Origin of the sequence: Oerskovia turbata (assembly GCF_000718325.1) — a bacterium.
GTDB classification, from domain to species: domain Bacteria; phylum Actinomycetota; class Actinomycetes; order Actinomycetales; family Cellulomonadaceae; genus Oerskovia; species Oerskovia turbata.
This window is the reverse complement of sequence record NZ_JOFV01000008.1, coordinates 113,215-168,991: the sequence shown is the minus strand read 5'-3', so window position 1 is coordinate 168,991 and position 55,777 is coordinate 113,215. Positions and strand designations below refer to the sequence as shown.

Sequence of the window (55,777 nt, the reverse complement as noted above, 5' to 3'; positions counted from 1 at the left end):
AGCCGCCGCACGACCTGGATCTTGGGGTCGAGGTCCTCGCGCCACCCCCACTGCTCCGCGCGGACCGGCACCAGGAAGGGCTCGACCAGGACGATCGACGCCTGCGGTGCGCCGGCCCGCGTGCGGTCGAGCAGGTCGCGGTACCCGGCCTCGAACGCCTCGGCGCTCGTGGCGTCCCCGGCGTCGTACCGGCGCCACGTGTCGTTGATCCCGATCTTGATCGACACGAGATCGGGCTCGAGCGCGAGGACGTCCGCGTCCCACCGGGCCCGCAGGTCCACGACCCGGTGGCCGCTCACACCACGGTTGAGCACCTCGACGCCGTGGCGCCCGCACACGCCCGCGACCCGGGCCGCATAGCCGTGCCCGAGTCCGAACTCCCCCTCCGCGAGCCGACCGGCGTCCGTGATCGAGTCACCGATCAGGACGGCCCGCGACCCCGGGGCCAGCGACGCGCGGCTCACGCCGTGCCCGCCTCGACCGTCGAGACGGCCGCGATCGGTCGCACGCCGGGCCGCGACCCCGCCACGACGGGGGCAGCAGCGTGCTCGGCCTCGACCGTGGCGGCCACGTGACGCAGCGCGTCCTGGAGCGGGGCATAGTGCGCGACGACCGCGGCGCGGTACGCCTCGGCGTCGCCCGCCTCGGCCGCACGCAGCATCGCCCCGTGCGCCTTCGCGGTGAGGTCGATCTGCTCGGGAGCCGGCAGGCCCAGCTTGGGAGAGACCACCTGGTGCACGTCCCAGAACGCGGTGCCGAGCTGCGCGACGAGGAAGTTGTCGAGGTGCGCGAGGAGATGAGAGTGGAACTCGCGGTCCTCCTCGAAGAAGTCCTCGCCCTTCTGCGCCTTGCGCTCCATCGCGGCGACGAGGTTCTCCAGGTCGGGGTTCGACGTCCCCGCCATCTCGGTGACGATCTGCTCGGCCATCGACAGGTCGAGCGCCTGACGCACCTCGACCACCTCGCGCAGCGCCGAGAAGTCGTCGCCCGGGATCAGCACCCCGCGGAACACGAGCCCCTCGACCAGCGGCTTGAGCGAGAGCTGGCCCACGTAGGTGCCGTAGCCGTGCCGCACCTCGACGATGTCGAGGGCCGCGAGCGTCCTGATCGCCTCGCGGACGTTCGACCTGCTGACCCCGAGGAGCGAGCAGAGCTCGGCCTCGGTCGGCAGCAGGTCTCCGGGCCGCAGATGGGCCCGCAGGATGTACTCCTTGATCTGTTCGGTAGTCGTCGGGGGACGCACCCCCTGACCTCCGAAGCCCTGATGTCCCCCGGGCTCGGTAGCTGTCATGCGCCTTGACCTCCTCAGAAATTGCCTCTACGGTTCAACCCTACCAGCGTCAGACATCAGACGTCCTATATCTGGAGAGTTCATGGCTACCTCGATGGCGACTAGCACGAACGCGACCGACACCTCTCGCCGGAGCTTCCTCAAGCTCGCCGGCGTGATCGGCGCAGGAGCGGTGATCGCAGGCACGATCGCCGCCTGCGGCGGACCCGCGTCCACCTCGGCAGACCCGCAGACCACCCCCGCCGGCGGCGGGGCCAAGCCCAACCTCGACGGCACGATCGAGGCGGGCATCTCCTACGCCCTGTCGACCGGGTTCGACCCCATGACGACGTCCGGCGCCGTGACGATGGCCGCCAACTGGCACGTCCTCGAAGGCCTCGTCGAGCTCGACCCCGCAGCCCGCACGCCCTACGCCGCGCTCGGCAAGGAGCTGCCCAAGAAGATCGACGAGACCACCTGGGAGGTCACGCTGCGCGACGGCGCGACGTTCCACGACGGCTCCCCCGTCACGACCGACGACGTCGTGTTCAGCTTCAACCGCGTCCTCGACCCGGCGAACGCCTCGCTCTACTCGCAGTTCCTGCCGTTCCTCGCGTCCGTCGCCGCCAAGGACGACAAGACCGTCACGTTCACGCTCAACTACCCGTTCGGGCTGTTCGTCGACCGCGTCTCGGTCGTCAAGATCGTCCCGCAGGCGATCGTCGAGGCCGACCCCAAGGCCTACGACTCGCTGCCCGTGGGCTCGGGCCCGTACAAGCTCACGAGCGCGACCGTCGACGACAAGATCACGTTCGAGCGCTTCGACGCCTACAACGGCTCCCGCCCGGCCCTGGCCAAGGCCATGACCTGGAACCTGCTCTCCGACGCCGCCGCCCGCGTGACCGCGGTCGAGTCGGGCCGCGTCCAGGCTATCGAGGACGTGCCCTACCTCGACGCCGACCGGCTCGCGAACGCCGTGACCGTCGAGTCCGTCCAGTCGTTCGGCCTGCTGTTCATGATGTTCGACTGCTCCAAGGCGCCGTTCACCGACAAGCGCGTGCGCCAGGCGTTCTTCCACGCGCTCGACATGGACAAGATCATCAGCACGGGCCTGCTCGGCAACGCGACCGCGGCGACCAGCTTCCTGCACAAGGAGCACCCGTCGTACGTCAAGGCCTCGACGGTCTACTCGCACGACCCGGCCAAGGCCAAGAAGCTCCTCGCCGACGCGGGCGTGGGCAGCATGGCGATCACGCTCCTGACGACCGACACGAGCTGGGTCAAGGACGTCGCCCCGCTCATCAAGGAGGACCTCGACGCGGTCGGGATCTCCACGACGCTGGACATCGGCCAGTCCGGCGGACAGTACAAGAAGGTCGACGACGGCGGGCTCGAGGTCATGGTGGCCCCCGGCGACCCGTCGGTCTTCGGCAACGACCCCGACCTGCTGCTGCGCTGGTGGTACTCGGGCTCGGTCTGGCCGGTCAAGCGCTACCGCTGGGCGAGCACGCCCGAGTTCGCGGAGGTCACGCGCCTGCTCGACCAGGGCGCCGCCGAGCAGGACGCGGCCAAGCAGAAGAAGACCTGGGGCGAGGTGTTCGACATCCTCTCCGACGAGGTCCCGCTGTACCCGCTGCTGCACCGCAAGCTCCCCAGCGCGTGGGAGGACTCGGCGCTCGACGGGTTCAAGCCCCTGCCCGTCACGGGCCTGTCCTTCCTGGACGTCTCCCGCACCGCCTGACGTCCCCGTGTTCCGGGTGGCGGCGGCGCCCTGCGCCGCCGCCACCCACCCCGACCCCGAGGAGTACCGCGTGACCGCGCTCCTACGACTGACCGGACGACGCCTGGTCGCCCTGCCCGTCATGATCCTGGGCATCACCCTGCTCGTCTTCGTCGTCATGCAGTTCGCGCCCAGCGACCAGGCGACCAACGCTCTCGGCGAGTCCGCCACGGACGCGGCCAAGGAGGCCTACCGCGCGGCGAACGGGCTCAACGACCCGATGCTCGTGCAGTACGGCAACTTCCTGGCCGGCCTCGTGCGCGGCGACATGGGCATGACCGTCCCGCCCTCCCAGCCCGTGAACGAGCTCATCGCCAACGCGTTCCCGCTCACGCTCCAGCTCACGTTCATGGGCCTGGCGATCGCCGTCGTGCTCTCGCTCGTGCTCGGCGTGACCGCTGCCCTCTACCGCGACCGCTGGCCCGACCAGGCCATCCGCGTCCTGTCGATCGCGGGCGTCGCGACGCCGTCGTTCTGGCTCGCGATCCTCCTCATCCAGCAGTTCTCGCTGCGCCTGGACTGGTTCCCGTCGGGCGGGTACACGAACCCCTCGGACGACTTCGGGATGTTCCTCGCCTCGATGTTCCTGCCGGCCCTCTCTCTCGCCATCCCGGTCGCCGCGTCGCTGACCCGTGTGGTCCGCACCGCGATGGTCGAGGAGCTCGACCGCGACTACGTGCGCACCGCGATCGGCTCGGGCCTGCCCCGCGGCGTCGTCGTCGGGCGCAACGTCCTGCGCAACGCGCTCATCACCCCCATCACGGTGCTCGGCCTGCGCGTCGGCTATCTCATGGGCGGCGCGGTCATCATCGAGGTCATCTTCGACCTGCCCGGCATGGGCAAGCTCATCCTCAACGGCGTGACAGCGAGCGACACCGCCCTGGTGCAGGGAGTGACGCTGACCGTCGCCCTGACCTTCGTGGTCGTCAACATCCTGGTCGACCTCCTCTACCTCGTCGTCAACCCTCGAATCCGGACGGTGTGACATGCGTCGGAAGCTGACAGAACGACTGTCCCGCCCGGGGCTGCGCCTCGCGGCCCTCCCCCTGGGCTCCAAGATCGCCCTCGGTTTCGTGCTCCTGGTCGCGCTCCTGGCGATCTTCGCCCCGCTCGTCGCGGCCTACGACCCGCTGCAGTCCGGCACCCCGGCCCAGCCGCCGTCGGGCGAGCACTGGTTCGGCACGGACCGCACGGGCCGCGACATCTTCTCCCGCATCGTCTACGGGGCCCGCTACTCGCTCGTGATCGGCCTGGGAGCCACCGCGGTCGCCCTGGTCGCGGGGGCGATCCTCGGCTCGATCGCCGCGACGGCCCACAAGGCCGTGAGCGAGACCCTCATGCGGATCCTCGACATCATCATGGCCTTCCCGGGCATCGCCCTGGCCGTGGTCTTCGTGGCCGTGTGGGGCAAGTCCCTGCCCGTCCTCATCTTCACGATCGCGTTCCTCTACACGCCGCAGATCGCCCGCATCGTCCGCGCCAACGTGCTCAGCCAGTTCGGCGAGGACTACGTGTCGGCCGAGAAGGTCATCGGGGCGCGGACGTCGCTGATCCTGATGAAGCACGTGGCCCGCAACTGCCTCGCCCCGATCATGGTGTTCGCGACCGTCCTGGTCGCCGACGCGATCGTGTTCGAGGCGAGCCTGTCGTTCATCGGCGCGGGCGTCCAGGACCCCGAGCCCTCGTGGGGCAACGTCATCGCCTACGGCCGCAACCTGCTCCTCAACGGCGGCTGGTGGGCGACCTTCTTCCCCGGCATGGCGATCCTCCTGACGGTCCTCTCGCTCAACGTCCTGTCCGAGGGCCTCACGGACGCGATGGTCCGCCCCGCGGCCCGCAAGCCGGCCGCCGGGCTCAGTGCGGCCGCGGCCACGTCGGCCGCTGCCGAGGACGCCGCGCACGTCACGGACCCGCTCACCGAGCACGACGCCGACGCCCCCCTCGAGTACACGGGCGGCGCCGACCTGCGCGAGCCGCGCGTGCTCGACGAGCTCGTCGCGGACACCTCGGTCGTCCCCGACCCGGAGCTCGCGGTCGCGGCGGCCGCCGCCCAGCGCGAGGCCCTCGCGGTCCAGCTCGAGCGCCTGCGGGTGGCCGAGCGTCGCCGCACCGACCGCCTCGTCTACACGGGCGACGCCGCTCCCCTGCTCGAGGTCAAGAACCTCTCGATCCGCTTCCCCGAGCGGCACGGCGACGTGGCCGTCGTGGACGACATCAGCTTCGCGGTGCGTCCCGGCGAGACCATGGCGCTGGTCGGCGAGTCGGGCTGCGGCAAGTCGCTCACGAGCCTCGCGGTCATGGGCCTGCTGCCCGCGTCGGCGCAGGTCACGGGAGAGATCCTGCTCGACGGCGTGGACCTGCTCACGGCGACCCCGGCCCGCCGCAACGCGCTGCGCGGCCACGAGATGGCCATGGTCTACCAGGACGCGCTGAGCTCGCTCAACCCGTCCATGCTGATCCGCTCGCAGATGGCCCAGCTCGTCAAGCGGGGCGGGACGCGCACCGCGGTCGAGCTCCTCGAGCTCGTGGGCCTCGATGCCCAGCGCACGCTCAAGAGCTACCCGCACGAGCTCTCGGGCGGGCAGCGGCAGCGCGTGCTCATCGCCATGGCGCTCACGCGCGACCCGCGACTGGTCGTCGCCGACGAGCCGACCACGGCTCTCGACGTCACGGTCCAGAAGCAGGTCGTGGACCTGCTCGACGAGCTGCGCGAGGAGCTCGGGTTCGCGATGGTCTTCGTGAGCCACGACCTGGCGCTCGTCGCGTCGCTCGCGCACCGCGTGACGGTCATGTACGCGGGCCAGGTCGTCGAGTCGGCCCCCGTGCCGAGCCTGCTCATGAACCCGCAGCACGAGTACACGCGCGGGCTCCTCGGGGCGGTGCTGTCGATCGAGTCGGGCGCGGAGCGCCTGCACCAGATCCCCGGCACGGTCCCCTCGCCGCGCGACTTCGCGACGGGCGACCGCTTCGCACCCCGGTCCTCCCGGCCGCAGGACGCGTTCGTGCCCCGTCCCCCGCTGCGCACGCTGCCGGGGACCGACCACCGCTACGCCAGCCACACGGAGTCGACCGGCAACGGTCTCCTGGTCCAGGAAGGTGCCCGATGAGCGACGACGCTCCTGTCCTGGAGCTCAAGGACGTGCACGTGGTGCACAAGGCCCGCACGGGCAAGCTCTTCCGTCCGGACCGCGTGCACGCGGTCGCCGGGGTCGACATGGCCGTGCGCCGTGGCGAGACCATCGGGATCGTGGGCGAGTCGGGCTGCGGCAAGTCGACGCTCGCCAAGGTCATGGTGGGCCTCCAGGCCCCCACGAGCGGCGACGTCGTGTTCAACGGCCGGAGCGTGCTCAAGCGCAACGCCCGTACCCGCAAGGAGTTCGGGCGTGCGATCTCGATCGTGTTCCAGGACCCGTCGACGGCCCTCAACGGCCGCATGCTGGTGCGCGACATCCTGCGCGACCCGCTCGACGTGCACCAGGTCGGCTCGCCCCGGGACCGTGAGCGTCGCGTGAGCGAGCTCCTCGACCTCGTGGGCCTGCCGCAGTCGGCTCTCGACGTGCTGCCGAGCCAGGTCTCGGGCGGTCAGCGTCAGCGCGTGGCGATCGCCCGTGCCCTGGCGCTCGACCCGGACGTGATCGTCGCGGACGAGCCCACGTCGGCGCTCGACGTCTCGGTGCGCGCCCAGGTCCTCAACCTCCTGACGGACCTCAAGGCGCGCCTGAACCTCGGGCTCGTGTTCATCTCGCACGACATCCAGACCGTCCGGTACGTCTCGGACCGCATCGCGGTCATGTACTTCGGGAAGGTCGTCGAGGAGGGCACGGCCGAGGAGGTCTTCGACCGCCCGACGAACGACTACACCCGGACCCTGCTCGGCGCCGCGCCGACCCTGCTCTGACGGTCCCCCCATCCCCCGGTGCCGGGCGGAGCTCTTCCGCCCGGCACCACCGCACCATCCTTGGAGTCCGCTGTGCCCACCACGACCACCTTCTCCGGTGTCATCCCTCCCGTCGTCACCCCGCTCACGGCCGACGGCGAGCTCGACCGTGCGTCGTTCGAGCGACTCATCACGACCCAGCTCGACGCGGGCGTGCACGGTCTGTTCGTGCTCGGCTCCTCGGGTGAGGTCGCGTACCTCGACGACGCCCGCCGCTCCCAGGTCATGGAGGCCGCGGTCGAGATCACGGCGGGCCGTGTGCCCGTCATGGCGGGGGTCATCGACATCTCGACGCACCGCGTCGCGGACCAGGTCCGCCGCGCCGAGGCCGCAGGGGTCGACGCGGTCGTCGCGACGGCTCCCCTGTACATCCGCACGAACGACGACGAAATCGAGCGTCACTTCCGGGGCGTCGCCGCAGCGAGCGACCTGCCGCTGTTCGCCTACGACGTGCCCGTGTGCGTGCACTCGAAGCTCGACCTGGGCATGCTGATCCGCCTCGGCGAGGAGGGCGTCATCGCGGGGGTCAAGGACTCGAGCGGTGACGACGTGGGCTTCCGCCGCCTGGTCGCGGCGAACCGCGCGGCGGGCAGCCCGCTGCGCCTGTTCACGGGGCACGAGGTCGTCGTCGACGGCATGCTCCTGCTCGGCGCCGACGGCGTCGTGCCGGGCCTGGGCAACGTCGACCCGGCGGGCTACGTCCGCCTGTGGGACGCGGCGCAGGCCGGCGACTGGGCCACGGCCCGCGACGAGCAGGACCGCCTCGCGTCCCTGTTCGAGATCGTCTTCCAGCCCCGCGGCTACAGCGGCGGTGCGAGCGGCCTGGGTGCGTTCAAGACGTCGCTCCAGCTCCTCGGCGTGATCGGGTCCAACGTCATGACGACCCCGGCCCCCGCCCTGGAGGGCGAGGTCGTGGACCAGATCAAGGCGATCCTCGCGGAGGCCGGGCTGCTGTGAGCCTCCCGACCCACCGCACCGCCGTCGGGATCGACCTGGGCGGTACCAAGATCGCCGCAGGTCTCGTCCGCGACGACGGCACGGTCCTCGCCCGGGCCGGGGTCCCCACCCCGGCCCGGGCGGGGGCGGACGCGATCCTCGACGCGGTCGCGCGCCTGGTCACGCTCCTCCTGCCCGACGGCGCCGACGCCCCCGGGGCCCCCGGCTCGCCCGACGTCCTGGTCGGGGTGGGCATCGGCTCGGCCGGGGTCATCGACTCGGGCCGCGGCCGCGTCGTGGCGGCGACCGACGCCCTGACGGGGTGGGCGGGGGCCGACCTCGCGGGCGGGACCGCCGCCCGCCTCGCGACCGCGGGCGGACCCGCGGCGGGCCTGCCCGTGCACACCGACAACGACGTGCACGCGCACGCGCTCGGAGAGCACTGGCTGGGGGCGTGCGCAGGGACGCGGACCGCGCTCGTCGTCGCGGCCGGCACCGGGGTCGGGGCGACGCTCCTGCTCGACGGCACGCCGCAGCACGGCGCGCGCCACGTGGCCGGGCACCTGGGCCACCTGCCCGCGGCCGAGGCAGCGGGCCTGCTGTGCACGTGCTCGCGCTCGGGTCATCTCGAGGCGATCGCGTCGGGGCCCGCGCTGCACGCCCTGTACCTGCGGCTCGGCGGCGACCCCACGGTCGAGACCGCTCGGGTCGTGTGCCAGCTCACCGACGTCGACCCGGTGGCCCACCAGGCCGTAGTGCTCGCAGCCACGGCCCTGGGCCGGACCGTGGGAGGCGTCGCGAACATGCTCGACCCCGAGGTCGTCGTGATCAGCGGCGGGCTCGCAGGAGCCGGGAGCCTGTGGTGGGACACGCTGTCCGCCGCGGTCGCGTCCGAGCTCATGCCCGCCCTCGACGGCCTGCCCGTCGTGACCGCGACCCTCGGCGGCGACGCGGCCGTCCTGGGGGCGGCCCGGCTCGCGTTCCGACAAGCGTCCCCCCTCACCTCCCGGAGGATCCCGTGACCGACCGTCCGCCGACCGCCCCCGCGCCCAGCGCGGGACCGGTGCCCCCCGACCCGCTCGTCGCGCTGCGCGGCGGCCTCGTCGTCTCGTGCCAGGCCTACCCCGGCGAGGCCATGCGGGACCCCCGGACCATGACCCAGGTCGCGCTCGCCGCGGTCCGTGGTGGCGCGGTGGGCATCCGCGTCCAGGGCGTCGCGGACGTCGAGCACGTCACGCACGCGTTCGCCGAGCTCGGGATCACGGTGCCCGTCACGGGGCTCTGGAAGGACGGGACCGAGGGCGTCTTCATCACACCCACGCTGCGGCACGCGGTGGCGATCGCCCACGCCGGGGCGACGATCGTCGCGATCGACGGGACGCGGCGACCACGCCCCGACGGCCTGAGCCTCACCGAGACCGTCGCCGGACTGCGCGAGCACACGTCGGCGCTGGTCATGGCGGACTGCGGGAGCCTCGACGACGCGCTCGCAGCCCTCGACGCAGGGGTCGACGTCGTCGGGACGACGCTGTCCGGGTACACGGGCGAACGTCCCCGCACCGACGGGCCGGACCTCGAGCTGCTCGCCCAGCTCGTCGAGCACGTCGACCTGCCCGTGATCGCCGAAGGGCGCGTCCACTCCCCCGCCCAGGCCCGCGCCGCGCTCGATGCCGGGGCGTGGGCAGTGGTCGTCGGGACCGCGATCACCCACCCCACGAGCATCACCGGCTGGTTCGTCGACGCCCTCACAGCCTGACCCGCCTGCCCCGGGCCGTCCGCACCGCCGCGGACGGCCCGGCCCCCACACACACCGCGGCGACCACGACGGTCCCGCACCCGCCCGCCCGACGCCCGCTCCGCCGTCGGGCACCTCGCACCAGGAGCCCCGCAGACCGGACCCCCGCACCCGACTCGGTGCCGAGGCGGAGGTCCACGCCGTGCCCGTCCCGCGCCCGGGACGAGCACGGCCCCCGCAGGACCGCACCGTGCAGCACGACAGCAAGAGCTCTGACCCGACGATGCCAGGAGTATCTGATGCCACTGCACCCCTCCACCCCACCCAGCGCAGCGCCACCAGCGCAGCCCGCGTGCACCCGCCGCGGGTCCCGCGCCGCGCTCGCCGCCGGACTGACCCTGCTCCTCGTGGCCCCGGCCGCGAGCGCCCAGGCGTTCGACCCGTTCCCGCCCGCCGCGACCGACGGGCCGGGAACGTTCTCCGAGCAGACCCTCGCGGTCGGCGGCACGGGCGGCTACGCGAACTACCGCATCCCCGCCCTCACGACGACGAACGACGGGACGATCCTCGCGTCGTACGACGGACGTCCGTTCCACGCGGGCGACGCCCCGCAGCCCAACTCGATCCTCCAGCAGGTCAGCCGGGACAACGGCGTGACCTGGGAGCCCGCGACGGTCGTCGCCGCGGGGTACGGGACGAACTCGTCCCCCGACAAGTACGGGTTCTCCGACCCGTCGTACGTCGTGGACCGCGAGACGGGCACGATCTTCAACTTCCACGTGAAGTCGTTCGACCAGGGCTTCGGCGGGTCGGCCACGGGCGTCGACCCGACCAACCGGCAGATCCTGCACGCCGCGGTCAGCGTCTCCGAGGACGGAGGCGAGACCTGGGAGGGCCGCGTCATCACCGAGGGCGCCAAGGACCCGTCGTGGGCCGGCATCTTCGCGGCCTCGGGCGAGGGCATCCAGCTGCGCTACGGCGAGCACGCCGGACGACTCGTCCAGCAGTTCACGGCCCGCACGGGCGGGACGTACAAGGCCTACAGCGTCTACTCCGACGACCACGGCGCCACGTGGGCGCACGGCGAGGCGTTCGGCACGGGCATGGACGAGAACAAGTCGGTCGAGCTCTCCGACGGTCGCGTCATGATGAACTCGCGCGACTCCGCGGGCAGCAAGTACCGCAAGGTCGCGTACTCGACCGACGGTGGGCACACCTACGGACCCGTGACGCTCGACCGCCAGCTCCCCGACCCGACCAACAACGGCTCGATCTCGCGCCTGTACCCCGACGCTCCCGAGGGCTCGGCCGAGGCCAAGATGCTGCTGTTCAGCAACTCCAACAGCACCACGGGCCGCGAGAACGTGACCGTGCGCCTCTCGTGCGACGACGGCGCGACCTGGCCCGGATTCCGGGTCGTCAACCCCGGCTCGGGCGCCTACTCGACGCTCTCGCCGATCGGCGACGGGCGCTTCGGGCTCCTGTACGAGACACAGGGCATGAACGCGATCTCGTTCGCGAGCTTCGACCAGGAGTGGCTCAACGCGACGTGCGCGTCGACCGTCGTGCCGGACACGACCGTCGCGACGGGCGCCACCGTCCAGGTGCCGGTCCAGGTCACCAACCAGAACCAGGCACCGCTCGCGGCCTCGCGCCTGACGATCGACGCCCCCATCGGCTGGAGCGCGACCACGGTCGACGTGCCGGCGCTCGCGGTCGGACAGACCGCCACGGTGCAGGTCGCGCTCACTGCGTCCGCGACGGCCGCGGCGACCACGGCCGCCAACCCCGTCCGGGTCCAGACCGTCCTGACCGCGGCCGACGGCACGCAGGCGCGCGCCTACGGGTACGTGACCGTGACCGGCGGCCCCGCAGGGCCCGTGACCTCGCTCGCGGTGTTCGGCAAGTACACGACCGACCGTGACGTCGCGGCCCAGCCGTACGCCGTGGGCGAGCGCGTGCCCTACTCGTTCCGCGTCTACAACACCGGCACCACGGCCTACCGCTCGACCGCGACGGGCAACCTGACGAACCTGTCGCCGGGCTGCAACTGGAGCAGCCTGCCTGCGGGCGGCACGTACCTGTGCTCCCTCGCGTACCGCGTCGTGACGGCGGGCGACCTCGCCGACGGATTCTTCGTGCCCGAGACCCGCTGGTTCATGAACGCGGACCAGGCCTCGTCGGTCGCGGTCACGGGCGAGCCCGTCGACCTGGTCGACCGCCGCCCCTCGCTCGCCGTCACGGCGGGCGAGCCCACGGTCGAGGACACCGACGCGGACGGGACCGTGAACGCGGGCGACGTCGTGGTCAACCAGGTCACGGTCGCCAACACCGGGAACGTGCGGCTCACGGACGTGGGCGCCGAGGACCAGTGCACGCTGCCCGAGCTCGCGGCGGGTGCCGAGGCCTCGTGCGGCACGGTGCGCCGGACGCTCACCGCGGCCGACGTCGCGGCGGGCTCGCTCGCGGGCCGCACAGTCGTGGTGTCCGCGTCCAACGGCGACCTCGCCGTGACCGGACGGGTCGACGTCGCGCCCTACGAGCTGCCCGCGCAGCCCGTCGTCCCCGTCGAGGTGACCGCGAGTGCGCAGTGCGTCGCGGGCAAGGTCCAGCTCACGGGCCGCGCGGTCAACACCGGGGACGAGGCGCTCGACATCACGATCCGCTCGACCGCGGGCACCAAGGCGTTCACGGGGCTCGCCCCCGGGCGCAGCGCGTCGCAGCGGTTCGCGACCCGATCCGCCTCCGTGGGGGCCGGGCAGGTCTCGTTCGACGTAACCACCGGGGGCGCGACGACGACCCTCGTCGCACCCTACGACGCCACGTCGTGCTGATCGGCGGCTGACGCACCACAGACCTCGGCCCTCGTCCCCGTGCCGGCGGGGACGGGGGCCGAGCACCTTCTCCCCCCGGCGGCCTCAGGCGTCCGCGGGCTGCTTTCCCTCGAACGCGGCCCGCAGCGCGGGCATGTCGAGCTTGATCATCTGCATCATGGCGCCCATCATGCGCGCCACGGCCTCCTGGTCGTCGGACTGCGCGAGCTCCTCGAACTCGACGGGCACGACCTGCCACGACAGCCCGTAGCGGTCCTTGAGCCAGCCGCACCGCGACTCGGTGCCGCCGCCCGAGAGCAGGGCATCCCAGTAGTGGTCGACCTCGGCCTCGTCCTCGCAGCGCACGATGAACGAGACGGCCTCGCTGAACGGGAACAGGTGGTCGGGGCCGCCGTTGATGAGGTTGAAGGGCTGGCCCTGGAGCGTGAAGTCGAGGGTGACGAGGGTGCCGTCGGGCATCCTCAGGGAGTCGCCGACGGTGCTGTCGGGAAACACCGACGTGTAGTAGGCCACGGCTTCCTCGAGTCCTCCGTTGAACCACAGGCTCGGGACGATCGGTCGCATCGCTCTCCTCCTCCCGCGCGGCGCGCCGTGCGTCACGCTTTCCTGGTCCGACCGGCCGGGGCCGGTGAACTCATCGGTCGGCTCCCCACGGGCTCGATGGATCCCCGGGTCGGGTGGCGACCCGCCGGGCGGCTCAGGCAGCCGTCCGCAGGAACGTCCCCAGCGCCTCGACCACGAGCAGGTGGTCGTCGCGCTGCGCCAGGCCGGACACGGTCACGACGCCGATCACCCCGACGCCCTCGACCCGCAGCGGGAACGCCCCGCCGTGGGCCGCGTACTCCTGGAGCGAGAGCTCGTGCTGCGCCGTGAACGTCGTGCCCCGGGCCTTGGCACGCAGGCCCATGAGGTACGACGACGCCCCGAACCTCTCGACGACGCGCACCTTGCGCTGGACCCACGTGTCGTTGTCGGGTGTGGTGCCCTCGGTCGCGGCGTGGAAGACCTGCTGCGGTCCGCGGCGCACGTCGATCGTGATGGGCAGCGACCGCTCGGCCGCGAGCTCGACGAGCAGGCAGCCGAGCCGCCACGCGTCGTCGTGCGTGAAGCGCGTGAGCACGAGGTCGCGTTCGTGCTGCTCGGCCTCCGCGATGAAGCGGGCGGTGCGGGCCGTGTCGGGGTTCTCGGGCTGGTCGTGGGTCATGGCGTCAGCCTGGCACGACGCGGACGCTCATGCCGAGGCCTTCTTGCGCGTCGTCTTCTTCGCGGGTTCCTTCGTCGTGGCCGCCGACTTGGTCGAGGCGCCCTTGCCGCTCGAGGCGCGCGGCGCCGTCGTGCCCTTGCTCTCCTTCACGGCTGCGGCGCCCTTCTTCGTGCCGCCCGACGACGCCTCCTCCTTCGCGGGCTTCTCACCCGTGGCGTCACCCGGCTTCTTGCCGCGCGAGCTCTCGACGCTGCGGCGCAGGGCCTCCATGAGGTCGATGACCTCGGCACCCTCGCCGCCCTTCTCCTCCTGCTCGCCGAACGTCTCTTCGGTGCTGAACGTGTCCCCTGCTTCGATCTTGGCCTCGATGAGCTGGCGGAGCTGGACCTGGTAGTCGTCCTGGTACTCCTCGGGCGCGAAGTCTGCCGCGAAGGACTCGACGAGCTGCGACGACATCGCGAGCTCCTTGGTACTGACCTTCGCGGGCTCGTCGAGCGTCGGGAACGCGGCCTCGCGCACCTCGTCGGCCCACAGCAGCGTCTGCAGGACGAGCACGTCGTCGCGCACGCGCAGCGCCGCGAGCCGCGTGCGCTGGCGCAGCGCGAACTTCACGATCGCGGTCCGGTCGGTCTCCTCGAGCGTGCGGCGCAGCAGCACGTAGGCCTTGTTCGACGACGAGTCGGGCTCGAGGTAGTAGCTGCGGTCCAGGAGCATGGGGTCGATCTGCTCGGTGGGCACGAACTCGACGACCTCGACCTCGCGGCTGCGCTCGGCGGGCAGCGACCCCAGGTCCTCGGCCGTGAGCACGACCGTGCGCTCGCCGTCGTCGTACGCCTTGTCGATGTGCTCGTACGCCACGACCTCGCCGCAGACCTCGCACCGTCGCTGGTAGCGGATCCGGCCGCCGTCCTTGTCGTGCACCTGGTGCAGCGGCACGTCGTGGTCCTCGGTCGCCGAGTACACCTTGATCGGCACGTTGACGAGACCGAACGTGATGGCACCCTTCCAGATGGCCCTCATGTCTCCATGGTGCTCCCGGGGCCGGGGGCTGGCGAGTCGTCAGACCAGGCTAAGCAGGGCACGGTGTGGGCGGCGCCCGGCATCATGGGCGCATGGCCGGCACCAGGTACGAGTTCGAGGCGGAGCTGTGGCGCTGGACCGCGCGCAGCGAGAAGTGGGTCTTCGCGTCGCTGCCCGACGACGTCAGCGACGAGATCGCCGACTCCCCCCTGCCCCCGGCAGGGTTCGGGTCGGTCAAGGTCGAGGTCACGATCGGCAGGACGCGCTGGTCCACGTCGATCTTTCCGGACGCCGGGCGCAAGACGTTCATCCTGCCTGTCAAGGCCGCGGTGCGTCGGGCAGAGGGCATCGACGTGGGCGACACCGTGCGGATCGCGGTCGAGACGCTGATCTAGTTCGCCGGCTCCGCGCCGCCCGCGCCCGGCCTGCCCCGCAGGTAGGAGTCGAGCAGCTCCCACGACGGCGTGAACGGGCCCGCCGTCTTCTCCGCCCCGGGGCGGAGGTCTGCGGTGTCGCGCGAGTGCTGGAGCACTTCCTCGTGCAGGCGCTCCATCTGGGCGTCGAGCTCGGAGGCCGCGAGCGAGGCCTCCTTGAGCTCGTCGAGGAGGCGCTGCGGCACGGCCTTGTCGTACTTGTAGTAGATCTTGTGCTCGAGGCTGGCCCAGAAGTCCATGGCGATGGTCCGGATCTGGATCTCGACGACCACGGGCTGCACCCGGTCGGACAGGAACACGGGCACCTCGACGATGAGGTGCAGGCTCTTGTACCCGTTGCCCTTGGGGTGCGCGATGTAGTCGCGCTCCTCGAGGACGACGACGTCGCGCTGGGCCGCGATCATGTCGCGCACCGTGTAGATGTCGGACACGAAGCTGCACGTGACGCGGACGCCCGCGATGTCGAAGATCTCCGCGCGCAGGGCGTCGATCGTCAGGTCCACGCCCTTGCGCCGGGCCTTGGCGAGCAACGACTCGGGCGACTTGAGGCGCGAGGACACGTGCTCGATCGGGTTGTACTCGTGAGCGTAAGCGAACTCGTCGCGCAGGATGGTGATCTTCGTCATCACCTCGTCCATGCCGAACCGGTACGTCATCATCAGCCGCGTGAAGTGCTCCCGCAGGGCCCTCAGCTCCGCCCCGACCTGGGGTTCACCGCTCATGGATTCCTCGCTGATCGTGCCGACGTCGATCCTCCACCGTCGCACACCGGCGGTCCGCAGGACGCCCCCGTCCGCCGCTGGCCGCGGCCCGTCTCAGGTCGTGGCCCCACCTGCCCGGGCCGACGGGCCGTAGGACCCCGACCGTCGGGACCTACGTCCTGACCTGGTCGAACACTGTTGACGCCGTGTCAATAGCGGATCTAGCGTCCAGGTATCAGCTCAGGAAGGGGCTCCGATGACCGACGCGACGACGCCGAGGAGGCGACGTTCAGCACCCGAGGTTCGTGCCGAGGAGATCGTGCACGCCGCCCGCGGGCTGTTCGCCGAGCAGGGCATCGCCCGCACCTCGACCAAGGAGGTCGCGGAACGCGCGGGCGTCGCCCGGGGCCTCGTCTACTACTACTTCCCCGACAAGGACGCGCTCGTCGACGCGGTGCTCGAGGGCTACGTCGGTGAGTTCGTCGAGGCCGTGCGTGCGTGGGACGCGGCGCGCGAGCCCGGGAACATCGACAAGGCTCTCGTCGACTGCATCGCGATGTTCCGTACGCACCTGCGGGCGGTCGCCCCGCTGCGCGACGACATGCAGCGCACCGAGAGCGCCGGGCTGTACAACCGCTTCCTCGACCGGGCCGTGCGGGCCGTGGTCGAGTGCATCGGCGCCACGACGGTCGAGGCGTACGCGGCCCGGCACCACATCGGCATCGAGCACGTGCCCGAGACGTTCTACGTCCTCGTCTACGGCCTCGTCGGCCTCGCCCGGAACACCCCCGAGGTCGACGACGCCGTGCTCGTGACGATCGTGCGGCAGGTGCTGCACCTGGAGGAGGCGCGTTCCGACACCGAGTGACGCGACGGCCCGGATCCCGACGGTGCGCCGGGACCGCGCTCGCTCACCAGCCGCACCACCCCCACCCCCGGACGGCACCCGCCGTCCAGCCGTCCCTGAGAAAGGGAGCGACGTGTTCCTGTTCGACTCCATCCCCTGGCAAGCAGCCGTCATGTGGTTCGTGGTGCTCGCGGCCCTCGTCGGCCTCAACGAGCTCGTCCGCTGGTCGAAGACCGCCGCGATCGGGATCTTCATCGTCCTGCCCGTCGTGCTGACGATCTTCGTCTGGCCCTACACAGCGGGCGCCGGGTCCTCGACCGGCACCTGGTTCCACTGGGTCAAGGTGTACTCGGCCCTCGCGGGCTGCATCGGCTTCATGCTCATCCGGTACTTCCCCCGCGTCGGGCAGATGAAGTACGCCCTGCTCTTCCCCCCGGCGATCCTCGCGCTCAACATCGCCGAGGCCGTGATCCGTGACTTCCAGGTCTCCGGCATGGACGGCATGGTCGACGGCGTGTTCATGGTCGGCGGTTCGTGGAACATCATGAACGGCATCGCGGGCATCCTGAACCTGCTGACGATCTGCGGCTGGGCCGGCATCTACATCACGCGCGACCGCTTCAAGGACATGGTCTGGCCCGACATGATGTGGTTCTGGATCATCGCGTACGACCTGTGGAACTTCGCGTACGTCTACAACTGCGTGGGCGACCACGCGTTCTACGCGGGTGCTGCGCTGCTCATCAGCTGCACGATCCCGGCGTTCTTCCTGCGCAAGGGCGCCTGGCTCCAGCACCGTGCGCACACGCTCGCGTTCTGGATGATGTTCACGATGGCCGTGCCGACGTTCGTCTCGGACTCGGCGTTCGCGGTCGACTCGTCGCACAACCCCACGGCACTGTTCGTCGTCAGCCTGGTCTCGCTGCTCGCCAACGTCGCGGTCGCCGTCTACCAGGTCAGGGTGATCGTGACCAAGCGCCGCAACCCGCTGCGCGACGAGCTGTTCACGGACCACGCGTCCTACCAGGAGCTCGCGAAGGACCGCCCGGCACCGGACCCGGTCCCGGCGACCGTCTAGCCCCGCCGTCCCTCCGCCGGGTGCGGAGCAGTTGTCGCCGTTCGAGCATCTCGGCGACAACTGCTCCGCACCCGGCGTTCGCCGTTCCGGCAGGCGGGCTGAGACAGCCCGGGCAACCATGGACCCATGGCCTCCTCGACGGCGGCGCAGACCGTGAGCGTCGGCGGTCACCGCCTCAAGCTCACCAACCTGGACAAGGTCCTGTACCCGGCCACGGGCACGACCAAGGGTGAGGTCCTGGCCTACCTCGCAGCGGTCGCGGACGCCCTGCTCCCCCACACCTCGAACCGCCCGGCCACGCGCAAGCGCTGGCCGAACGGCGTCGAGGGGCCCGTGTTCTTCCAGAAGAACCTCGACGCCGGCACCCCCTCCTGGGTCCGGCGACGCACGATCGTGCACAAGGACCACACCAACGACTACCCGCTCGTCAACGATCTCGCGACGCTCACGTGGCTGGGCCAGATCGCGGCCCTGGAGATCCACGTGCCGCAGTGGCAGTTCGGGCGGACCGGCATCCAGAAGAACCCCGACCGCCTCGTCCTCGACCTCGACCCGGGTGAGGGTGCAGGCCTGCCCGAGTGCGCCGAGGTCGCCCGCCTGGCCCGCGACGTGCTGCGCGGCATGGGCCTCGACCCCCTGCCCGTGACGAGCGGGTCCAAGGGCATCCACCTGTACGCCGCGCTCGACGGCCGCCAGACCACCGACGAGGTGAGCGCGGTCGCGCACGAGCTCGCGCGCCACCTCGAGGCCGAGCACCCCGACCTCGTCGTGAGCGACATGAAGAAGGCGCTGCGCGCCGGCAAGGTGCTCGTCGACTGGAGCCAGAACAACGGCAGCAAGACGACCATCGCGCCCTACTCGCTGCGTGGCCGCGCCCACCCGACCGTCGCGGCCCCGCGCACGTGGGACGAGCTCGACGACCCCGACCTCGCGCAGCTCGACAAGGACCAGGTCGTCGAGCGCGTGGAGCGCATGGGCGACCCGCTCGCAGCGCTCACCGCGGGCCACCTCGCCTCGCTCGAACCCACCCCCGAGCGCATGGCGACGTTCGCGCGCAAGGGTGCTGCGCCGTCGGGCGGGCAGGGCACGGGGCCCGACGGCGAGCCCCACCACCGCGACGAACCCACCGACAGCGGGCCCCGCCGCGACCGCCTCGAGACCTACCGCGCCAAGCGTGACGCCTCGAAGACCCCCGAGCCCGTCCCCGAGGAGGTCGCCCCCACCAGCCAGGGGAACTCGTTCGTGATCCAGGAGCACCACGCGCGCCGCCTCCACTGGGACTTCCGCCTCGAGCACGACGGCGTCCTCGTGAGCTGGGCCCTGCCGCGGGGCGAGCCGACCGACCCGAAGCAGAACCACCTCGCGGTCCAGACCGAGGACCACCCGCTCGCGTACGGCGCGTTCGAGGGGACCATCCCCGCGGGCGAGTACGGCGGCGGGGAGGTGACCATCTGGGACGCGGGCACGTACGAGCTCGAGAAGTGGCGCGACGACGAGGAGGTCATCGTCACGCTGCACGGCGAGCAGCACGGGACGCGGCGGCTCGCGCTCATCCGCACGGGGGGCCACGGCGGAGGCAGGGGCGGCGGCAAGGGAGAGGAGAACAACTGGCTCATCCACCTCATGGCCCCGCGCGACGCGGGGCTCGCGGCGCCGCACCCGTCCCGCAGCGGTGCCCCCGCACAGAAACCTCCCGAGCCGGACGAGCCCGCGAGCGCCGCCCTGCCCCGGCCCATGCTCGCGACCGCCGGGACGGTGGAGGCGCTCACGGCCGAGGGCGACCCCGACGACTGGGCGTACGAGATGAAGTGGGACGGCTTCCGGGTGGTCGCGCAGGTCACGGCGGGAGCGGCCGGGCCGGTGGTCCGTCTCGTGAGCCGCAGCGGCAAGGACATGACGGTGACCTACCCCGAGCTCGCGGACCTCGCGTCCCGCGTCCGCGCCGAGGAGCTGCCCGTGGTCGTGGACGGCGAGATCGTGGCGCTCGACGCGCGCGGGCGGCCGAGCTTCCGCCGCCTGCAGCAGCGCGCGAACCTCACCAAGGCGGGTGACGTCGCGGCGGCGCGCGCCAAGGTCGGGGTCGAGCTGATGCTGTTCGACGTCCTGTCCGTCGGCGGTCGCTCGGTCGTCCGCCGCACCTATGACGAGCGTCGCGAGATCCTCGAGGGCCTGGTCGACGGGTCGGGGATCGTGCACGTGCCGCCCGCGTTCGACGGTGACCTCGCGGGGGCCGTCGCGACGAGCAGGCGGCTCGGCCTCGAGGGCGTGGTGGCCAAGCGTCGCACGAGCACGTACACGGCCGGGCGGCGCTCGCGGAGCTGGATCAAGGTCAAGCACTCGCACTCCCAGGAGGTCGTGGTGGTGGGCTGGCGCCCGGGGCACGGGGACAGGTCGCACCTGGTCGGCTCGCTGCTGCTCGCGGTGCCCGACGACGAGGGGTTGCGCTACGTGGGCCGCGTCGGCTCGGGCTTCACGGAGAAGGACCGGCGCGACCTCGTGACACGGCTCGGCCGGATCGAGCGGGTCACGAACCCGGCGCTCGACGTCCCGGCCGCGGACGCCTCGGACGCCCGCTGGGTCACGCCGCACCTGGTGGGCGAGGTCGACCACGCGGACTGGACGAGCACCGCCGAGGGGGACGGCAGGTTGCGGCACGCGGTGTGGCGGGGCTGGCGGCCCGACAGGTCGCCTGAGGACGTGCGCCGGGAGGGCTGATGCGTCAGTGTCGCGCCGTGCCCCGGGCGGCACGCCGGGCGCGGGCGGCGTCGCGGCTGGTCTGCACGTGCCCGACGGCGAGGCGCGCCGCCTCCTGCCCGTCGCCTGCGCGGATCGCGGCCAGGAGCGCGCGGTGCTCGTCGACCATCTCCTGGAGGTCGAGGTGCTGCCCGAGGAGCCAGCGCAGGCGGCTCGCGGTGAGCGCGCCGATCTCGTCGAGGAGGGGGCTTGCGGCGGTCGTCGCGACGAGCTCGTGGAAGTCGGCGCCGGCACGGTGGGCGGCTTTCGCGTCGTGTTCGCGTGCGGCCCGTGCCTCGCGGTCGAGGACGGCCTCGAGCGCGGCGACGGCGTCGGGGGTCCTGCGGTCGGCGGCGAGGCGGAAGGTCAGGGTCTCGAGCGCGGAGCGCACCTCGATGAGGTCGTCGACGTCGGCGTCGGTGAAGGTCCGCACGACGGCCCACGTCCGGGGGCGCGGTGTCACGAGACCTTCGGCGATGAGCACCTTGAGGGCGTCGCGGACGGGGACGCGGCTCACGCCGAGCTCGGCCGCGAGGTCGCGCTCGACGAGCCGGTCGCCCGGCGCACGGTCGCCGTCGATGATCTGCTCGCGCACGATCCGGGCGACCCGGTCCGCCTCGGGCTCGAACGGCTGGTCTGCGCTCATCCGTCCATCCTCCCGGAAACCCCGTCGGCAAATGGTATACCATTTGCGCTGGCAGGGGCCCCTGGGGGTGGGGCCTACGCCAGGCCAGCCAGCACCACCGGAAGAAGGACCTCAGATGCCCCCGTTCCCCAACGCTCCCCAGGTCGCCGTGTCGGTTCTGCGCAACGTCCGGCCGTGGGGTGCCGACCCCGTAGACCTCCACGTCACGGACGGGAACATCACCCGGGTGACGCCGCACTCCCCCACCGAGGCCGGGGCCAGCCGCGCCCGCACCGCGCCCGGCGAGATCGACGGGCGCGGCCTCCTGGCCCTGCCCGGGTTCGTCAACGCGCACGCGCACGTCGACAAGAGCTGGTGGGGCAAGCCCTGGGTCAGCTACGGCGGCGAGGCCACCACGCAGGGACGCATCGCGCACGAGCGCGAGCACCGCGACGAGCTCGGCATCCCCGGCGTCGACGTCACCGTCGCCGTCCTGCGCGAGTTCCTGCGCCACGGCACGACCGCGATCCGCACCCACGTCGACGTCGACCTGGGCCTCGGGCTGCGCGGCATCGACGTGGTCCGCGAGTCCCTGTTCGTGCTGGGCGGCGTGGTCGACGCCGAGATCGTCGCGTTCCCCCAGGACGGCGTCCTGCGCCGGCCCGGCGTGCTCGAGCTGCTCGATGCCGCCGCCGCCGCCGGGGCCGAGCACATCGGCGGTCTCGACCCCGCCTCGATCGACCGCGACCCCGTGACCCAGCTCGACGGGCTGTTCGAGATCGCCGAACGTCGCGGTGTCGGCGTCGACGTCCACCTGCACGACGGTGGCGAGCTCGGCGCGTTCCAGATCGAGCTCATGATCGAGCGCACGATCCGCGCCGGGCTCCAGGGCAAGGTCAACGTGGCGCACGGCTTCGCCGTCGGGCAGCTCCCGCCGACCCGCATGGCCGACCTCGTCGAGGCCATGGGCGACGCAGGGATCAGCATGACGACCGTCGCGCCCGTCGGCGCCGTCCCGCTCCCGCTCGACCTGCTGCGCGAGCACGACGTGCGCGTGGGCCTGGGCACCGACGGCATCCGCGACCTGTGGGCGCCGTACGGGACGGGCGACCTGCTGGCCCTCACGACCCGCCTGTCCCAGCTCGCGCGCTTCCGCCACGACGAGGACCTCGTGCGCGCAGCCAGGCTCGCGACGAGCGACGCCGCACACTTCGTGGGACGCCCGGTGCACGACCTCGTCGAGGGTGCGCGCGCCGACGTCGTACTGGTCGACGCCGAGAACACCATGGACGCCGTCGTCCGGGCGCCGGCCCGCGCGCTCGTGGTCGCGGGCGGACAGGTCGTGGCCCGCGACGGCGAGGTCCTGGTCTGACCCACTCGGCCCGACCGGCCCGCCGAGGTAGAGGTCCCACGTCGAGATAGAGGTCCGGGACCCTCTACCTCGACGCGTCCCCTCTATCTCGCGACGCGAGGTCGGCGGCGCGCCGATGAGTTCTCCTGGGGTGCCCGGTCTACACCGACGACACCCCGTCCTCGCCGACCGGACCAGCACTCCGGCGGCACGTCCCCCCAGGAGCACGTCATGACCGGAACCCAGATCTTCGTCAACCTGCCCGTGGCGGACCTCGAGAAGTCCAAGGCGTTCTACACGCAGCTCGGATTCTCGATCAACGCGCAGTTCACCGACGAGAACGCCTCGTGCGTCGTCATCAGCGACACGATCTACGTGATGCTCCTGACCCACGACTTCTTCCGCCGCTTCACGTCGAAGACCATCGTCGACGCCCAGAGCGCGACCGAGACCATCAACGCCATCAGCGCCGGGTCCCGTACGGGAGTCGACGACCTTGCCGACCGGGCGCTCGCCGCGGGCGGCACCCAGACCAACCCGCCGCAGGACGAGGGCTTCATGTACTCGCGCAGCTTCTCCGACCTCGACGGTCACCTGTGGGAGGTCATGTACATGGACCCGAGCGCGATCGAGGGCTGACCGGCGCGGGCACGGCGCACGACGGTGCCGGGGAATGCCTCGGCACCGCCGCCCGTTGCCGCCTTCATGCGAGCCATCACCTACTCCCGCTACGGCGGAGCCGACGTCCTCGAGCTCAGCGAGCTCCCCACGCCCAAGGTCGGGCCGGACACCGTCCTGGTCCGGGTCAAGGCCACGAGCGTCAACCCCGTGGACTGGAAGGTCCGCGAGGGCTACCTCGACGCGATCATGGACGCCACCTTCCCGGTCGTGCCCGGCTGGGATGTCGCCGGTGTCGTCGAGCAGGTCGGCCTGGACACGCCCGAGCTCTCGGTCGGCGACGAGGTCTTCGGGTACGTGCGCAAGGACGTGGTCTCCGGCGGCACGACCGCCGAGCTCGTCGCGGCCCCGGTCCGCACGCTGGCCCGCAAGCCCGCGGCGTGGACGTGGGAGCAGGCCGCAGGCGCGCCGCTCGCGGGGCTCACGGCCCTGCAGACGATCGACCGCACCGGCGTGGGCAGCGGCCAGACCGTGCTCGTGCACGCGGCGGCGGGCGGCGTCGGGTCGATGGCCGTGCAGATCGCGGTCGCCCGCGGCGCGCGCGTGATCGGCACCGCGTCCGAGCGCAACCACGAGTACCTGCGCTCGCTGGGCGCCGAGCCCGTGGCCTACGGCGACGGCCTCGCCGAGCGCGTGCGCGCCCTCGCGCCCGACGGCGTGGACGTCGTCCTCGACTACATCGGCGGCGAGGCCCTGGCCGCCACGCCCGACGTCCTGCGTGAGGGCGGCACGGTCGCCTCGGTCGTCGACGCGGCGGCCCGCGACGAGCTCGGCGGGCACTACGTCTGGGTCCGCCCCGACGTCGAGGGGTTGACCGAGCTGGCCCGCCTCGCGGACGCCGGACAGCTCACGGTCGACGTCGCCGAGGTCCACGACCTGGCCGACACCGCAAAGGCCCACGAGGCGAGCCGGACCGGGCACGTGCGCGGCAAGGTCGTGATCACGGTCTGAGCCCCCCGTGCTGAGTGCGGAGTCCTTGCGCGACTCGCCGGGCGTTTCGCGCAAGGACTCCGCACTCAGCGGGACTGCGGGGCCGGTAGCGTGAAGCCCATGCCCGCCACCGTCCCCGCCCTCGCCGCCGCCGACTCCGCACGCCTGCGGACGCGGGCCGCCCGGCACGCCCGCTCGCTGCCGCTCGCCGTCTGCGGGCTCACGGTCGTGCTCCTCGCCGGGACGGGCCGGCTCGCCGGGGACCAGTTCTGGCTCATCGTGCTCCTGCCCCTCGGCGCCTTCCTCCTGACGTACGTCGCGGCGTTCGCCCTGCGGCTGCCCACGGGAGTGGGCGTCGGGAGCGACGGGTACGGGATCGCGCTCGTCCTGAGCGCCCTGATCGCCTTCCTCTTCCCCTGGATCCTCTTCGCGACGGGCGTGCCCTTCGCCCTGGGCCTCGGGCTCGTCGTCCTGGGGCTGCGTGCCTCGGACCGCCTCCTGTGGGTGGCCGGGCTCGTGGCGATGACCGCATCCTTGGCGCTCGTGACCACCGGCGGCCCGGGTGGCGCATCGCCGGTGCTGTATCTCGCGGGGACGATCACCCTGGGCCTCGCCCTGCTGGCAGCCGCGCTGGTCGCGCTGCGCGGTGAGCGCGAGACCCTCGCAGCCGACGACGGCGCCCCGAGCATCGGCGACCCCGCGACCGACAACCTGCGTGTGCTCGCGGTGCTCGGGGACGCCGACGAGGCCGACCAGCCCGCTCTCGCCCGCCTCACCGGCATCGAGGAGCGCAACCTCGCGGCCCGCCTCCACGACCTCACCGAGGCGAGCCTGGTCCAGGCCCGGATCACGAAGAACCGGAACTGGGCGCAGATCACGCGCGAGGGCCGCGAGGAGCTGCGGACCCGCCGCGAGGCCCTGCGCGGGGTGGCGGAGCACCGCAAGGCCTGACCTCCGTCCCCCAGAGCCGCGCACCCGGGCCGCGCACCCGGGCCGCGTACCGCCGTCGGGCACCTCGCCCGGCGCACCGGCGAGAGCGGTGGCAGGCTGACCCCATGAGGGAGTTCACCGCACAGGACTTCGCCGCGCGCATCGACCGCGCGGCCGCCCAGGCCCGGGACGCCGGCCTCGCTGGGGTGCTCGTCACCCCCGGCCCGGACATGACGTACTTCACGGGGTACACGCCCACGGCCATGACCGAGCGCATCACGCTGCTCGTGGTCCCGGCCGAGGGCGAGGCCTCGATCGTGGTGCCTGTCCTGGAGCGCCCTGACCTGGACCGTGCGGCCGGCGCCGCGGCCCTGCACGTCACGGCCTGGACGGACGGCGTCGACGAGTACGCGGTCACGGCCGACCTGCTCGACGCCGCCGGGCACTACGCGATCTCCGACTCGGCGTGGGCCATGCACCTGCTGGGTCTCCAGCGCACGCTGCCGGGCTCGTCGTACTCGGCGATGACGCAGGCCCTGCCCATGCTGCGCGCGGTCAAGGGGCCCGACGAGATCGAGCGCCTCGCGGCCGCGGGAGCGGCGAACGACGCGACGTTCGCGGACATCGTCGAGATCCGTTTCAGCGGGCGCCGAGAGCTCGACGTCGCCGCGGACCTCGCGGGCTTCCTGCGCGACCACGGGCACTCGCAGGTCGACTTCACGGTCGTCGGCTCGGGACCCAACGGCGCCAACCCGCACCACGAGGCGGGCGACCGGGTCATCCAGGAGGGCGACCTGGTCGTGCTCGACTTCGGCGGTCTCAAGGACGGCTACGGCTCGGACATGACGCGCATGGTGCACGTCGGGGGCGACGTCACGGGCCAGCAGCGTGAGGTCTTCGAGGTCGTGCGAGCCGCGCAGCAGGCCGGGGTCGACGCGGTCCGGCCCGGCGCGACGTGCCAGGACGTCGACCGCGCCGCGCGCGCCGTCATCACCGAGGCCGAGTACGGCGAGCAGTTCATCCACCGGACGGGCCACGGGATCGGGCTCACGACGCACGAGCCGCCGTACATGATCGAGGGCGAGGAGCAGCCGATCGTGTCCGGCATGTGCTTCTCGGTCGAGCCCGGGATCTACCTCCCGGGGAACTTCGGGGTCCGCATCGAGGACATCGTGGTCGCTTTCCCGGACGACCTGCCCGACGGCGCCCGTCGCCTCAACAACGCACCGCACGACCTGCACGTGGTCGAGTAGGGCCGCCTCGCGTCGACCGGGCGGCCGGGTGGCCCGCAACGCGCGAGCGCCCGCCAGGTTCGTCGCGCGGGCCCGGCGCACCTCCGTGCCCGCCCCGCGGGTCGTCGCCGGGTGTGCGGTGCTCGCGGCGAGCGTGCTCTCGACGGTGGTCCTGGTCCTGCTCGGATCCCCTGCCGCGTGGGGACTCGTCGACGGTCCGTGCCAGCGGCCGGGGCGATGGTTGACCTCGTCCACTCTGCCTGACAGAGTTCGCGCATGACGACAACGGCCCAGTACGTCGCCGACCTCCAGGCTCAGCAGCGAGCCGTGCGCCATGCCGCGTCGCTCCCGCTCTTGGTGACGACCCTCGGCGTAGGGTTCCTGGCCTACTGCGAGATCGCCACCGAGTGGTGGATCTTCCCGCAGGTGCTCGTCCCGGCGGTCGTCTTCGGAGCACTGTTCGTCGGTATGCGGGTCCAGCGGCAGGTGCTCGGCGTCGGCACGGGCCGCGACCGGTACGGACTGCTCGCGCTCGCCGTGATCCTCCTGACCCTCTTCCCGGGGCCCGTCCTCTCGATCTTCGTGGGGGCGAGCTTCTTCCTGGGCGCCGGGCTCGTCGCGCTCGGCTGGCGGGCACGGGACACCTGGCTCTGGGCACCAGGGCTCGGGCTCATGGTCGTCAGCCCGCTCGTCACCCTCGGAACGCTCGACAACCACGCACCGTTCCTCGGCGGTCGCGAGGGCGGACTGATCATCAGCACAGCCCTCCTGCTGCTCCTGACGGTCGCCGCGTTCGTGCGCGAGCGCCACGTCGTCGCGTCCGTCTCAACGGCCTCGGCGTGAGCACGCCGCCCGAGCAGCACCCGCTCTCCCGCCTCGACGAGACGGTCCACCAACGCGCCCGCCTCGGCATCCTCGCGATCCTCGCCGAGACGCGCGACGCCGACTTCGCGCACCTCAAGCGCGCGCTGGGTCTCACGGACGGCAACCTCGGGCGACACCTCGAGGTCCTCGTCACAAGCGGGTACGTCGAGCTCCGCAAGGGCAGCGACGGGCGCCGTGCACGCACCTGGGCTCGCATCACCCCCCGGGGCCGGCAGGCCCTGATCCTCGAGGTCGAGCTCCTGCACGGGCTGCTCGCGGCGGTGGGGCGCCCCGTCGACGAGTCGGACGCGCCGAGCGCTCTCCACGGCGACGGCGCCCGCGCCGCGGGACCCGACGCCTCGTCGTGAGGTCGGCGGGCCGTCGGCACCCGACAGGTGGACCACGGGTGGGCACCGCCCAGCGAGCGCACAGCGGGCCCCCGGCGCCCTCACCCCCGCCGCGTCAGGCCTCCGCCGCGTCGGCGCTCTCCGCGGGTCCGGCCCCCGCCGCCACGACCTGCTCGTTGCGGATGCCCGCCCAGCTCACGAGGCCGCCTGCGACGAGCAGCGCGGCGGTGACGACGAGCGCCCGGTGGAACCCGGCGACGTCGAGCACGGGTCCGATGACGATCCCCGCGCACGCGATCACCACGAGGCCCGCGATGCGCGAGACCGCGTTGTTCACGGCCGACCCGATGCCCGCGTCCGCCGCCGGGATCGACCCGAGGATGGCTGCGGTCAGCGGCGCCACCGTGACCGCGAGCCCCAGGCCGAACAGCAGGATCCCGGGGAGGAGCTGCGTGACGTAGCTCGCCTCGGCGGTCGTGGTGAGCATGAGCAGGTATCCGCAGCCCGCGATCAGGGGGCCCACCGTCATGAACAGGCGCGGCCCGTACCGGCCCGCGAGCGCCCCGAAGCGCGAGGACAGGAACAGCATGAGCAGCGTGACGGGCAGCAGGGCGAGTCCCGCGAGGGTCGCGCTGTACCCGGCGACCTGTTGCACGAACAGGGTCACGGCGAACCCGCCGAACGCGAGCGCCCCGTAGATCGCGGCCGTCGCGACGTTGCCCGCGGCGAAGTTGCGCACCGTGAACAGGGACAGCGGCAGCATGGGGTCGGGGGCGCGCCGCTCCCAGGCGAGGAACGCCCCGAGAGCCGCGATCCCGACGACGAGCGGCACCCACACGACGGGGCTCGACCACCCGAACCGCCCGTGTTCGATCAGCGCGAAGACGGGTCCGGCGAGCCCGACGGCCGCGAGCACGGCGCCGCGCACGTCGATGCGCCGACCGGTCTCGGTGTCGCCCTCCTCCATGCCGCGCAGGATCCACAGGGTCACCGCGACGGGCAGCAGGTTGATCCCGAACACCCAGCGCCACGACAGGGTGTCGACGAGCACTCCCCCGAGCAGGGGGCCCGCGATCATCGCGGTGCCGGTCCACGCGGTCCACGTCCCGATCGCCTTGGCCTGCGCGGCGCCGGCGAACGACGAGATGATCATCGCGAGCGAGCTCGGCACGAGCAGCGCGCCCGCGATGCCCTGGAGCCCGCGCGCGACCACGAGCACGATGCCCGTGGGGGCCAGCGCGCACAGCACCGACGTGATCGCGAACCCGACGAGCCCCCACCACATGACGCGGCGCCGCCCGTGGACGTCGGACAGCGAACCCGCCACGAGGATGAGCGAACCGAGCGTGATGAGGTAGGCGTCGACGACCCACTGCTGGAGCGCGAGCCCGTCGAGCACTCCCCCGGCCAGCTCCTCGGCGATCGCGGGCAGCGCGACGTTGACGACGGTCCCGTCGAGGAACGACACGAACGAGGCGAGGATCGCGACGAGCAGCACACGTCGCTGGGCGGGTGTCACGCCTTCACGCTAGCCCCGTCCTCGAAGCGCCACCGGGTCGCGGTGTAGTCCTCGCCGCGCCCGTACGCGTGGACAGTCGTGGGCTGCACCCGGAAGACGTACGCCTCACCGGCGGCCTGCTCGCCGGGCTCGGAGCCGCCCGTGGGCGCCTCGCTGTCCCAGAACGCGCCGTCGCGCACCTCGAAGTGCCAGTCGTACTTGCACGCCCACCGGTCCGCGAGGCGCCGCAGCGTGTGGTCCTCGGTGATCCGCACTGCGGCTCCTTCGAGCACGACGTCGAGTCCCTCGCTCATGAGGTTGGTCCCGGTGGTCAGGACGCACCCGGGGTTCGTCGCGAGGTTTCGCGCCTTGCGCTCGGTGCGGCCCGTGCAGAAGTGCAGCGCACCGTCGGCCCAGACCGTGATGAGCGGGGTGACGTGCGGGCGGCCGTCGGGGCGGACCGTGGACAGCCAGAAGATCTCGGCGCCTTGGAGCAGGACGAGGGTGTCGGCCCACGGGGTGGGCTCGGAACCGGGGGACGAGAAGTCCGTCATGAGGGTTCCGTCGGGCGCGCCGCCCGGCTCGACGGGCGCGCCGGTCTGGGCGGCGGGCTCGTCGGTCTGAGCGGTCGGCTGGGCGGGTTCTGTGGCCATGGGTGGTCCTCCGTCTCTCGGGTGGCTCCGGGACCACCCCGTCCCCCTCCGACCGGCGCGGGCGCCCGAACTCATCGGTGCTTTACGGCCACCCTGCGGGGCCGACGGACCTCTCCGGGGGCGGCGGGGCCTCAGGCGTTGGGCGCCACGGCCGTCCCGGGGCCACGGCGACGGACCGTCACACCGGGCTCGCTCGACGCGACGACGGAGGGATCACGGACCTCGGAGCGGTCGCCCGGCGTGCCGCGTGCCCCGGCGGCACCGGGACCCTCGTCGATCTCGAACCCTCCGTCGGCGAGCAGGTCGAGGTCCGCCTGCGCCGCCTGCCCCTCGCTCGTGAGGTAGTCGCCCAGGAAGATCGAGCTCACGATCTCCAGCGCGAGCGGCTGGAGCGAGCGCAGGTGCACCTCGCGACCGGCAGCGAGGCGGAGCTCGGCCGTGGGGCAGACGAAGCGCACCATCGCGAGGATGCGCAGGCACCGCTGGGGTGTGAGGTCCCACGTCCCCGCGAGCGGTGTCCCGTCGAACGGGACGAGGAAGTTGACGGGCACGGAGTCCGCGCCGAGGTCGCGCAGGGCGAGTGCCACGTCGACGAGGTCCTCGTCGCTCTCGCCCATGCCCGCGATGAGTCCCGAGCAGGGCGAGAGCCCCGCTCCCCGCGCCCGCTCGACGGTCTCGACACGGTCCGCGTACTCGTGCGTGGTGCAGATGTCGGCGTACGTCGCCTCCGACGTGTTGAGGTTGTGGTTGTAGGCGTCGGCTCCCGCGGCGGCCAGCCGCTCGGCCTGGCCGTCACGGAGCAGGCCGAGGCACACGCAGACCTCGACGTCGGGGTGCTCGCGCTTGATCCCGTCGACCATCGCGGACACCCGTGCCACGTCGCGGTCGCTCGGTCCGCGCCCGCTCGCGACGAGGCAGACGCGACGGGCGCCGCCCTCGACCCCGGCCCGGGCTGCGGCGACCGCGTCCTCGGTGCTCAGCCACGAGTACGTCAGGACCTGGGCCGTCGAGCCGAGGCGCTGCGAGCAGTACGTGCAGTCCTCGGGGCACAGCCCCGACCTCAGGTTGACCAGGTAGTTGAGGCGCACGCGCCGGCCGAACCGGTGACGACGGACCCGACCGGCGGCGGCCACGAGGTCGAGCAGGTCGTCGTCGTCCGTCCGCAGGACCGCGAGCGCCTGGGCACGGGTCGGCGACTCGTCGCGCAGGCCCTGCGCGACGAGCACGTCGAACAGTGCGCGGGCTTCGTGGGGATCGTCGTGGTCCTGCGCGAGGCGGTCGGCGCGGAGAGCGGGGAGCGGGTTCACGACCCACGATCCTTCCCGCCTGGGCTCTCCTTCTCCCCGGCCGACCTGCACAAGGCGACCGACCGCTCGTTGGGTGGGACGGCAGCGGGTCGTGGCCTTCCTCCAAGAACCTGGCCCACGGGTTGGCGCCGGCCCATCGCTCGACACCATACCTAGAGGTAGGTATGGTGTCGGCATGAGCGACGCCGACCTCCCGAGCCGCGAGCGCCTCGTGCGCGCGGCCCGCGACCTGTTCTGGGCCCAGGGCGTCGAGGGCACGAGCCCGCGCCAGGTCCTCGAAGCGAGCGGCGTCGGGCAGGGCAGCCTCTACCACCACTTCCCCACCAAGCACGACCTCTCGCTCGCCGCGATCAGCGCCACCACCAGCGACGCCCTCGCGTCCGTCACGACCGACCTCGACGACGCCGACCGCTCACCCACCGAACGCCTCGTGGCCTACCTCGAACGCCCCCGTCCGGCGCTCGCGGGCTGCAAGGTCGGGCGCCTGACGAGCGACCCGTCGGTCATGTCGGACGACGAGCTGCGCGGTCCTGTCCGCGACTACTTCGCGGGCCTGGTCGCACGGGTCCAGGCGGTCTTCGAGGAGACCGGCCTGCCCGACGACGCCGCTCACGACCGCGCGTGCGCGGCGGTCGCGATCGTCCAGGGCGGGTACGTGCTCGCGCGGGCCCTCGACGACCCGGCAGCCATGAGCGCCGCGGTCGAGGGGTTCGTGTCGATGCTCGAACCCTCGCTGGACCCGAGCACGGCGGCGCGCCCATGAGCGCCGGCGCAGGTCGCACCGACGGCCCCGTCTCCCGCCCCGAGACCGAGCCGGCTGGCGAGTCTCCGTCGCTCCGCGAGCGGCTTCGCGCGCTGCCGACCTTCGCCCCGGGCCTGCCGACCCTCGATCCGGACGCGACGCCGTCGGACCCCATGACGCTGTTCCGCGCCTGGATCGCGGAGGCGATCGACGCCGGGGTGCCGCTCCCCCACGCCATGACGCTGGCGACCGCCGGGTCCTCCGGCGAGGTGCACGCACGCACCGTGATCCTCAAGGACGTCGACTCCTCGGGATGGTGGTTCGCGACCGGCTCGTCGAGCCCCAAGGCCCGCGACCTCGCGGAGAACCCGCACGCGGCACTCACGTTCCTCTGGCCCGCGCTCGGACGCCAGGTCCGGGTGATCGGCCTCGTGACGCCCGCCGCCCCGGCGACGAGCACGGCGGACTTCCTCGCCCGCTCGGAGGGATCGCGGGCCGCCGCGCTCGTGGGACACCAGAGCGAGCCGCTCACGTCCCGGCAGGAGTACCGGGAAGCCTTCGCGTGCACGCTCGCGGCGGTCCGTGAGGACCCGACGATGATCGAGCCCACCTGGACCGCGTACGCGCTCGCGCCGACGTCGGTCGAGTTCTGGCAGGCGTCGGACGACCGCGGGCAGACCCGGCTGCGCTACCGCGCGGTCGGCCACGACTGGGAGAAGGGGCTGCTCTGGCCATGACGAGGACCACGCAGGACACCACCACAGGCACTACCAGCACGCACACCACCCCCGGCGCGACGGGCGCCGCGCGCACCGACGCGGACGCCGCGCTGCACCGGCTCGTCGAGACCGTCCGCACGCTCGACGACGCCGCCCTGCGCTCCCCCAGCGCGCTCGACGGGTGGACCGTCGGGCACGTGCTCTCCCACGTCGCGATGGTCGGTGACGCGCTCGCCCGCCAGGCCGAGCTCGCGGCCCGCGGCGAGACGGCCGAGGTCTACGAGGGCGGGGCCGAGGGCCGCGCGGCCGGGATCGAGGACGGCGCGACCCGCTCGCGCGACGAGCACCTCGACGCGCTCGGGGCGGCAGGTGCGCGGCTCGACGCCGCCTGGACGCTGACCGACCGCACCGGGTGGGACGCCCAGGTGACGTACCGCGACGGGACGGTCGCCGACGTCCTCGACTGCTGGTGGCGCGAGGTCCGCATCCACGCGACCGACCTGGGCGAGCCCGGCACCGCGCGGGGCCTCGTACCGTCCGCGACCTGGAGCCTGCCGTTCACGGAGCACCTGCTCGACTTCCTGGGCCTGCGCCTGGCCGAGCCCGTGCTCGTGGTGCGGTCCGACGACGGCGCGCGCTCCGTCGTCGGACCGCAGGGCGTGCAGGTCGCGGGCCCCGGGGCCGACGACGCGCTCACGACCGTGACGGGTTCCGCGGCGGACGTCGCCGCGTGGCTCGCAGGACGCGAGACCGCCACCGCCCCGGTCGCACACCGCGGCGGGACGCCCGTGGACCTGCCCCCGCTCGCGCCGTGGCCGTCGGGCGTCCCCGTGCGCCGCTGAGGGCCGGTCAGGCGCGGACCAGGACCGTGCCGTCCACGACGGAGACCTCGAACGTCCGCAGGTCCTCCGGCTCCTTGCCGCTCGGGTCGAGGCACCCGCCCGTCACCAGGTCCCACACCTGCTTGTACATGGGCGAGGTGATGGTCGGGGTCTCGCCCGCCGAGCCCACGATGCCACGGGAGAGCACGTTCGCCCCCGAGTAGGGGTCGCGCTGCTGGACCGCGAGCACGCGGTCGTCGGCGAGCCGGAACACGGCGACCTGGACCCCGTCGACGAGCGCGGGCACGCCGCGCTCCGGCACGAGCCGCTCGACGGGGCAGACCGTCGTCCAGGACGAGGCGTTCACTTGCGGACCTCCAGCGTGCGGGCGATCACCGGGTTGTTGTCGGACGGCTCGCCGGGGTGCGCGGGGCGCACCTGGCCGCGCACGCCCGTGTAGGCGAGGTCGGGGTCGTGCTGGTCTGGCGCGTTGACGAACGACACGAAGCGCGAGAGGCGGTCCGGGTCGTCCAAGGTCTGCGCCCACTCGTCGACGTAGGACTCGACGTGCCGCGCGACCTCGGCCTCGAGGTCGGCCGCGATGCCCAACGAGTCCTCGACCAGGACCTTGCGCAGCTCGACGATCCCACCCGGGTAGTCCGCGACCCACGGGGCCGTGCGCTGCAGCTTGTCCGCGGTCCGCACGTAGTACGCGAGGAACCGGTCGATCACCGCGACGAGCGTCTCGTCGTCGAGGTCCTCCGCGAGCAGCTCGGCGTGCCGGGGAGAGAAGCCGCCGTTGCCGCCCACGTACACGTTCCAGCCCTTCTCGGTCGCGATCACGCCCACGTCCTTGCCCCGCGCCTCAGCACACTCGCGCGCGCAGCCCGAGACGCCGACCTTGAACTTGTGCGGGGATCGCAGCCCCCGGTACCGCAGCTCGAGGCGCACCGCCATGCCCACCGAGTCCTGCACCCCGAACCGGCACCACGAGGACCCGACGCACGACTTCACCGCGCGCAACGACTTGCCGTACGCCTGCCCCGACTCCATGCCCGCGTCGACGAGCCGGCGCCAGATCTCCGGGAGCTGGTCGATGCGCGCCCCGAAGAGCCCGATGCGCTGGGCGCCGGTGATGCGCGTGTACAGGCCGAAGTCCTGCGCCACCTGGGCGATCACGAGGAGCTTCTCGGGCGTGATCTCCCCCGCCGGGACGCGCGGGACCACCGAGTACGTGCCGTCCTTCTGCAGGTTGGCCAGCGCGCGGTCGTTGGTGTCCTGGAGCGCGGCCTGCTCGCCGTCGAGGATGTACCCGCCCCACAGCGACGCGAGGATCGAGGCGACGACCGGCTTGCAGACCACGCAGCCGCGGCCCGTGCCGTGCGCCGCGACGATCTGGGTGAAGGTGCGCAGACCGTCCTGGCGCACGAGCGCGAAGAGCTCGGCGCGCGACATCGTGAAGTGCTCGCACATCGCGTTCGACACCGTGACGCCGGCCGCCTCGAGCGTCGTGTTGACGATCTTGGTCAGCACCGGGACGCACGACCCGCACACCGTCCCGGCCTTGGTGCAGGCCTTGACCTCGCCCAGGCTCGTGCAGCCGTGCTCGGTCACCGCCCCGCGGACCGTCCCGGCGGTGACGTTCGCGCACGAGCACACCACGACGTCGTCGGGCAGGTCGCCGCCGAGCACGGGCGCCCCGCCCTCCGGCGCGAGGAACGCCGACGGATCGGCGCCCAACGAGCGGCCCAGCAAGGGGCGCAGCGACGCGTAGAGCGCGGCGTCACCCACGAAGACACCACCGAGCAGGGTTCGCGCGTCGTCCGAGACGACGAGCTTGCGGTAGGTCCGCGCGACCGGGTCGGCGAACGTGACCTCGAGCGCGCCGGGCGTCAGCCCGAACACGTCCCCGAAGCTCGCGGCCTCGATGTCGACGCCCTTGAGCTTGGTCCCCTCAGGAGCCGGGGAGTAGGTCGCGACACCGCCCAGCAGGCGGTCGACGACGACGTCGGCCATGGCGTTGCCCGGCGCGACCAGGCCCACGCACTGGTCCTCGAACGACGCGCACTCGCCGATGGCCCACACGGCCGGGTCCGAGGTGTGGCACGCCGCACCCACGACGACGCCGCCGCGCTCGCCGATCGCCAGGCCCGCCTCGCGCGCCACACGGTCACGCGGGCGGATTCCCGTCGAGAAGATCACGACGTCGGCCGGGATGCGTGACCCGTCGGAGAGATCCATGGTCCCCACGGCGCCGTCACCCGCGGCGGTGAGCCCCGTGGCACCGGTCGACGTGCGGACGTCGATCCCGCGGTCGCTCACGAGCACGCGCAGCGCCTCGCCGCCCGCGTCGTCGAGCTGGACGCTCATGAGCCGGTCGGCGAACTCGACGACCGTCGCGGCCGCACCGAGGGTCTGGAGCGCGGCCGCGGCCTCGAGCCCCAGCACGCCTCCCCCGACGACGACACCGTGCAGCGGGCGACCCAGGCGCTCGGTGCGCAGCGCGACGTACTCGCGCAGGCCCTCGAGGTCGGCCAGCGTGCGGTAGCTGAAGACGCCGGGCAGGTCGGTGCCCTCGGTGCGGGGGGTCCAGGCCCAGGAGCCCGTGGCCAGGACCAGGTGGTCGTAGGCGAGCACGCGCCCGGACCTGGTCGTGACGGTCTGCGTCTCGCGGTCCACGGTCGCCACGGCGTCGCCCGTGACGAGCTCGGTGCGCGGGTCCTCCCAGACCGAGGGCTCCAGCGTCAGGTCGTCCGCCGATCGTCCCGTGAAGTACTCGGACAGGTGCACGCGGTCGTAGGGGGCACGGTCCTCGTCCCCGACGACGGACACGTGCCACGCGCCCTCGGGAGAGCGTGCGATCATCTGGCTCACGAACCGGTGGGCGACCATGCCGGCGCCGACCACCACGACGCGGCCGGGGGTGGGAGTGCTCATGTGGGGGCCTCACGAGAAGGGTCGGGCGGGACGGGGCGAGTCGGGTCGCGGGGGGCGAGTGCGACCGTCGTGACCATCCTGGCGCATAGATACGAGGTTTCTGGTCAAAACGCGAGATCAGCGCGTTGCGGGGACCTAGGGTGCGCCGTCCAGGGACCTTGGTCCCGAAAAAGTGTGACGCACGACCGTGACGGACGGCACAGCATGTGCACTCCTTCACAAGCGTAGGATCGACCGGTGGCGACTAAGACGAGAACCGGTCAGGAGACCATCGACGTAGCCCTCATCGGCGGCGGCATCATGAGTGCGACCCTCGGCGCCCTCCTGAAGCTCCTCGAGCCCACGTGGACCATCAAGGTCTACGAGCGCCTCGACGCGGTAGCCCAGGAGTCCTCCAACCCGTGGAACAACGCCGGCACCGGCCACGCTGCGCTCTGCGAGCTGAACTACACCCCCGAGAAGGCCGACGGCACCGTCGAGATCTCCAAGGCGGTCGCGATCAACGAGCAGTTCGAGGTGTCGCGCGAGTTCTGGCACCACCTGCTCACCGGGGGCCACCTGCCCGAGCCCGCGAGCTTCATCAGCCACACCCCGCACATGACGTTCGTGCGCGGTGCGGCCAACGTGGACTACCTCAAGCGCCGCTTCACCGCGCTGAGCGCCCACCCCCTGTTCAGCGAGCTCGAGTTCACCGACGACCCCGCGGTCATCGCGCAGTGGGCACCCCTGCTGGTCCTCGACCGGGACGGCGACGAAGCCGTCGCCGCGACCCGCGCGACGAGCGGCACCGACGTCGACTTCGGTGCACTCACCTCGCAGCTCTTCGACTACCTCACCGCCAACGGTGTCGAGCTCAACCTGCAGCACGAGGTCAACCGCCTCAAGAAGCGCAAGGACGGCACCTGGGACGTCACCGTCAAGGACGTGTCCTGGAACGCCGCCCAGGGGCCGCGCACCGTCAACGCGCGCTTCGTGTTCGTCGGCGCGGGCGGCGGCGCGCTGCCGCTGCTGCAGAAGGCCGGCATCAAGGAGGCCAAGGGTTACGGCGGCTTCCCCATCAGCGGCGAGTTCCTGCGCACCGACAACCCGGAGATCGTCGCCCAGCACCAGGCCAAGGTCTACGGCAAGGCCGACGTCGGCTCGCCACCCATGTCCGTCCCGCACCTCGACACGCGCGTGGTCGACGGCAAGACGTACCTGATGTTCGGCCCCTACGCCGGGTTCAGCCCCAAGTACCTCAAGAAGGGCTCGCTGCTCGACCTCTTCACGTCGCTGCGGACCCACAACATCGGCTCGATGCTCGGTGCAGGCCTCAAGAACATCGACCTCACGCAGTACCTGATCGGCCAGCTCGTCGCGAGCCCCGAGGCCAAGTTCACGGCGCTCCAGGCCTTCATGCCCACGGCCCACCCCAAGGACTGGGAGAAGATCACCGCAGGCCAGCGCGTGCAGGTGATCAAGAAGGACCCGACCAAGGGCGGCGTGCTCGAGTTCGGCACCGAGGTCATCGCGGCCGCCGACGGCTCGATCGCCGGCCTGCTCGGCGCCTCACCGGGAGCCTCGACCGCGGTCCCCGCGATGATCGACGTGCTCGAGCGCTGCTTCCCGCAGCAGTTCGCCACGTGGCGTCCCACGCTCGGAGCCATGATCCCGAGCCTCGGCCAGGCCACGTGGGAGGCTGACGAGCTCGACTCGCTGTCCGCGTCCGCGGGCCCCTCGGAGGAGTCGGTCGGCGCCCGCTGACCCCGCCTGCGCGACGCACCGACGCCCCGGTCTCCTTCATGGAGGACGGGGCGTCGTGCTGTGCCGGGCGACGTCGGATCTGGACGCTCACGCCCGGGTCAGGACTACTGCTTCGCCTCCGCGAGCACCTCGTCGACCGCGTCCCAGAAGTCGACGCGGGCCTGGTGCGTGGCGGCCGGAGTCGCCCCGGTCTCGTCGAGGCCGAGCGGCAGGTAGGGTGCGACCGCGATGAAGTGCCCGGCTTCCTTCTGCTCGACCGTCGTGACCAGCTCCTGGTCGTCGAAGCGCGGCCTCACGTCCCGCAGGCGGCCGCATGCGTCCCACTGTGGGTCGGCCGTCCCGCAGGCCAGCACGACCGGGCCCTCGATCGCCTCGACCGGCACCCGGGTCTCGGGCGGCGTGCCGACCGCGCTGCTCGGCGCGCACGGCAGTCCCGTCCCGTCGCGCGTCCAGGCCGACACCCTCCAGTTCGGGTAGCCGCAGTACAGGCTGCCCGCACCGGTCGGTGCGAACGCGCCATGGATCTCGTCGGGGTGGTTGGCCGCCAACCACAAGGCCATCTCCCCACCTCGCGAGACGCCGAACGTGAAGACCCGGTCGGTGTCGACCCCTGGCTGCTCACGCAACCAGGCGAGCCCGGTGAGGAAGGTCTCGACCGGCACCTCCGCGAGCTCGGTCGGCTGCCCAGGGCTCTTGAAGTAGCTGATCGCCAGCGCCGGGTACCCGAGCCCTGCGAGCCAGGTGGCGTCGGCTCGGGCGTTCTCGAGCCCGCCCTCCGACCCGCTGAACACGAGCACGGCCGGCGACGCTTCGTCAGCCGAGAGCCCGGCCGGCACAGCGTACGCGGCCACCATGGCGTCGTCGGTCACGTCGCGGACCTCGACGTCCGCCCCGTAACCCGTCCGCTCGACGACCGTCTCGGCGAGGGGCTCGCCGCCGGCGCTCAACGACAGGGTCACCGAGTGGTCCGCGTGCCCTGCTTCGATGCCGGGCCTGCTGCCCGTCATGGACCAGAACGGCCCCATCGCGTCGGGCGTCGTCCACGACCCCTCGGTCGGGGCGGTCGTCGCGAGGTCGACCCGTCCGTCCTCGTCGGCCACGAACGTCGCGCGCGACGACATCGCCGCCCCGTCGAGCTCCGTCGTCGCGACCAACCGCACCTCGCGCCCCGCGCCGAGCCCGGTCAGCGTGATCGCGAGCGGGTCGAACGCCCCGTCCTGCGGGGCGACCTCGATCGCCGGATCCTGTTCAGGAGGCGCCGAGCACGCCGCGATCACCAGCAGCGCAGCGGTCAGCACGAGGGCAACGGAAGGGACATGGTCACGTCGTCGGGAGGCCATGGGCAAATGTTCCCGCACCTCACCAATTCGCCACAACCTGCCACGCCCACCGGGGCCCTGTGCGCGAGGGTGCCTCGCTCAGGACCAACCCGCACCCAACCTCCCTGCTTCCTCCACGCACATCGCGGAGTCACACGTAGACTCTGACCATCTGTACAACGGGCATCTCGCCCACCTCCGCGGCTGGGAAGTCGAACCCAGCCCCTGTGAGGGATGTATGACCGACACTGCCGTCCGCCCCGGATTCCGCCCCACCAAGCCCCGCACCGTCGACGGGACGAGCGTCACCAGCACCTACACCGAGCTGTCCAAGCGCATCCGTGAGGCCGGGCTGCTCGAGCGGACGCACGGCTACTACGGCTGGGTCGCGGCAGTCCTCACGCTCGCTCTCGGCGGCGCCGTCGCGGGCTTCGTGCTCCTGGGCGACTCGTGGTTCCAGCTCCTCGTCGCGGGCGCGCTGGGGCTGATCCTCACGCAGTTCGCGTTCCTCTCGCACGAGGCCGCGCACCGCACGATCCTCACGTCGGGTCCCGCGAACGACCGGATCGGGCGGTTCCTGGCCAACGGCGTCGTCGGCATCAGCTACTCGTGGTGGATGAACAAGCACACGCGTCATCACGCGAACCCGAACCGCGTCGGCAAGGACCCGGACATCGAGACCGACACCATCTCGTTCCTCGAGGAGAGCGCGGCCGAGCAGAAGGGCTTCCTCGCCCTCATCACCCGCCACCAGGGCTGGCTGTTCTTCCCGCTGCTGACGCTCGAGGGCATCAACCTGCACATGATCTCGATCCGCTCGCTGCTGTCGTCCGCGAAGAGCCGGGCGCGGACCCTGGAGCTCGTGACGATCGCCGCCCGCCTCACGCTCTACGTGGGCGTCGTGTTCTGGTTCCTGCCGCTGGGAATGGCCTTTGCCTTCCTCGGTGTACAGCTGGCGGTCTTCGGTGTGTACATGGGCGCGTCGTTCGCGCCCAACCACAAGGGCATGGCGATCATCCCCGCGACCAGCAAGCTCGACTTCCTGTCCAAGCAGGTCCTGACCTCGCGCAACATCACGGGCGGGCGCGTCATGAACGTCCTCATGGGCGGGCTCAACTACCAGATCGAGCACCACCTCTTCCCGAGCATGCCCCGCCCCCACCTCGCCAAGGCCCGCCTCATGGTCCGCGAGCACTGCGCTCGCCTGGGCATGCCGTACACCGAGACCAACCTGCTCACGTCGTACGCGATCGTCGTGCGCTACCTGAACCGCGTCGGCCTCGCGGCCCGCGACCCGTTCGACTGCCCCATGTTCAACCAGCTCCGCAAGGTCTGAGCCTCCTCTCGCGATCTGTCAGAACCAGCGTGACGCCGAGGTCACGCTCGTTCTGACAAGCCCATCCTGCTCAGCGCGTGTCAGAACCAGCGAGGCCTATGGCTCACGCTCGCTCTGACACGTCGGCGCCGGTGCGATCGAGCGCGCGCACCGGCTGACGCAGCACCGTCCTCAGCCTCTCGGGAGCCGTCCGGCGCACGTCGCTGAGATAGATCTCGTGGTGCGGGCCGTTGAACGTCAGCCCGTGCCCGGGCAGGTACTCGTCGTGCAGCCGGGCGAGCGTCGGCGCCTCGTCGTCGTAGGACCCGACGTGCAGGATCTGCACCGCGTCCCCCTCGTCGTACGTCGCGAAGCGCACCCGGTCGAGCGCGGGCAGCCCCTTCTTGCGGCGCGTCGCCTCGGCCACGTCGGCCACGAACGCGTCGGTGAGCCAGTCGGGCTGCAGGACCATGAGCGTCCAGCTCCACGCGTCCTTGTCGCGGCGTACGAACGCCGCGGGGTCCTGAGCGGTCCACAGCCCTTCGAGCGGCCCGACGACGAAGTCCTGGCCCAGGTCCTTCTTGCTCGCGAACTTCACGGCGTAGGAGAGCGAGAACAGCGCCTCGACGGCCTCGGCGTACGCAGGAGCCGTGTTCGGGTCCCCCTGGCCGTCGATCTGCAGGTACGCGAGCGGTGGCACGACGACCCGGACGAACTCACGGGGCGGCGCGTAGAGCTCACGATGCTCCTTGCGCAGGTCGACCTTGTCCATGGGTTCCTCCGAGACGAACGACGGGGCGAGGGCGACCCGACCGCGCCCGGTGCGTGGCGCCGTCGGGCAGGGACGACGAGGAGGTGAGCCACGTCGCTCTGCCTGACGACGTCGCCCACCTCCTCAGCCTCCCTCGCCCCGCGCAGGTTCGCACTCCCGCGCCGGGCCTCAGAGCGCCTGGATGATGTTCTCCACCTGGTCCTTGGCGTCTCCGAAGAGCATCGCGGTGTTGTCCTTGAAGAACAGCGGGTTCTGGACCCCCGCGTACCCCGTGGCCATCGACCGCTTGAACACGATCACCTGCTTCGCGTTCCAGACCTCCAGCACGGGCATGCCGGCGATCGGGGAACCGGGATCGTCGAGGGCCGCCGGGTTGACCGTGTCGTTGGCCCCGATGACGAGCACGACGTCGGTGTCCGGCAGGTCCCCGTTGATCTCGTCCATCTCGAGGACGACGTCGTAGGGCACCTTGGCCTCGGCGAGCAGGACGTTCATGTGCCCGGGCAGGCGACCCGCGACCGGGTGCACCCCGAACCGGACCTCGACGCCGCGCTCGCGCAGCCGGCGGACCAGGTCCGCGACGGGGTACTGCGCCTTGGCGACCGCCATGCCGTAGCCGGGCGTCACCACGACCGAGCGGGCGTGCTTGAGCAGGTCCGCGACCTCGGCCGCCTGGATCTCGTGGTGCTCGCCGTAGTCCTGGTCCGAGACGACGACCGTGCCGCCCTCGGCCCCGAACCCGCCCAGGATCACGCTCACGAACGACCGGTTCATGGCCTTGCACATGATGTAGGACAGGATCGCACCCGACGAGCCGACGAGGGCTCCCGTGATGATGAGCAGGTCGTTGCTGAGCATGAAGCCCGCCGCGGCCGCGGCCCACCCGGAGTACGAGTTGAGCATCGAGACGACGACCGGCATGTCGCCGCCACCGATCGAGGCGACCAGGTGCCAGCCCAGCGCGAGCGCGACCACCGTCATGAGGATCAGCGGCAGCAACCCGTGGCCCGCGATGAACCAGGCCATGAGGCCGCCCGAGGCGACGAGCGCCCCGAGGTTCCACCAGTTGCGACCCGGCAGCATGAGCGGGTTCGACCGGATGCGGGCCGACAGCTTCAGGTAGGCCACGATCGAGCCCGTGAACGTCACGGCGCCGATGAGCACGCCGAGGAAGACCTCGACCAGGTGCACCACGTCGCCCTGCTCGGTCAGGTACGAGTTGAAGCCGACGAGGACCGCGGAGAGCCCCACGAAGCTGTGCAGGAGCGCGATCATCTCAGGCATCTGCGTCATCTCGACGCTGTGCGCCCGCCACGTCCCGACGACCGCACCGATCAGGAACACCATGGCGATGAGCAGCAGCGTCACCATGACGGGACGCTCGCTGTCCTGCAGCGCGAGCGCGACCGTGGCCACGAGGGCCAGCCCCATGCCGGTCATGCCGAGCAGCGAGCCGCGACGGGCGGTCTCCTGCTTGGACAGGCCCGCGAGGCTGAGGATGAACAGGACGGCTGCGATGACGTATGCAGCCTGGACCAGGGAGGTCAGCACGGGTCAGGCCTCCTTCCGGAACATGCCGATCATGCGGTAGGCCACGAGGAACCCACCGAAGATGTTGATGGAGGCCAGGGCGGCCGCGACGAAAGCGATGGTGGTGACCACCCAGCTCGAGTCGCCGATCTGCAGGAGCGCGCCGACCAGGATGATGCCGGAGATCGCGTTCGTCTGGGCCATGAGCGGGGTGTGCAGCGAGTGGCTCACGTTCGAGATCACGTAGTAGCCCACGACCACCGCGAGCGCGAACACCGTGAAGTGCCCCACGAACGCGGGCGGCGAGAACGTGATGGCGAGCGCTGCCAGGACCGCTCCCAGGGCGTACCCGACCGCTCGGCGGGTGCCACGTCGTCGGGCCTCGTCGAGGGCGGTCGCGGCGTCGCGCGCGGCCTGCGCCTCGTCGACCACCGAAGCCACGGGTGCGGCCGGGGCGGCCGAGACCGCGACAGGGGGCGGCGGCCACAGGACCTCGCCCGCGCGCGCGACCGTCATGCCGCGCAGCACCTCGTCGTCGAGGTCGAGGACGACCTGTCCGTCGCCGCCCGGAGTCAGGAGCTTGAGCAGGTTGACGATGTTCGTGCCCACGAGCTGCGACGTGTGCTTGGGCATGCGGCTCGTGAGGTCCGTGTACCCGAGGATCACGACGCCGTTCTCCGTGACGACGCGCTCCCCCGGCACCGTGAGCTCGCAGTTGCCGCCGCCCGAGGCCGCGAGGTCCACGATCACGCTGCCGGGGCGCATCGCAGCGACCATCTCGGCGCTGATCGTGCGCGGCGCGCGGCCCCGCACCAGGGCTGTGGTGACGACGATGTCGGCGCGCGCGCTCTCGGCCGCGTACATCTCCGCGGTGAGGCGCTCCTGCTCGGCGGTCAGCGCGCTCGCGTACCCGTCGGTGCTGACCTCCTGGCGCGCGCCCTCGGCCTGGACGAACTCCGCGCCCATCGACTCGATCTGCTCGCCGACCTCGGGCCGCACGTCGAACGCACGCACCTGCGCGCCGAGGCTCGCGGCCGTGCCGATCGCCGCGAGACCTGCGACACCCGCGCCGATCACGAACACGTTCGCGGGCGCCGTCTTGCCCGCCGCGGTGACCTGACCGGCGAACATGCCGCCGTACTCCTCCGCGGACTCGATCACCGCGCGGTACCCCGCGACGTTCGACATCGCGCTCAGCACGTCGAGCGACTGGGCACGGGAGATGCGCGGCACGGCGTCGAGGGCCAGCGCCGTGACGCCGTGGTCCGCGAGCTGCTGGACGAGGGCCTCGTTCGCACCGGGCGCCAGCATGGCGACCAGCGTCGCACCCTCGCTCAGCGCCGCGACCTGCTCGGCCGACGGGCTGTTGACGGCCGTGACGACGTCCGCACCCCACGCCAGCGCCGCGTCCCCCAGGGTCGCACCCGCCTCGGTGTACGCCTCGTCGGGGTAGCTCGCGCGCTCACCGGCGCCGTGCTCGACCACGACGTCGTACCCCAGGCCCACGAGCTGGGCCACCGTACGGGGCGTCGCGGCGACGAGCCGCTCGCCGGGACGGGTCTCTCTGGGCACGCCGATGCGCATGCTGACCTCCTTGCTCGGATGGCTGCACGGTATCGGCACGGCAAAGAAAGCGCCGCAAGGCACGCATCGTGGACGAATGTCGTCCACGCGGATCACGGTCCGGCGTACGAGACGGGTGCGTGCGCCGCCGGCCTGCCCCTGCCCGACGGCGCCAATCACCTGGCATCTGCCACTCGCCGCTGGCTAGGGTCGCGTCATGAGCGCATCCGGCCCGCCCGACGCACGCGGGCGACTCGTCGACGACCCCTTCGACCATCGGGTCACGGCGTCCGGGACCGTCCTGGCCTACCGGGGCGGGCGGCTGGTGGCGACGATCTCCGGCGCCCAGGCGGCGCGACTGATCGCCGCTCTGGAGACGGCTGACGAGGACCGGGCGCAGCACCTCCTGGCGCGGGCGACCGGGAACTACCGACGGGGGAACGAGCGGCGGTGATCTGCGTCGAGCCGGCTCAGCCCGTTCGCCGAGCCTCGGCGGCACCCGACGAAGGCCCCCGTGAGAGGGCGAAACGCCCACCGGTGACGTGCGACACATTCGACCCTTAGCGGGTGAGAACAGGCCGCGAACAACGACGAAGGCCGCCTCCCTCGCGGGAGACGGCCTTCGTGTCGGGTGGAGCTGAGGGGACTCGAACCCCTGACCCCCTGCATGCCATGCAGGTGCGCTACCAGCTGCGCCACAGCCCCAGAACCATTGCTGGCCCCGTGCTTCCGTGAGGTTTTCCCCCTCGGAAGCATCGCTAGTTTATGCCGAAGTCGGCTGGAAAATCCAATCGGGTCCGGACGCCCACTCGTCGAGCGAGAAGTCGGCTCCGACGTTGTGCGCGACGAGCCTCCACGCCGGGTGCGCGTTGGCCCCCGAGCGCTGGAGCTGCGACCAGTGGACGTTGTTGAGCCCGGAGATCCCCCGCCAGCCCGACGGATCCAGGCCGAGCATCGCGGTGATCGCGAGCGTGATCGCCGCACCGTGCGAGACGACCACGAGCGTGTCCTTCTCGTCCAGGGCGTCGGCGTGCTCGGTCACAGCCTCGACCATGCGGGCCGCGACGTCGGACCGTGACTCGGCCCCCGCGCGTGCGGGCTCCTCGCCACGGCGCCACGCCGCGTACTCGTCGGGCCAGCGCTCGGAGAGCTCCTCGCCCGTCATGCCCTCCCACTCGCCGAACCCGCGCTCGCGCAGACGCTCGTCGAGCGAGACGGGCAGGCCCGTCGCCTTGCCGTAATACCTCGCGGTCTCCGCGGCACGCGTCAGGTCGGACGCGACGACGACCGTCGCGGCGTGCGCGGCCGCGAGCGACCGTGCCCCCTGCTCTGCCTGCCAGTGGCCTACCGCGTCGAGCGGGATGTCGACCTGTCCCTGGAGGCGCATGGCCGCGTTGTACTCGGTGCGCCCGTGGCGCAGGAAGACGACGGTACGAGCACTCACGCCTGCGCGTCCTCCGCGAGGTGGATCGAACCGTCGGACACGGCGTCCTCGGACGAGGCGCCGTCTCCGCCACGTGCGTCCTCGGGCAGCTCGACGACGGGGCAGTCCTTCCAGAGGCGCTCGAGCGCGTAGTAGACGCGGTCCTCCGAGTGCTGGACGTGCACGACGATGTCGCCGAAGTCCAGCAGGACCCAGCGAGCCTCCGACTTGCCCTCACGGCGGATGGGCTTGACCCCGACCTTGTGCAGCTCTTCCTCGACGGCGTCCACGATGGCGGACACCTGCCGCTCGCTCGATCCCGACGCGATCAGGAAGACGTCCGTGAGCACGAGCTGCTCACTGACGTCCAGGGCGATGATCTCTTCGGCCTTGCGGTCCGATGCGGCGCGAGCCGCGATCACCGCAAGCTCGACAGCGCGTTCCGTTGCAGTCACGACTCTCCGTGTGTTTGTCTCGGGGCCCGTCAGGAGGACGGGCCGTGGTGGTACGTGGTGTTCGAGGCCAGTGCCTCGACGCCGACCGGGGCGACGGACTCGGCGATGCTCGGCCCTTCACCCAGGAGGAGCTTCCAGATCAGCAGCCCGAGGACGAAGGCCACGGCGATGAGGATCAGGTAGTGCAGCCAGGTGTACGCGTGGCCGGGGGGCCGCTCGTCCACCGCGTCGTCCTCGCCGTCGTCCGCGCCGCGGCCCGCGGGACTCTGGCGGGCGCTCCCGGCGACCGGGAACGGCGAGCCCTCGTCAGGTCCCTGCGCCGAGCTGCTCGGCGCCCCCGGGAACGGGGAGGCCTGGACCGGCGGCTGGGCAGAGGCCGGGGCCGGCGTCTCCCACGGGAGCGCGGCGCGGGCAGGCTCCGGGGACTGCTGCGCGAGCCCGCTCGGCGTGCTCTGCTCCCACGGCAGCCCCGCAGGGGCGGGGGCCGGTGTCGCAGCGGCACGCGGCGTCTCGGGCGCCGGGGTCCGCGAGGCCACCGACTCCCGCGCAGGCGGGAAGGGTGAGGGCGGCTGCGCCGGGGGGAAGGGCGACGGCGTGTTCTGGGGCGCCGGCTCAGGAGCGGCAGGGCGCGCCGGCGTCGCGAAGGGCGACGGAGCCGTCGACGGGGCTCGCATGCTCTGGCGGACCGGAGGTGTCATCCCGGGAGGCGGCGTCTGCGCGGGGCGGATCGCGACCCGCTCGGCGGTCTCCTGGATCGGCGTGAGCCGACCGGTCTCGTCGACGCCGCGCATGCCCCCCGTCATCGAGGGTGGGCGGACGACCGGTGCCTGCGCGGAGTGCGGTTCGGCGGGCGTCGGCGCGGACACGTCGCGCATCGACCGTCGCGACGGCGGCGGGCCTGCCGGGGGCGAGGCCTGGGCCTGCGTCGGCGGCGGTGCGTAGCCGCCCGGCGCGGACGGCGCACCTCCAGCCGCCTGCTCGGCCGCCGCGGCTTCACGCTCGCGGATCTCTCGGCGCGTCAACGGGCGGACGGGCTGCATGCTCCCGTGCTGATCACTCATGATGCTGATCCTCTGTACAGGCCGTGCTTCGCGATGTACTGGACGACTCCGTCCGGCACCAGGTACCAGACCGGCTGACCGGACTGCGCCCGCTGCCGACAGTCGGTCGACGAGATGGCGAGCGCCGGGATCTCCAACGTGGAGACGACCCCGGGCGGCAGGCCGTCGACGCTGAGCCGGTGTCCCGGACGGGAGACCGCCACGAAGTGTGCCATCTTCCAGAGGTCGTCGGCATCCTTCCAGGTCAGCATCTGCTCGATCGCGTCTGCACCGGAGATGAAGTAGAGGTCGGCCTCGGGTCGTTGCTCGCGCAGGTCGCGCAGCGTGTCCACGGTGTAGGTGAGCCCGGGCCGGTCGATGTCGACCCGGCTCACGGTGAAGCGCGGGTTCGAGGCCGTCGCGATGACGGTCATGAGGTACCGGTGCTCCGGTGCGGTGACCTTCTGGTGCTGCTTGAAGCTGGGCTTGCCGGTGGGGACGAAGACGACCTCGTCGAGCTCGAAGCGTGCCACGGCCTCGCTCGCAGCGACGAGGTGACCGTGGTGGATGGGGTCGAACGTGCCACCCATCACCCCGAGCCGGGGCCGTCTGCTCGCCGTCATCTCCGAAGGATCCACCAGGGCCGGGGTCAGTGGCGGGTACCGACGCTGCGGAAGGCGTAGGTCACGAGGAGCAGGCCGACGAGCACCCCGAAGGCGACGACCCCGAACCCGACGGGCGGGATCGGCAGGTGGGTGACGGCTTCGGCGTTCTCCTGGGCAACCTGTGCGGCAGCAGCGAGCACGATGTCCTCCTACGGGTTCTTGAGCGTGGTGCGTGGTCGGCGGGTGATCGGCGCCGGGCGCTGATCGTCGTCCAGTCTCTCACGGTCGTGCCGGGCGATGAGCAGCATGTGATCAGGGCCGCACGTGGCCGTCGCCGTGCACGACCCACTTGGTCGTCGTGAGCTCCGCGAGCCCCATGGGGCCGCGCGCGTGGAGCTTCTGGGTCGAGATGCCGATCTCGGCGCCGAGCCCGAACTGCGCCCCGTCGGTGAACCGGGTCGAGGCGTTGACCATGATCGCGGCGGAGTCGAGCTCGGCGACGAAGCGCTCCGAGGAGGCCAGGTCGCGTGTCACGATCGCCTCGGTGTGCCCCGAGGTCCAGGTGCGGATGTGCTCGATCGCCGCGTCCAGGTCCGGGACGACGCGCACCGCGATCTCGGGCGCGAGGTACTCGCGGGCCCAGTCGTCGTCGGTCGCGGCGAGGATCTCGATGCCGTCGGGCGCGAGCTCGGCCGTCCGGGGGTCGCCGTGCAGCACGACGCCTGCCTCGTCGAGCGCGGCGAGCGCTGCGGGCAGGAACTGCGGCGCGGCGTCGGCGTGGACGAGCAGCGTCTCGGCAGCGTTGCAGACCCCGACGCGCTGCGTCTTGGAGTTGAGCAGGATCTCCAGCGCGCTGGTCTGGTCGGCCGACGCGTCGACGTACACGTGGCAGTTGCCCACGCCGGTCTCGATCACGGGCACGGTGGACTCGCGGACGACGGTCTGGATGAGGTCCGCTCCCCCGCGCGGGACGAGCACGTCGACGAGGCCGCGCGCGTGCATGAGCGCGACGGCGCCGGGGCGCCCGTGCCGGTCGATCGACTGGACGAGGTCTGCGGGCAGCCCCTGGGCGGCGAGCGCACGGCCCAGGACGTCGACGATGATCTCGTTCGAGCGCGCGGCGGCCGAGCCTCCGCGCAGGATCACTGCGTTGCCGCTCTTGAGCGCGAGGCCCGCGGCGTCGACGGTCACGTTGGGGCGCGCCTCGTAGATCATGCCGACGACGCCCATGGGTACGCGCACCTGGCGCAGGCGCAGGCCGTTGGGCAGCGTCGAGCCGCGCACGACCTCCCCGACCGGGTCGGGCAGCGCCGCGAGCTCCCGCAGCGCGTCGGCGATCGCGACGATCCGTTCGGGCGTGAGCGCGAGACGGTCGAGGAGCCCGGCGGACGTGCCGTTCTCCCGTCCTCGCTCGAGGTCCTGCGCGTTGGCCGTGACGATCTCGGCGGTGGCCGCGACCAGGGCGTCGGCGAGCGCATGCAGCGCGGCGTCCTTGGTGGCGCGCGTCGCGGTCGCGAGCCTGCGCGAGGCTGTCTTGGCGCGACGGGCGGTCGCCTCGACGTCCTGCGTGACCGAGACGTCCGGCGCGGTCGACGGGCCCGTGGCCACGGCGGGCGGCGTCTGCGGGCCGCTCGTCGCGGTCGTCGCGGTCGGGTCGAGGGCGGAGGTGGGGCTGAGCGCGGTCATGCGACGAGCCTACGTCGCGCGGGTCGTGCGTGTCTGCGGCGTCCGCGGACCGAGGCGGCCCGACGACGCCGCGCACGCTCCGCCGTCGGGCTGGCCCTGGGCGGGCGTGCGAGTGCCCGGAACCGCTCAGGACGCCTTGCGCCTGCGCCCCACGAGCACGAGGTCGTCGCGGTGCACGATCTCGCGGTCGTACCCCTCGCCCAGCCTGTCGCGCAGCTCGTGCGTCGACCGTCCGAGCAGGCCCGGGATGTCGCTCGAGTCGAACGCGACGAGTCCGCGCGCGATCACGCGCCCGTCGGGCGCGACGAGCTCGACGGGGTCGCCCGCGTCGAAGTCGCCCGTGACGCCGACCACGCCCGCGGGCAGCAGCGACGCGCGTCCGCCCAGGACCGCGGTGACCGCTCCTTCGTCGAGCTCGAGGCGCCCGCGCGTGCGGGCGGCGTGCGCGAGCCACAGGCGCCGGCGCGTCGTGCGCTTGCCGGTCACCGCGAACCACGTGCCGACCTCGCGTCCCGCGAGGGCGCCCTCGGCGTGCGCGGCCTTGGTCAGGACGACCGGGATGCCCGAGCCCGTCGCGATGCGCACCGACTCGAGCTTGGTGAGCATGCCGCCCGTCCCGATCGAGCTGCCGCGGCCCGTGACCTCGATGCCTTCGAGGTCGAGCGCGGACCGGACCTCCCGGATGCGCTGGGTGCCGGGGCGCGAGGGCGGGCCGTCGTACAGGCCGTCGACGTCGGTCAGCAGGACCATCGCGTCGGCGCGGACCAGGTGCGAGACCAGGGCGGCGAGGCGGTCGTTGTCGCCGAAGCGGATCTCGTCCGTCGCGACCGCGTCGTTCTCGTTGACGACCGGCACGATCCCCAGGTCCAGGAGCCGTTCGAGCGAGCGCTGCGCGTTGCGGTAGTGGCCGCGGCGGATGGTGTCCTCGGCCGTGAGGAGCACCTGGCCCACGCGGATGCCGTACCCCGCGAACGCCTGCGCGTACCGGGCGACCAGGAGCCCCTGGCCCACGGAGGCCGCGGCCTGGGCCGTCGCGAGGTCGCGAGGTCGCGCGCTCAGGCCGAGCGGTCCGATCCCCGCGGCGATCGCCCCCGACGTCACGAGCACGACCTGCCCGCCCGCCGCGTGGCGGGCAGCGATCACGTCGACGAGCGCCTGGAGGGCCGGGACGCTGAGGTGCCCGTCCGGTCCGGTGAGGGAGGACGAGCCGATCTTGACGACGACCCGGTGGGCCGTGGCGACCTGGGAGCGTGCGGAGAGCGCATTCACGGGCCCATCATCCCGCGCCGGGCGCCCGGGCGGGGCGCCGTGTCAGCGTGTGACACCTCACGGTGGGACGGCGTGGTCACCCGCTCCCCCGCCTGCCCGACGGCGCCGCTCCCCTGCGGGCGCTCGTCCCGCCCGCCCGCTGGGTCGGCACCATCCGGGGGACGCCGCAGGGCGGGCACGACCCGAGGGCCGTACCCGCCCTGCGGGCGGACGTGCACCGTCGACGAGCCCGTCGACCCGTGCGGGGGTCAGTCCTGGTCGGGGTCCGTCCAGTGCCCGGACTCGCGCTCGGTCCAGAGCTCGGCGCGGGCCTCGGCCTTGGCGTCCATGCGCTCGGTGTACTCGCGGCGCTTGTCGGTACGCGTGGGGCGCGAGGTGTCCTCGAGCCGCAGGTCGGAGCCGCGGGGACCACCGAGGTGCTCGGCGCCCGTGATGAGCGTGGGCTCCCAGTCGAACACGACCGCGTTCTTGTCGGAGCCGATGCGCACCTCGTCGCCTGCGACGGCGCCGGCCTTGAAGAGCTTCTCCTCGACCCCCAGGCGTGCGAGGCGGTCCGCGAGGTAACCCACGGCCTCGTCGTTCGAGAAGTCGGTCTGGCGGACCCAGCGCTCGGGCTTGGAGCCGCGGACCTCGAAGTAGAAGCCGGTCTCGACGCCGCCCTTGCGGGTCACGGTGAAGCCTGCGTCGTCGACGGCCTTGGGGCGCAGGATCGTGCGGGCTGGGGCGGGGGCTGGGGCCTCGCGGCGGGCCTGGTCGACGAGCTCGGCGAGCGCGAACGTCAGGGGGCGCAGGCCCTCGTGGCTCGCGGTCGAGATCTCGAAGACCCGCAGGCCGCGGGCCTCGAGGTCGGGGCGCACGAGCTCGGCGAGCTCGCGGGCCTCGGGGACGTCGATCTTGTTGAGCACCACGAGGCGCGGGCGCTCGTTGAGCGGGAGCCGGGCCCCTTCGATGTCGAGGTCGCCCGCGTAGGCGTCGAGCTCTGCCTCGAGTGCCTCGAGGTCGGAGATCGGGTCACGATCGGGCTCGAGCGTCGCGCAGTCGAGCACGTGCACGATCACCGCGGTGCGCTCGATGTGACGCAGGAACTCCAGGCCGAGCCCCTTGCCCTGGCTCGCGCCCGGGATGAGGCCGGGGACGTCGGCGACCGTGTAACGCGAGTCGCCCGCCTGGACCACGCCCAGGTTGGGGACGAGGGTCGTGAACGGGTAGTCGGCGATCTTGGGCCGGGCCGCGGAGATCGCGGCGACGAGCGAGGACTTGCCGGCGCTCGGGAACCCGACGAGCGCGACGTCGGCGATCGACTTGACCTCGAGGACGAAGTCGGCCTCCTCGCCGGGCTCGCCGAGCAGCGCGAACCCGGGCGCCTTGCGGCGCTGGGAGGCGAGCGCGGCGTTGCCGAGGCCACCACGGCCACCGGCTGCGGCGACGTACTCGGCCCCCTCGCCGACGAGGTCGGCCAGGACGTTGCCGTCGGTGTCCTTGATCACGGTGCCGTCGGGCACGCGCAGGATCAGGTCCCCGCCGTTGGCGCCCGCGCGGTGGTCGCCCATGCCCTGGGTGCCCGAGGTCGCGTGGCGGTGCGGCGAGTGGTGGAACTCGAGGAGCGTCGTGGTCTGGGAGTCGACGACGATCCGCACGGTCCCACCGTCCCCCCCGTTGCCACCGTCAGGGCCGGCGAGCGGCTTGAACTTCTCCCGGCGGATGGAGGCGCAACCGTTGCCGCCGTCACCGCCGGAGGCGTGCAGGACGACGCGGTCGACGAACGTGGCCATGGAAATGGTCCTCTCAAGCAGGGGGGAAGAACACCAGGAGGGGCGCACCGCGTCGGTGCGCCCCTCCTGTCAAGCGTGCTGCGTCGTGGATCAGGCCTCGGCCGAGACGATGTCGACGACCTTGCGCCCGCGGCGCGTACCGAACTGAACCGCACCGGCGGTCAGGGCGAACAGCGTGTCGTCGCCACCGCGGCCGACGTTGTTGCCCGGGTGGAAGTGGGTGCCGCGCTGGCGGACGATGATCTCGCCGGCGCTGACGACCTGGCCACCGAAGCGCTTCACGCCGAGGCGCTGGGCGTTGGAGTCACGACCGTTGCGCGAGGAGCTCGCGCCCTTCTTGTGTGCCATGTCGAACCTGCTTTCGTGCTGGAAGAAGAGGGGGTGGGATCACCTGCGGCAACTCTCACGAGCCACCGAGGGAAGTCACTTGATGCCGGTGACCTTGAGGCGGGTCAGCTGCTGACGGTGACCCTGGCGCTTGCGGTAGCCGGTCTTGTTCTTGTACTTGAGGATCGTGATCTTCGGGCCCTTCTCGTCCCGGACGACCTCAGCAGTGACCTTGACCTTCGCGAGCGCCGCAGCGTCGTGGGTCACCTTCTCCCCGTCCACCAGCAGGATCGCAGGAAGCTCGACGGACTGCCCGGCACCAGCCGACAGACGGTCGACGACGACGATATCGCCGACGGACACCTTCTCCTGGCGGCCACCGGCCTTGACGATCGCGTACACCACGTTGTTGCTCATCTCTTCTAGTCTTGGCGTGCTCGCCATGTCTGGTCGTCTTGGCAGGACTCAACACACCGTGGCGTGCGAGTGCGACCGGACCATGGGCACACGGGACCAGTGCGCACCGAGCGCACCGACGTTCAAGGGTACGGGAATCCCGGAGGCAGGGTCAAATAGCCGCCCGCCCCTCCACGGGTCAAGCCGACGCGCCCGCCCGGACCTCCGTCAGTCGAGGACGAACGTGACCTCGAGCGCCACCTGCCAGGCGACGATCCGCCCGTCCCTGACCTCGACCTTCTGCTCCTTGACCCACGCGCCCGTGAGGTTGCGCAGCGTCTCGCTCGCCCGCTCGATCCCGGTCTTCACCGCGTCGTCGAAGCTCACGTCGGACCGTGCACTGATCTGGGTGATGCGAGCTACCGAGCCGCTCATGACGTCCTCCGCCGTCCGGGGCGGACGCCTCGTCGCGTCCGCGCTCCCCTCCACGATCCCCCGCGAGGCGTCAGTACGCCAGTTCGCGGTCGCCGAGCCGCTCGCCCTCAGCGCAGCCGCGCCGCCAGTCCCGCGACGATCACGTCGGCGCCGAACGCGAACCGCTCGTCGAAGCCGTCCGCACCAGGGGCACCGCCCGTACCTTCAGGACGGTCCGTACCCCCAGCTCCACCGGCAGCGACGGACCTGCCGACCGCCTGCTCCTCGACGACGGAACCCAGGACGAAGCTGAGCACGGTCCCCCAGGCGTGCGCGGCGTCGTCGGGCGTGAACCCTGCCGACGTGAGGACGCCCATGGGGCACTCGACCGCATCGCGCAGGGCCTCGTCCGTGACGAGGGTGCCGCCGAAGACCCGGGCACCGTCGCGGTGCGCGAGCAGCATCCGGCGCAGGCTCGACGCAGAGTCGCGCACGCAGTCGGGCCAGGGCATCCCGGCAACCGTCGCCTCGCTCCACTCGTCCCCGTCGACGAGGTCGCGCAGCATCGTGACGGCCATCTCGTGGAGCAGGTCGGTCTTGCTCGCGACGTGCCAGTAGAGCGCGGGCGCCTTGACGCCGAGGTCCTGGGCGAGCCTGCGCAGGGTCAGCCCGTCGAGCCCGACCTCGTCGAGCAGCGTGAGCGCCGCGCGCACGACGCGCTCCCGGTCCAGCCGCTCGGCCATCGCCCGTCCTCCTCGGATCGTCGGCGGCCACAGGGTCGGCCGCACGCCCTCACCTTGACACCTTAACAATGTTCGGCAACTCTGACGTTGTTAGATCGAACAACGTTAAGGAGAGTCCGGTGCGCATCCTCCTCGTCATCGACCACCCCTACGAGGGCAGCTACAGCCGGGCGCTCGCCGACGCGGCGATCCGCGGCGCGACGAGCGCCGGGCACGACGTCGACGTGATCGACCTCGACCTCGACGACTTCGACCCCGTGGTCCGACGCGCGGACCTGGGCGCGTGGCGCGAAGGACGGACCGTCGACCCACGGGCCGAGGAGTACCAGGACCGCCTGGCCGCCGCCGACCACCTCGTCCTCGTCCACCCCGTCTGGTGGGAGGTCATGCCCGCGCGCCTCAAGGGGTTCTTCGACAAGGTCCTGGTCCCCGGCTTCGCGTACACCGAGAGCCGGGTCGGGACGCTCCAGGGCCGGCTCGGGCTCACGGGCGTCACGCTCGTGACGACCATGACGACCCCCGGGCCGCTCTACCGCCTGTGGTTCGGCGCCCCGGTGCACCGCGTCGTCGCCCGCGGGGTCTTCGGCCAGCTCGGCGTGCCGCGGGTCCGCTGGGTCAACCACTCCCGCGTCGCCGAGGTCTCCCCGGCCCGACGCGCACGGTGGCTGACCGCGCTCGAGCGCCGGTTCGCAACCCTCCCCGAGCCCTCCGACAGGGCGCGCGAGCGCGCGGCCCGCCGGACCGCCGCACGCCCCGCCGCTCGGCACCCCGCCGCCTGACGCCCCGCCCCCTGACGCCCCCTGACGCCCCGGCACGACGAAGGACCCCGGCCGGAGCCGGGGTCCTTCGGTGGTACGGGGCGGTCGACGGGTCAGGCGTTCGCCTGGCCGTTCGAGTCCGCGGCCGAGGCCTGGGCGATCTGCGCACGGACGTCGTCCATGTCGAGCCCCTTGACGGCCTCGACGACCTGCTCGAGAGCCGGTGCCGGGAGCGCGCCGGGCTGCGAGAAGACGAGGACGCCTTCGCGGAACGCCATGAGCGTCGGGATCGAGGTGATGTTCGCGGCGGCAGCGAGCGCCTGCTCGGCCTCGGTGTCGATCTTGCCGTGCACGACGTCGGGGTGGGTCTCCGAGGACGCCTCGAACACCGGGGCGAACTGGCGGCACGGGCCGCACCACGACGCCCAGAAGTCCACCAGGACGATGTCGTTGTCCTTGATGGTCTGCTCGAACGTGGCGCCGGTGAGTTCCTGGGTTGCCATG

Annotated in this window: 54 protein-coding genes, 1 tRNA gene and 1 pseudogene (1 of these 56 cut by a window edge); 26 read left to right on the top strand and 30 right to left on the bottom strand. The window is 72.2% G+C overall.

Translation table 11 applies throughout. The annotated features are described in order from the left end of the window. Nucleotides 1-464, bottom strand: partial view of an SGNH/GDSL hydrolase family protein gene (locus tag IE95_RS0110675; RefSeq protein WP_084690117.1) — the 5' portion only. 169 nt of this gene lie to the left of the window's left edge; only the first 464 of its 633 coding nucleotides appear in the window; its start codon is at nucleotides 462-464; the stop codon falls past the left edge of the window. Continuing rightward, entirely contained in the window at nucleotides 461-1,291 is an 831-nt protein-coding gene (locus tag IE95_RS0110670; protein ID WP_084690116.1) for a FadR/GntR family transcriptional regulator, read from the bottom strand. Before IE95_RS0110670 ends, IE95_RS0110675 begins: the two co-directional genes overlap by 4 nt. A 94-nt stretch (nucleotides 1,292-1,385) precedes the next feature. On the opposite strand from IE95_RS0110670, the gene IE95_RS0110665 reads away from it, so the two are divergent. The 8 genes from IE95_RS0110665 (at nucleotide 1,386) to IE95_RS18900 (ending at nucleotide 12,492) form a co-directional block, all read left to right on the top strand. Beyond that, nucleotides 1,386-3,011 (top strand): ABC transporter substrate-binding protein, encoded by a 1,626-nt coding sequence (locus IE95_RS0110665; RefSeq protein ID WP_030151614.1) that lies wholly within the window; start codon nucleotides 1,386-1,388, stop codon nucleotides 3,009-3,011. A 70-nt stretch (nucleotides 3,012-3,081) separates the two neighbouring features. Further along, on the top strand, nucleotides 3,082-4,035 hold the full coding sequence (locus IE95_RS0110660; RefSeq protein WP_030151613.1) for an ABC transporter permease: 954 nt from the start codon (nucleotides 3,082-3,084) through the stop codon (nucleotides 4,033-4,035). A 1-nt stretch (nucleotide 4,036) separates the two neighbouring features. After that, entirely contained in the window at nucleotides 4,037-6,157 is a 2,121-nt protein-coding gene (locus IE95_RS0110655) for a dipeptide/oligopeptide/nickel ABC transporter permease/ATP-binding protein (protein ID WP_051702993.1), read from the top strand. Then, on the top strand, nucleotides 6,154-6,948 hold the full coding sequence (locus IE95_RS0110650; protein WP_030151611.1) for an ATP-binding cassette domain-containing protein: 795 nt from the start codon (nucleotides 6,154-6,156) through the stop codon (nucleotides 6,946-6,948). Before IE95_RS0110655 ends, IE95_RS0110650 begins: the two co-directional genes overlap by 4 nt. A 72-nt stretch (nucleotides 6,949-7,020) precedes the next feature. Next, a complete protein-coding gene (locus IE95_RS0110645) occupies nucleotides 7,021-7,944 on the top strand; it encodes a dihydrodipicolinate synthase family protein (protein ID WP_051702992.1) in 924 nt (307 codons plus the stop codon). Then, on the top strand, nucleotides 7,941-8,945 hold the full coding sequence (locus IE95_RS0110640; RefSeq protein WP_030151609.1) for an ROK family protein: 1,005 nt from the start codon (nucleotides 7,941-7,943) through the stop codon (nucleotides 8,943-8,945). Before IE95_RS0110645 ends, IE95_RS0110640 begins: the two co-directional genes overlap by 4 nt. After that, entirely contained in the window at nucleotides 8,942-9,679 is a 738-nt protein-coding gene (locus tag IE95_RS0110635; protein ID WP_084690113.1) for an N-acetylmannosamine-6-phosphate 2-epimerase, read from the top strand. The genes IE95_RS0110640 and IE95_RS0110635 overlap by 4 nt, the downstream gene beginning before the upstream one ends. 278 nt (nucleotides 9,680-9,957) lie before the next feature. After that, entirely contained in the window at nucleotides 9,958-12,492 is a 2,535-nt protein-coding gene (locus tag IE95_RS18900) for a sialidase family protein (protein WP_084690111.1), read from the top strand. Between the two features lie 84 nt (nucleotides 12,493-12,576). Here the strand turns inward: IE95_RS18900 and IE95_RS0110625 are convergent, their stop codons facing one another. The 3 genes from IE95_RS0110625 to ku all read right to left on the bottom strand — a co-directional run bounded on the left by IE95_RS0110625 (nucleotide 12,577) and on the right by ku (nucleotide 14,716). Next, nucleotides 12,577-13,056, bottom strand: coding sequence for a VOC family protein (locus tag IE95_RS0110625; RefSeq protein ID WP_030151606.1), 480 nt, complete (start codon nucleotides 13,054-13,056; stop codon nucleotides 12,577-12,579). Nucleotides 13,057-13,189: 133 nt separating this feature from the next. Continuing rightward, a complete protein-coding gene (locus IE95_RS0110620; RefSeq protein WP_051702990.1) occupies nucleotides 13,190-13,696 on the bottom strand; it encodes a heme-degrading domain-containing protein in 507 nt (168 codons plus the stop codon). Nucleotides 13,697-13,723: 27 nt separating this feature from the next. Continuing rightward, complete coding sequence (gene ku, locus IE95_RS0110615; RefSeq protein WP_030151604.1) at nucleotides 13,724-14,716, bottom strand: non-homologous end joining protein Ku; 993 nt, start codon at nucleotides 14,714-14,716, stop codon at nucleotides 13,724-13,726. A gap of 92 nt (nucleotides 14,717-14,808) precedes the next feature. Here ku and IE95_RS0110610 point away from each other — a divergent pair, with 92 nt between their 5' ends. After that, complete coding sequence (locus IE95_RS0110610) at nucleotides 14,809-15,111, top strand: DUF1905 domain-containing protein (protein WP_030151603.1); 303 nt, start codon at nucleotides 14,809-14,811, stop codon at nucleotides 15,109-15,111. Here IE95_RS0110610 and IE95_RS0110605 read toward each other — a convergent pair. Beyond that, on the bottom strand, nucleotides 15,108-15,872 hold the full coding sequence (locus IE95_RS0110605; RefSeq protein ID WP_084690142.1) for a GTP pyrophosphokinase: 765 nt from the start codon (nucleotides 15,870-15,872) through the stop codon (nucleotides 15,108-15,110). The two genes, IE95_RS0110610 and IE95_RS0110605, sit on opposite strands and share 4 nt — an antisense overlap. A 235-nt stretch (nucleotides 15,873-16,107) precedes the next feature. On the opposite strand from IE95_RS0110605, the gene IE95_RS20865 reads away from it, so the two are divergent. From IE95_RS20865 to IE95_RS0110590, 3 genes are all read left to right on the top strand, one after another. Next, on the top strand, nucleotides 16,108-16,719 hold the full coding sequence (locus tag IE95_RS20865) for a TetR/AcrR family transcriptional regulator (RefSeq protein ID WP_030151601.1): 612 nt from the start codon (nucleotides 16,108-16,110) through the stop codon (nucleotides 16,717-16,719). 112 nt (nucleotides 16,720-16,831) lie between these two features. Further along, a complete protein-coding gene (locus IE95_RS0110595; protein WP_030151600.1) occupies nucleotides 16,832-17,776 on the top strand; it encodes a DUF5692 family protein in 945 nt (314 codons plus the stop codon). A 126-nt stretch (nucleotides 17,777-17,902) separates the two neighbouring features. Then, entirely contained in the window at nucleotides 17,903-20,491 is a 2,589-nt protein-coding gene (locus IE95_RS0110590; protein ID WP_030151599.1) for an ATP-dependent DNA ligase, read from the top strand. 4 nt (nucleotides 20,492-20,495) lie between these two features. Here IE95_RS0110590 and IE95_RS0110585 read toward each other — a convergent pair whose 3' ends face one another. Beyond that, nucleotides 20,496-21,155, bottom strand: coding sequence for a GntR family transcriptional regulator (locus IE95_RS0110585; RefSeq protein ID WP_030151598.1), 660 nt, complete (start codon nucleotides 21,153-21,155; stop codon nucleotides 20,496-20,498). A gap of 115 nt (nucleotides 21,156-21,270) precedes the next feature. Between IE95_RS0110585 and IE95_RS0110580 the strand changes: the two genes are divergently transcribed. The 7 genes from IE95_RS0110580 (at nucleotide 21,271) to IE95_RS0110550 (ending at nucleotide 27,487) form a co-directional block, all read left to right on the top strand. Next, a complete protein-coding gene (locus tag IE95_RS0110580) occupies nucleotides 21,271-22,506 on the top strand; it encodes an amidohydrolase family protein (protein WP_030151597.1) in 1,236 nt (411 codons plus the stop codon). Between the two features lie 210 nt (nucleotides 22,507-22,716). Beyond that, nucleotides 22,717-23,124 carry a VOC family protein gene (locus IE95_RS0110575; RefSeq protein WP_030151596.1) on the top strand — a complete coding sequence of 136 codons (408 nt, stop codon included), beginning with the start codon at nucleotides 22,717-22,719 and terminating at the stop codon, nucleotides 23,122-23,124. A gap of 66 nt (nucleotides 23,125-23,190) precedes the next feature. Next, the gene (locus tag IE95_RS0110570) at nucleotides 23,191-24,114 is read left to right on the top strand and encodes an NADP-dependent oxidoreductase (protein WP_030151595.1); all 924 of its coding nucleotides are present in this window, start codon (nucleotides 23,191-23,193) and stop codon (nucleotides 24,112-24,114) included. Between the two features lie 99 nt (nucleotides 24,115-24,213). Next, nucleotides 24,214-25,044 (top strand): hypothetical protein, encoded by an 831-nt coding sequence (locus IE95_RS0110565; RefSeq protein WP_030151594.1) that lies wholly within the window; start codon nucleotides 24,214-24,216, stop codon nucleotides 25,042-25,044. Nucleotides 25,045-25,148: 104 nt separating this feature from the next. After that, nucleotides 25,149-26,276 (top strand): aminopeptidase P family protein, encoded by a 1,128-nt coding sequence (locus IE95_RS0110560; RefSeq protein ID WP_030151593.1) that lies wholly within the window; start codon nucleotides 25,149-25,151, stop codon nucleotides 26,274-26,276. A 255-nt stretch (nucleotides 26,277-26,531) separates the two neighbouring features. Further along, nucleotides 26,532-27,098 (top strand): hypothetical protein, encoded by a 567-nt coding sequence (locus IE95_RS0110555; protein WP_030151592.1) that lies wholly within the window; start codon nucleotides 26,532-26,534, stop codon nucleotides 27,096-27,098. Further along, entirely contained in the window at nucleotides 27,095-27,487 is a 393-nt protein-coding gene (locus tag IE95_RS0110550; RefSeq protein WP_084690110.1) for a transcriptional regulator, read from the top strand. The genes IE95_RS0110555 and IE95_RS0110550 overlap by 4 nt, the downstream gene beginning before the upstream one ends. 94 nt (nucleotides 27,488-27,581) lie before the next feature. On the opposite strand, the gene IE95_RS0110545 is transcribed toward IE95_RS0110550, so the two are convergent. From IE95_RS0110545 to bioB, 3 genes and pseudogenes are all read right to left on the bottom strand, one after another. After that, on the bottom strand, nucleotides 27,582-28,985 hold the full coding sequence (locus tag IE95_RS0110545) for an MFS transporter (RefSeq protein ID WP_036571804.1): 1,404 nt from the start codon (nucleotides 28,983-28,985) through the stop codon (nucleotides 27,582-27,584). Then, nucleotides 28,982-29,617 carry a pyridoxamine 5'-phosphate oxidase family protein gene (locus IE95_RS0110540; protein WP_084690108.1) on the bottom strand — a complete coding sequence of 212 codons (636 nt, stop codon included), beginning with the start codon at nucleotides 29,615-29,617 and terminating at the stop codon, nucleotides 28,982-28,984. Before IE95_RS0110540 ends, IE95_RS0110545 begins: the two co-directional genes overlap by 4 nt. 134 nt (nucleotides 29,618-29,751) lie before the next feature. Further along, nucleotides 29,752-30,852: pseudogene (bioB, locus tag IE95_RS0110535) on the bottom strand (biotin synthase BioB); the annotation flags it as partial. A gap of 247 nt (nucleotides 30,853-31,099) precedes the next feature. Here bioB and IE95_RS0110530 point away from each other — a divergent pair. Genes IE95_RS0110530 through IE95_RS0110520 form a run of 3 tightly spaced genes read left to right on the top strand, consistent with a single transcriptional unit; the run spans nucleotide 31,100 to nucleotide 33,227 of the window. Continuing rightward, nucleotides 31,100-31,687, top strand: coding sequence for a TetR/AcrR family transcriptional regulator (locus IE95_RS0110530; protein WP_030151587.1), 588 nt, complete (start codon nucleotides 31,100-31,102; stop codon nucleotides 31,685-31,687). Further along, complete coding sequence (locus IE95_RS0110525; RefSeq protein WP_030151586.1) at nucleotides 31,684-32,403, top strand: pyridoxine/pyridoxamine 5'-phosphate oxidase; 720 nt, start codon at nucleotides 31,684-31,686, stop codon at nucleotides 32,401-32,403. The genes IE95_RS0110530 and IE95_RS0110525 overlap by 4 nt, the downstream gene beginning before the upstream one ends. Next, nucleotides 32,400-33,227 carry a maleylpyruvate isomerase family mycothiol-dependent enzyme gene (locus tag IE95_RS0110520; RefSeq protein WP_051702989.1) on the top strand — a complete coding sequence of 276 codons (828 nt, stop codon included), beginning with the start codon at nucleotides 32,400-32,402 and terminating at the stop codon, nucleotides 33,225-33,227. Before IE95_RS0110525 ends, IE95_RS0110520 begins: the two co-directional genes overlap by 4 nt. 7 nt (nucleotides 33,228-33,234) lie before the next feature. Here the strand turns inward: IE95_RS0110520 and nirD are convergent, their stop codons facing one another. Together nirD and nirB are read right to left on the bottom strand one after the other, a co-directional pair. Continuing rightward, nucleotides 33,235-33,573: a nitrite reductase small subunit NirD gene (gene nirD, locus IE95_RS0110515; RefSeq protein ID WP_030151584.1), complete on the bottom strand. Its 339-nt coding sequence runs from the start codon at nucleotides 33,571-33,573 to the stop codon at nucleotides 33,235-33,237. Beyond that, nucleotides 33,570-36,143, bottom strand: a complete 2,574-nt coding sequence (gene nirB, locus IE95_RS0110510; RefSeq protein WP_030151583.1) for a nitrite reductase large subunit NirB — start codon at nucleotides 36,141-36,143, stop codon at nucleotides 33,570-33,572. Before nirB ends, nirD begins: the two co-directional genes overlap by 4 nt. 237 nt (nucleotides 36,144-36,380) lie before the next feature. Between nirB and IE95_RS0110505 the strand changes: the two genes are divergently transcribed. Beyond that, a complete protein-coding gene (locus IE95_RS0110505) occupies nucleotides 36,381-37,886 on the top strand; it encodes a malate:quinone oxidoreductase (RefSeq protein WP_030151582.1) in 1,506 nt (501 codons plus the stop codon). A gap of 104 nt (nucleotides 37,887-37,990) precedes the next feature. Here IE95_RS0110505 and IE95_RS0110500 read toward each other — a convergent pair whose 3' ends face one another. Continuing rightward, nucleotides 37,991-39,184, bottom strand: coding sequence for an acyl-CoA thioesterase/BAAT N-terminal domain-containing protein (locus IE95_RS0110500; RefSeq protein WP_030151581.1), 1,194 nt, complete (start codon nucleotides 39,182-39,184; stop codon nucleotides 37,991-37,993). Between the two features lie 259 nt (nucleotides 39,185-39,443). Here IE95_RS0110500 and IE95_RS0110495 point away from each other — a divergent pair, with 259 nt between their 5' ends. Further along, entirely contained in the window at nucleotides 39,444-40,541 is a 1,098-nt protein-coding gene (locus tag IE95_RS0110495; RefSeq protein ID WP_030151580.1) for a fatty acid desaturase family protein, read from the top strand. A 103-nt stretch (nucleotides 40,542-40,644) separates the two neighbouring features. On the opposite strand, the gene IE95_RS0110490 is transcribed toward IE95_RS0110495, so the two are convergent. From IE95_RS0110490 to IE95_RS0110480, 3 genes are all read right to left on the bottom strand, one after another. Beyond that, nucleotides 40,645-41,292: a GyrI-like domain-containing protein gene (locus IE95_RS0110490; RefSeq protein ID WP_051702988.1), complete on the bottom strand. Its 648-nt coding sequence runs from the start codon at nucleotides 41,290-41,292 to the stop codon at nucleotides 40,645-40,647. 168 nt (nucleotides 41,293-41,460) lie between these two features. Then, entirely contained in the window at nucleotides 41,461-42,843 is a 1,383-nt protein-coding gene (gene pntB, locus IE95_RS0110485; protein ID WP_030151578.1) for a Re/Si-specific NAD(P)(+) transhydrogenase subunit beta, read from the bottom strand. Nucleotides 42,844-42,846: 3 nt separating this feature from the next. Further along, nucleotides 42,847-44,406, bottom strand: coding sequence for a Re/Si-specific NAD(P)(+) transhydrogenase subunit alpha (locus IE95_RS0110480; RefSeq protein ID WP_030151577.1), 1,560 nt, complete (start codon nucleotides 44,404-44,406; stop codon nucleotides 42,847-42,849). A 196-nt stretch (nucleotides 44,407-44,602) separates the two neighbouring features. Between IE95_RS0110480 and IE95_RS0110475 the strand changes: the two genes are divergently transcribed. Beyond that, nucleotides 44,603-44,839 (top strand): hypothetical protein, encoded by a 237-nt coding sequence (locus tag IE95_RS0110475; RefSeq protein ID WP_030151576.1) that lies wholly within the window; start codon nucleotides 44,603-44,605, stop codon nucleotides 44,837-44,839. A gap of 178 nt (nucleotides 44,840-45,017) precedes the next feature. On the opposite strand, the gene IE95_RS0110470 is transcribed toward IE95_RS0110475, so the two are convergent. The 13 genes from IE95_RS0110470 to IE95_RS0110400 all read right to left on the bottom strand — a co-directional run bounded on the left by IE95_RS0110470 (nucleotide 45,018) and on the right by IE95_RS0110400 (nucleotide 54,515). Continuing rightward, nucleotides 45,018-45,090 (bottom strand) — tRNA-Ala (locus IE95_RS0110470). 58 nt (nucleotides 45,091-45,148) lie between these two features. Beyond that, nucleotides 45,149-45,829: a histidine phosphatase family protein gene (locus IE95_RS0110465; protein ID WP_030151575.1), complete on the bottom strand. Its 681-nt coding sequence runs from the start codon at nucleotides 45,827-45,829 to the stop codon at nucleotides 45,149-45,151. Further along, nucleotides 45,826-46,263 (bottom strand): ribosome silencing factor, encoded by a 438-nt coding sequence (gene rsfS, locus IE95_RS0110460; protein WP_030151574.1) that lies wholly within the window; start codon nucleotides 46,261-46,263, stop codon nucleotides 45,826-45,828. The genes IE95_RS0110465 and rsfS overlap by 4 nt, the downstream gene beginning before the upstream one ends. Nucleotides 46,264-46,292: 29 nt before the next feature. Further along, nucleotides 46,293-47,324 carry a hypothetical protein gene (locus IE95_RS0110455; protein WP_129429475.1) on the bottom strand — a complete coding sequence of 344 codons (1,032 nt, stop codon included), beginning with the start codon at nucleotides 47,322-47,324 and terminating at the stop codon, nucleotides 46,293-46,295. Beyond that, complete coding sequence (gene nadD, locus IE95_RS0110445) at nucleotides 47,321-47,926, bottom strand: nicotinate-nucleotide adenylyltransferase (RefSeq protein WP_030151572.1); 606 nt, start codon at nucleotides 47,924-47,926, stop codon at nucleotides 47,321-47,323. Before nadD ends, IE95_RS0110455 begins: the two co-directional genes overlap by 4 nt. A gap of 26 nt (nucleotides 47,927-47,952) precedes the next feature. Next, the gene (locus IE95_RS20665; protein ID WP_164984101.1) at nucleotides 47,953-48,108 is read right to left on the bottom strand and encodes a hypothetical protein; all 156 of its coding nucleotides are present in this window, start codon (nucleotides 48,106-48,108) and stop codon (nucleotides 47,953-47,955) included. Between the two features lie 112 nt (nucleotides 48,109-48,220). After that, on the bottom strand, nucleotides 48,221-49,594 hold the full coding sequence (locus IE95_RS0110430; RefSeq protein WP_084690100.1) for a glutamate-5-semialdehyde dehydrogenase: 1,374 nt from the start codon (nucleotides 49,592-49,594) through the stop codon (nucleotides 48,221-48,223). 126 nt (nucleotides 49,595-49,720) lie between these two features. Continuing rightward, nucleotides 49,721-50,863, bottom strand: coding sequence for a glutamate 5-kinase (gene proB, locus IE95_RS0110425; protein WP_036571801.1), 1,143 nt, complete (start codon nucleotides 50,861-50,863; stop codon nucleotides 49,721-49,723). Nucleotides 50,864-51,111: 248 nt separating this feature from the next. Beyond that, nucleotides 51,112-52,635 carry a GTPase ObgE gene (gene obgE, locus IE95_RS0110420; RefSeq protein WP_030151569.1) on the bottom strand — a complete coding sequence of 508 codons (1,524 nt, stop codon included), beginning with the start codon at nucleotides 52,633-52,635 and terminating at the stop codon, nucleotides 51,112-51,114. A 90-nt stretch (nucleotides 52,636-52,725) separates the two neighbouring features. Beyond that, complete coding sequence (gene rpmA, locus IE95_RS0110415; RefSeq protein WP_030151568.1) at nucleotides 52,726-52,983, bottom strand: 50S ribosomal protein L27; 258 nt, start codon at nucleotides 52,981-52,983, stop codon at nucleotides 52,726-52,728. 75 nt (nucleotides 52,984-53,058) lie between these two features. Next, nucleotides 53,059-53,367 (bottom strand): 50S ribosomal protein L21, encoded by a 309-nt coding sequence (rplU, locus tag IE95_RS0110410; protein ID WP_191789147.1) that lies wholly within the window; start codon nucleotides 53,365-53,367, stop codon nucleotides 53,059-53,061. Between the two features lie 219 nt (nucleotides 53,368-53,586). Further along, entirely contained in the window at nucleotides 53,587-53,793 is a 207-nt protein-coding gene (locus tag IE95_RS0110405; RefSeq protein ID WP_030151566.1) for a dodecin family protein, read from the bottom strand. Nucleotides 53,794-53,900: 107 nt separating this feature from the next. Then, nucleotides 53,901-54,515, bottom strand: a complete 615-nt coding sequence (locus IE95_RS0110400) for a TetR/AcrR family transcriptional regulator C-terminal domain-containing protein (RefSeq protein ID WP_030151565.1) — start codon at nucleotides 54,513-54,515, stop codon at nucleotides 53,901-53,903. A 119-nt stretch (nucleotides 54,516-54,634) separates the two neighbouring features. On the opposite strand from IE95_RS0110400, the gene IE95_RS0110395 reads away from it, so the two are divergent. Further along, on the top strand, nucleotides 54,635-55,294 hold the full coding sequence (locus tag IE95_RS0110395) for an NAD(P)H-dependent oxidoreductase (protein WP_051702987.1): 660 nt from the start codon (nucleotides 54,635-54,637) through the stop codon (nucleotides 55,292-55,294). 92 nt (nucleotides 55,295-55,386) lie between these two features. Here the strand turns inward: IE95_RS0110395 and trxA are convergent, their stop codons facing one another. Then, nucleotides 55,387-55,776 (bottom strand): thioredoxin, encoded by a 390-nt coding sequence (gene trxA / locus IE95_RS0110390; protein ID WP_030151563.1) that lies wholly within the window; start codon nucleotides 55,774-55,776, stop codon nucleotides 55,387-55,389. Nucleotide 55,777 lies beyond the last annotated feature (1 nt).

Bases quoted from the DNA above. Each gene is read 5' to 3' on its own strand.
- IE95_RS0110670 (WP_084690116.1), bottom strand. From the start codon at position 1,291: ATGACAGCTACCGAGCCCGGGGGACATCAGGGCTTCGGAGGTCAGGGG.
- IE95_RS0110605 (WP_084690142.1), bottom strand. From the start codon at position 15,872: ATGAGCGGTGAACCCCAGGTCGGGGCGGAGCTGAGGGCCCTGCGGGAG.
- IE95_RS0110575 (WP_030151596.1), top strand. From the start codon at position 22,717: ATGACCGGAACCCAGATCTTCGTCAACCTGCCCGTGGCGGACCTCGAG.
- IE95_RS0110480 (WP_030151577.1), bottom strand. From the start codon at position 44,406: ATGCGCATCGGCGTGCCCAGAGAGACCCGTCCCGGCGAGCGGCTCGTC.
- IE95_RS0110530 (WP_030151587.1), top strand. From the start codon at position 31,100: ATGAGCGACGCCGACCTCCCGAGCCGCGAGCGCCTCGTGCGCGCGGCC.
- IE95_RS0110610 (WP_030151603.1), top strand. From the start codon at position 14,809: ATGGCCGGCACCAGGTACGAGTTCGAGGCGGAGCTGTGGCGCTGGACC.
- IE95_RS0110405 (WP_030151566.1), bottom strand. From the start codon at position 53,793: ATGAGCGGCTCGGTAGCTCGCATCACCCAGATCAGTGCACGGTCCGAC.
- IE95_RS18900 (WP_084690111.1), top strand. From the start codon at position 9,958: ATGCCACTGCACCCCTCCACCCCACCCAGCGCAGCGCCACCAGCGCAG.
- IE95_RS0110400 (WP_030151565.1), bottom strand. From the start codon at position 54,515: ATGGCCGAGCGGCTGGACCGGGAGCGCGTCGTGCGCGCGGCGCTCACG.
- IE95_RS0110455 (WP_129429475.1), bottom strand. From the start codon at position 47,324: ATGAGTGATCAGCACGGGAGCATGCAGCCCGTCCGCCCGTTGACGCGC.
- IE95_RS0110525 (WP_030151586.1), top strand. From the start codon at position 31,684: ATGAGCGCCGGCGCAGGTCGCACCGACGGCCCCGTCTCCCGCCCCGAG.
- IE95_RS0110555 (WP_030151592.1), top strand. From the start codon at position 26,532: ATGACGACAACGGCCCAGTACGTCGCCGACCTCCAGGCTCAGCAGCGA.
- IE95_RS0110475 (WP_030151576.1), top strand. From the start codon at position 44,603: ATGAGCGCATCCGGCCCGCCCGACGCACGCGGGCGACTCGTCGACGAC.
- IE95_RS0110620 (WP_051702990.1), bottom strand. From the start codon at position 13,696: ATGACCCACGACCAGCCCGAGAACCCCGACACGGCCCGCACCGCCCGC.
- trxA (WP_030151563.1), bottom strand. From the start codon at position 55,776: ATGGCAACCCAGGAACTCACCGGCGCCACGTTCGAGCAGACCATCAAG.
- IE95_RS0110540 (WP_084690108.1), bottom strand. From the start codon at position 29,617: ATGGCCACAGAACCCGCCCAGCCGACCGCTCAGACCGACGAGCCCGCC.
- ku (WP_030151604.1), bottom strand. From the start codon at position 14,716: ATGAGGGCCATCTGGAAGGGTGCCATCACGTTCGGTCTCGTCAACGTG.
- IE95_RS0110655 (WP_051702993.1), top strand. From the start codon at position 4,037: ATGCGTCGGAAGCTGACAGAACGACTGTCCCGCCCGGGGCTGCGCCTC.
- nirB (WP_030151583.1), bottom strand. From the start codon at position 36,143: ATGAGCACTCCCACCCCCGGCCGCGTCGTGGTGGTCGGCGCCGGCATG.
- IE95_RS0110570 (WP_030151595.1), top strand. From the start codon at position 23,191: ATGCGAGCCATCACCTACTCCCGCTACGGCGGAGCCGACGTCCTCGAG.
- IE95_RS0110565 (WP_030151594.1), top strand. From the start codon at position 24,214: ATGCCCGCCACCGTCCCCGCCCTCGCCGCCGCCGACTCCGCACGCCTG.
- IE95_RS0110650 (WP_030151611.1), top strand. From the start codon at position 6,154: ATGAGCGACGACGCTCCTGTCCTGGAGCTCAAGGACGTGCACGTGGTG.
- IE95_RS0110665 (WP_030151614.1), top strand. From the start codon at position 1,386: ATGGCGACTAGCACGAACGCGACCGACACCTCTCGCCGGAGCTTCCTC.
- IE95_RS0110490 (WP_051702988.1), bottom strand. From the start codon at position 41,292: ATGGACAAGGTCGACCTGCGCAAGGAGCATCGTGAGCTCTACGCGCCG.
- IE95_RS0110625 (WP_030151606.1), bottom strand. From the start codon at position 13,056: ATGCGACCGATCGTCCCGAGCCTGTGGTTCAACGGAGGACTCGAGGAA.
- IE95_RS0110495 (WP_030151580.1), top strand. From the start codon at position 39,444: ATGACCGACACTGCCGTCCGCCCCGGATTCCGCCCCACCAAGCCCCGC.
- IE95_RS0110560 (WP_030151593.1), top strand. From the start codon at position 25,149: ATGAGGGAGTTCACCGCACAGGACTTCGCCGCGCGCATCGACCGCGCG.
- IE95_RS0110585 (WP_030151598.1), bottom strand. From the start codon at position 21,155: ATGAGCGCAGACCAGCCGTTCGAGCCCGAGGCGGACCGGGTCGCCCGG.
- IE95_RS20865 (WP_030151601.1), top strand. From the start codon at position 16,108: ATGACCGACGCGACGACGCCGAGGAGGCGACGTTCAGCACCCGAGGTT.
- rpmA (WP_030151568.1), bottom strand. From the start codon at position 52,983: ATGGCACACAAGAAGGGCGCGAGCTCCTCGCGCAACGGTCGTGACTCC.
- IE95_RS0110520 (WP_051702989.1), top strand. From the start codon at position 32,400: ATGACGAGGACCACGCAGGACACCACCACAGGCACTACCAGCACGCAC.
- obgE (WP_030151569.1), bottom strand. From the start codon at position 52,635: ATGGCCACGTTCGTCGACCGCGTCGTCCTGCACGCCTCCGGCGGTGAC.
- IE95_RS0110580 (WP_030151597.1), top strand. From the start codon at position 21,271: ATGCCCCCGTTCCCCAACGCTCCCCAGGTCGCCGTGTCGGTTCTGCGC.
- nadD (WP_030151572.1), bottom strand. From the start codon at position 47,926: ATGACGGCGAGCAGACGGCCCCGGCTCGGGGTGATGGGTGGCACGTTC.
- IE95_RS0110590 (WP_030151599.1), top strand. From the start codon at position 17,903: ATGGCCTCCTCGACGGCGGCGCAGACCGTGAGCGTCGGCGGTCACCGC.
- IE95_RS0110430 (WP_084690100.1), bottom strand. From the start codon at position 49,594: ATGACCGCGCTCAGCCCCACCTCCGCCCTCGACCCGACCGCGACGACC.